This is a genomic window from Rhizobium sp. LEGMi-198b (assembly GCF_054114205.1).
The window spans coordinates 114,809-170,976 of record NZ_JBSYVH010000004.1; the positions used below are offsets into that span (position 1 = coordinate 114,809).

Here is a 56,168-nt window from a genome sequence, read left to right on the forward strand (position 1 = left end):
GTCTCACCCTGGAAAAGAGCCGCAACCCGGCGCCCTTTCCCATAACCCTGGAGTGGAATGCCCATGACCGCCAGTTTGCCCCTGTCCTCGACACTCAGCGCCCTGCCTTTCCCGGCGAATACGCAGCGCATTCTGGCGCTGACCTTTCCGCATCTGCCGACCGACCGGATCGCCCGCAAGCGATGGGGTCTGTCCTGGCGTTCGACCGGTCGGCTTGAGGCGCCACCACTCGCCTGTGCCGGCAAGCTGAACAATGCCATGCGGCTCACCGCGCTCAATGAAAGGGCCGAGACGATCGGCCTCAAGCTTGCACAGGGCGTCGCCGAGGCGAAGGCGATCTGTCCCGCCCTTGACGTCGTCGAAGAGAATCCGTCCGCGGACCGCAAATTGCTGGAGGCGATCGCCGATTGGTGCGATCGCTATACGCCGCTGGTGGCGATCGACGGCAAGGACGGGCTTTTCCTCGATATTACCGGCTGTGCCCATCTCTTCGGCGGCGAAGAAGCGCTGCTCGAGGATATTCTGATCCGGATTTCCCGGCTTGGTCTCGATGTCCGTGGCGCCATCTCCTCTGCGCCGGGTCTGTCCTGGGCGGTGGCCCGCTTCGACGAGAGCCGTGTCGTTCCTCCGGAAGCCATGGAAGAGGCGCTGGCGCCACTGCCGGTCGCCTCGCTCAGGCTTGGCGAGGAAACAGTCGCCGCATTGCAGAAGCTGGGGTTGAAGCAGGTGGGCGACCTCCTGGCTGCGCCGCGGGCGCCGCTGACCCGGCGTTTCGGCGCGCAACTCCTGTTGCGGCTCGATCAGGCCGTCGGCCTGAACGAGGAGCCGATCTCGCCGCGCCGGCCGGTCGCGCAGTTATCAGCCGAGCGGCGGCTTGCCGAACCGGTACAGGCGGAGGCCGATATCCTGCAGCTTGCCCAACAGCTTGCCGAAACCCTGAAACCGGGGCTGGAGGCCCGCGGTGTCGGCGGCCGTTCGTTCGAGCTTTTACTGTTCCGGGTCGACGGCATGGTGTTCCGCATCGCCGCCGGGGCGTCGCAACCGCTGCGGGAGCCGAGCCGGATCGCCAACCTGTTCACGGAGCGCTTCACTGCCATTCATGACGATCTCGATGTGGGATATGGCTTCGAAATCGTCCGCCTCAATGTCCTGGAACATGCGTCTTTCGACGCGGCGCAAGACGATTTCATCGAAGAGGGCCGGCAGGATGGCTCGCTCGCCGCCTTCGCCGACCGGGTCGCGGCACGGCTGGGGCCGGACTGCCTGCAGGGCTTCGAGCTGCAGGAAAGCCATATTCCCGAACGGGCCGTTCGATCGATACCTGCCGTAGAAATCCTTGCGGCCCACAGACGGACAGGAAGCGAGCATGCCGGTCATGGCTTCTTCCGCGGGGAACGCCCGCTCCGGCTATTTCGCATGCCCGAGCCGATCGAAACCTTTGCCACCGAAGTGCCTGACGGTCCGCCCCGGCAATTCCGTTGGCGGCGGATCACGCATAAAGTCCTGCGGGCCGAAGGACCGGAGCGGCTTGCGGCGGAGTGGTGGGTCGACGAGGAGGAAACCCCGGCCCGCGATTATTTCCGCATCGAGGATGAGGCCGGTCATCGTTTCTGGCTGTTTCGCAAGGGTCTCTATGGTCAGGGTGCAACAAGGCCGAGCTGGTACATGCATGGAATCTTCCCATGAGTGCCCCTGCCCCAACTCTCGAAACCGTGCCCTTTTTCGAGATCGGGGCACGATCGAATTTCTCCTTTCTCGAAGGAGCTTCGCATCCGGAAGAAATGGTTCTGGCCGCAAAGATCGCCGGCCTCAGCGGCCTCGGCATCGCTGACCGGAACAGCGTCGCCGGCGTGGTCAGGGCGCATGTCATCGCCAAGCAGCATCGCTATCGCTTCCAGCCCGGCGCCCGCCTGATCTTTTCGGACGAGACGCCCGACATCCTCGCCTTCCCGCAGAATCGCAAGGGTTGGGCGCATCTCTGTCGGCTGTTGAGCGCCGGCAATCTCAGGGCCGAGAAAGGGGAATGCGAGCTTCACGAGGCCGACCTCTTGGAATGGGGCGACGAGATGATGCTGGCGCTCGTGCCGGATGCTGCGAGCGTGGAGACGCAGGAGGGACAGGCGAAACTGGAAGGGTGCCTGGCGCGGCTGTGGATGCGCTTCGGCAGGAAGCTCCATATGGCGCTGTCGCCCGCCTATGACGGGCGCGATCACCTGTTCTTCGCGACACTCTCCATCCTCGCGCTCAGAAACGGGGTGCGCTTGATCGCCACCAATCAGCCGCTTTATCACGCGAGCGAGCGCAAACCGCTTGCCGATATCGTCGTTTCGATCCGTGAGCATGTGTCGATCGCCGAGGCCGGCTTCAGGCTCGCGGCCAATGCCGAACGCTGTTTGAAGGGCGGGGCGGAAATGGCACGGCTTTTTAAAAACTACCCGAAAGCCATCGCCAATACGCAAAAGTTTTTTAGCCGGCTGTCTTTCTCGCTGGATGAGCTGAAGCACAATTATCCCGACGAAAGTGTTCCGGGCGAGACTGTCTCGGAAACGCTGGAGCGACTGACGCGGGCGGGCGCCAAATGGCGCTATCCTAATGGTATTCCACCCAAGGTCGCCAAGCAGATCGACTACGAGCTCGATCTGATCAAGCAGAGGCAGTACGAGCCCTATTTCCTGACGGTGCATCGCATCATGGAACATGCTCGCAGCGAAAATATCCTGTGCCAGGGCCGCGGCTCCGCTGCCAATTCCACGGTCTGCTATTGCCTTCGAATTACCGAGGTCAATCCGGAGATCACGACGCTTTTGTTCGAGCGCTTCATTTCGACGGAACGGGAAGAGCCGCCGGATATCGATGTCGATTTCGAGCACGAGAAGCGCGAAGACGTTATTCAGTATATCTACAAACATTACAAAAAGGAGCATGCCGGGCTGACGGCGGCAGTCACCAGCTATCGGGCGCGCTCGGCTGGCCGCGAGGTGGCGAAGGCCTTCGGCCTGTCGGAGGATGTGCAATCGGCTCTGGCGAGCGGTGTCTGGGGCTGGTCGACAGAAGAATTATCCGAACGCGAGGCAAGGATTGCCGGCCTCGACCTCAGGGATCGGACGACGCAGCGCGTTCTGTCCTATGCTTCGACGCTGATGGGATTTCCCCGGCATCTGACCCAACATGTCGGCGGCTTCGTCATCACCAGGGATCGGTTGGACGAAGTCGTGCCGATCATGCATACGGCGATGGACGACCGCTACATGATCGAGTGGAACAAGGACGACCTCGATTCGCTCGATATTCTCAAGATCGACGTCCTGGCGCTGGGGATGTTGACCTGCCTTGCCAAGGCCTTCGATCTGCTGCTCCTCCACTATGATGTGAAGAAGACGCTCGCCGATCTTGGCAATGCCAATCATCCGGATGGCGAGCCGGTCTATGACATGATCTGCCGCGCCGATACGATCGGCGTCTTCCAGATTGAGAGCCGGGCGCAAATGAGCATGCTGCCAAGGCTGAGGCCTCGTAGATTCTACGATCTCGTCATTGAAGTGGCGATCGTCCGGCCTGGACCGATCCAGGGCAACATGGTGCATCCCTATCTCAAGCGGCGGGAGGCAGATCGGGCAGGAAAGGAACTCGACTACCCGAGCCCGGAGCTGAAGGAGGTTCTGAAGCGAACGCTGGGAGTCCCCCTCTTTCAGGAACAGGCAATGCAAATCGCCATTACGGCAGCGGGGTTTACACCTGCGGAGGCTGACAAGTTGCGCCGGGCGATGGCGACCTTCAAACGAACGGGGACCATCCACACTTTCGAGAAGAAGATGATCGAAGGCATGGCTGAAAGGGGGTACGAGCGGGAATTCGCCAAAAACTGTTTCGAGCAGATCAAGGGCTTCGGCGAATATGGCTTTCCCGAAAGCCACGCGGCTTCCTTCGCCCTCCTCGTCTACGCCTCCTCCTGGCTTAAGGCCTATTATCCCGATGTCTTTTGTGCGGCGATCCTGAATGCCCAGCCCATGGGTTTCTATGCGCCGGCGCAGCTCGTGCGCGATGCGCGTGAGCATGGCGTCGAGATGCGGCCGGTGGATGTCAATCATTCCAGTTGGGATTGCCTGCTGGAGAGGGCGCGCTTCGATCAGGACGCCGTCGAGCCGCGTCATGCGTCGATGCGCGCACTGATCAAGACGCAATGCGCCGTCCGCCTCGGTTTCCGGCAGGTCAAGGGCCTGTCGGATAAGGAGATGGAACAGCTCGTCGAGCGTCGTGGCGCTGGTTACAGTTCCGTGCGCGATCTCTGGCTGCGCTCCGGTCTTGCCAAAGCGCAGATCGAACGCCTCGCGGATGCGGATGCCTTCCGCTCCATCGGTTTGAGCCGTCGCGAGGCGCTTTGGGCCGTGCGGGCGCTCGATGTCGGCAGCGCTGCGGAAAAGCTACCTCTCTTCGATCTTGCCGACCGCACCGACCTGCAAATCGAGCCGGTGGTGTCCCTGCCGGAAATGCTGCCTGGCGAGCAGGTGATCGAGGATTATCGCTATCTTTCGCTGTCGCTGAAGGCGCATCCGGTGTCTTTCCTGCGGGCGGATTTCGCCCAACTGGGCATCGTGCAGAACAGGGATTTGCCCAATGTTCCTAATGGCAGGATGGTGACGATTGCCGGGTTGGTGCTGGTGCGACAGCGGCCGGGCTCGGCGAAGGGCGTGATCTTCATGACGCTGGAGGACGAAACCGGCGTTTCCAATGCGATCGTCTGGCCGAAGATGTTCGAGAAATACCGCGCCATCGTCATGGGCGCCCGGCTGGTCAAGGTCCGCGGCCGTCTGCAGAGCGAAAGCGGCGTCATCCATGTGGTGGTCGACTATATCGAGGATATGACTCCGGCGCTCGGGATCCTGCAACGCGAGGCCAGACGGTTCGGCATCAACGATCGGGCGGATGAGGCCCTGCGTCCGACCATGGACCTCCGGCAAAAGAAGCGGCTTGCCGAAACGAGCCGCTCGGTGGGAGAGGCTGCCGAGATAGCGGCAGATGGCCGCAGCAATGCGGCCGAGACGGCAAGCGTCATGCCGCGAGGCCGTAACTTCCATTGATGCGCAGGACATTGTGCTTCACGCCGAAGTGACCCTGTCCGGCTCGCCCGATGAAAAATGAATCGAATTTTTCTTGACAAAGATCGTCTTCTTTCGCAGATAACAAGACAGCAGATGTCATGTTTGACGGGCTGAGCGAAGAATGCTGGTTTGCAGTTGTAATTACATCACCGACAAGGAAATCCGGGAGGTCATCATCGAGCTCCTCGATCAGGATTGTTGGCAGCTCATCGTCCCCGCCAAGGTCTATCACGCCATGTCGAAGCGCGGCCGTTGCTGCGGCTGCTTCCCGAATGTCGTCGACATCATTATACAGACGACCGAGGACTATCATGCCCGCCGCCACTCGACGGAGGCGGAAATATTTGATTTCATGTCCCGCTTGAAAAAGTTCCATGAAGAAAACAGGAGAGCGGACATTGAAAGGCGACAAAAAAGTCATCGAGCGGCTTAACGAGGCCCTATTTCTCGAACTCGGTGCAGTCAATCAATATTGGGTTCATTACCGGCTTCTGGAAGATTGGGGCTATACCAAGCTTGCCAAGAAGGAGCGTGCGGAATCCATCGAAGAGATGCACCACGCCGATCGTCTCGTTGCTCGCATCATCTTCCTCGAAGGGCATCCGAACCTGCAGACGCTGGCGCCACTGCGCATCGGCCAGAATGTCAAGGAAGTGCTGGAGGCCGATCTCGCCGGCGAATATGACGCCCGCACCGCCTACAAGAAGTCGCGCGATATCTGTCACGACGCCGGTGACTATGTCTCGATGAAGCTGTTCGAAGAGCTGCTGGCGGATGAGGAAGGTCATATCGACTTCCTCGAAACCCAGATCGACCTGCTCGAAAAGATCGGCGAAGCCAAATACGGCCAGCTTAACGCCGATTCCGCTGATTCTGCTGAATAGTTAGTATCGATTTCCCGGCCGCCCTTTCAGGCGGCCGGAATGCGCTCAGTCTTCCGCCTTCAACCCAGCCAAATTCTGGAATTCGGCGACGACCTGCTCGTAGACGGACCGTTTGAAGGCGACGATCAGACTGGGCAGCTCCGCCATCGGCTTCCAATCCCAGGCCTCGAATTCCGGTTCATGGCCGCCCGGCGGCGGATTGATGGCGATTTCGCTTTCGTCGCCGTCGAAGCGGAAGGCGAACCAGCGCTGGGTCTGGCCGCGGAATTTTCCCTTGAGGCCGATGCCGATCAATTGCGGCGGCAGATCGTAGTTGATCCAGTCCTTCGCTTCGGCGAGCAGCGTCACAGTCTTCATGCCGGTCTCTTCGTAGAGCTCGCGATAGGCCGCTTCCAGCGGGTCCTCGCCTTCGTCGATGCCGCCCTGCGGCATCTGCCAGAGATGCGGCGAGCCGTCATATTCGGAATTGCCGTCCGGAATGCGCTTGCCGGCCCAGACCAGCCCTTCGCGATTGAGCACCATGATGCCGACGCAGGGGCGATAAGGCAGGTCTTCAGCTCTGATGGGGACGTGGCTCTTGCTCATGGTAATCCTCTAAGCCTTCAGGGATGTTTGGGGTCGTCGGCAAGCGCCGAGACGGCGACGATCTCGATGCCGCGCATGGCGGCCTCCTCGCTCCATTTGCTGATGGCGTCGACGCTCTCGTCGAAAGCGGACGCAACGCCGATAGCCGAGCCATTACGGCGGGCGATGCGCTCCAGCTCGTCGAGCTTCTTCAGGATGGCATCCTGCTTCAATTCTCCGTCGAGCTGCACATCCGCAAATGCATGCGGCACCTCAAGCGCCTTGGCAACCGTACCGGATTTGGACTGTGCCGAGGAGCCGTCGTCGAGGAACAACAGACCGCGCTTGCCGATATCACGCATGACCGGTTCCATGGCATCGGCATTCGACAGGAATCGTCCGCCGAGATAGTTCATCACGCCGGTATAGTTGGTGATTTCGGCCAAAGCCTTGTGCAGGTCTTCGATGTTCTTGGCCGCGGGCTGCGAGGTCAAAAGCGTATCGGGTCCGGGATTGTTGCCTGGGTAATCGAATGGCTCGAAAGGCACCTGGATCAGGATTTCATGGCCGCCACGCCGCGCCTCCTGCATCCAGCGCTGCAGGCTGTTGCCGCTGGCGGCAAAGGCGAGCGTGATCTCCTCGGGTAGCTTCTCGATGGCGCGCTGCGTACCAGTCTGGCTGAGGCCGAGGCCGCTGACGACGATGGCGACGCGCGTGCCGCGGGCGCCGGACCAGGGCCGCGCATATTGGTCCATCGGTCTCAATCCGCTCGGCGCGATAATCGGCAGCTTGCCGAAAGGCGAATCCTCCAGCAGGCTGTCGTTCGGCGTTGCCGCCATGCGTGGATCCTGCCCGACCTGATTGGCATTGATCAGCACCGGGCCGTCGCCGTCGCGCGTGTTCGGGCTAAACATGGTCACGACCGAACCGTCGCTGGTGACGATGCGGTGCGTATCGGCGCCGGATTGCGGATCGACCTGCTTCAAGCCTGTCGTTTGATCGGCCGTGGCCGGCTTGCCACTGGCCTGTGGCGATGGCGACGCCTTTTCGGCGGTCTCGACCGGGGGAGTCTTCTGCAAATGGTCACGCAGCAGTGCCGAATAGAGGGAAAAACTGGCGATCGCGATCAGACAGAAGCCGGCAAGAATGCGCCCGAAGGGCGGACGCCGCCGCTTGCGGCCAGAGCCGCGGTTCTGGCCCAGCGGTGCATGCAAATCCGTTCCCAAAGTCCGTATCCACCCCAAAATGGGAAAATGTCCGCCCCCGTGCATTCCAGTTTCATGCAGCCATCAAAGCAGGGAGACGCTGCAGATTCAAAACACCCAAGCAGATCCAAATGGATTTCGAATAAGACATGCTTATTCAAATAGTTAGAGCGAGATGAGATCAATCACCTCGCTCTGGATATGAAAGCGCCGGGTCTGTTTCCAGCCCGGCGCTGTTTCCTTATTTGGAGGAAACCGCCTTTTCCGGGTTCGGCGGGAAGGACGGGTCGGTCTTTGCGCCGCGCAACAGGTCAAGCGCGTAGTTGAGCTGAACGTCGTCCTTCGGATCCGGCGGCACGTAGGCGGCCGAGCCGGAGCCCTGGTCGGTTTCGCTCTGGCCCTTGATGTGGCCCGGCAGGCTGGATTCGCCTTCCGTCACCAGCTTGCCCTTCAGATCGTCCGGCAGCGGCTCGTCGACCTTGACGTCGGGCGTAATACCGGTGCCCTGGATCGAACGGCCCGACGGCGTGTAATAAAGCGCCGTCGTCAGACGCAGCGCGCCGTTGCCATCGCCAAGCGGGATGATCGTCTGCACGGAGCCCTTGCCGAAGGACTGGGTGCCGAGGACGGTGGCGCGGCGTAGATCCTGCAGAGCGCCGGCAACGATTTCCGATGCCGAAGCAGAACCGCCATTGATGAGCACGATGATCGGCTTGCCGTCGGTCAGGTCGCCCGGGCCCGCGTTGAAGCGGCGGGTTTCGTCCGGATTGCGGCCGCGGGTCGAGACGACTTCGCCACGCTCCAGCACATCGTCGGCAACGTTGATCGCCTGGTCGAGCAGACCGCCCGGATTGAGGCGCAGGTCGAGGACATAGCCCTTCAGCTTGTCGGCCGGGATATCCTTCTTGATCTTGGCGATCGCGGCTTCCAGGTCCGGCGTGGTCTTTTCGGTGAAGGAGATGATGCGGAGATAACCGACATCGCCGCCTTCTTCGCGCGACTTGACGGCGGCAACGGCGATCACGTCACGGATGATGGTGAGTTCGATCGGCTTGTCGGCGCCCTTGCGCATCAGCGTCAGCTTGATCGGCGTCTTGACGGCGCCGCGCATCTTCTCAACAGCGTCTTCCAGCTTGAGGCCGCGGACCGACTGGCCGTCGATGGCGGTGATATAGTCGCCGGCGAGAACACCGGCCTTGGCGGCGGGCGTGTCGTCGATCGGGGTGATGACCTTGACGAGGTCATTGTCCATGGTCACTTCGATGCCGAGACCGCCGAATTCACCCTTGGTCTGGGTGCGCATGTCGTCGGCGTCCTTGGCATTCATGTAGCTCGAATGCGGGTCCAGCGAGGACAGCATGCCGTTGATGGCGGCTTCGATCAGCTTGTCTTCCTGGGGCGGCGTTACGTATTGCGCGCGCACACGTTCAAAGACATCGCCGAAAATCGACAATTCCTTGTACGTGGAAGCGCCCGCGGCTTCCGCCGGCGCTACCGCCGTGTAGATGACGCTCATCGCGGTCGCACCCATCAATGCGCCAACGAGAACAAGAGAAGCCCTACGTATCATTGCGTGCCTTTCCAGTGTCTTTGGAGGTCCACCAAGGCCGAGAATCGACCGGCTTCCCATCTTTTCGAAATTCAATGTAAAGCGTTGGTCGATCCGTTTCCAGCGCCAATGCAGTCGCGCTCGCGACTCTTTTTTGGCCCATTACAGCGAGCGGCTCGCCAGCGAAGACAAATTTGCCGAGACGCGTCTTGATCGCGTCCATTCCCGACAGCACCATATGATAACCGTCGCCGGTATCCAGAATAACCATCTGGCCATAGCTGCGAAATGCGCCGGCGTAAACGACAGTCCCATCGGCAGGAGCGGTGACGAGCGCGTCGGCGCCGGTTGCGACGGTCAGGCCCATCGCGGTATGTCCCGTACCGTCATCGTCGCCGAACTGGCGGAGAATATCACCCGCCACAGGCAGCTCCAATTTCCGTTTAAGGTCGGAAAACGGATATGCGGGCGCAATGCGGTTTTTATCGGGCACGCCGCTTTCGGCCAGTGCCCTCGCCTGTTCGCGCTGCTGATCGGTCATCTGCTCCCGGCGGGCCTCTTCCGCCCGGGCCGCGGCGGCGGCATCGCGCACCGAGCCGATCTGGCTTTCCAGCGATGCGACGAGGCCCTCGAGACTGGTCGCCTGACCCGCCAATTCCTCGGAACGCTTGCGTTCGGCGTCCAGTTCGGCGGCATTCTCATGGCTGTGCTTGTCGTTTTCGGCGACCAGCATGTCCATGCGTCGTTCCTCCTCCAGACTGTTGGTCATGGTGGCGGTGAGATCGGCCTTTTCTGCCGCGGTGGCGGCATGCAGTTTGGTGAGATCGGTAAGGTCGGCGATGAGCTTGTCCGTCTCCTTGCGCATGCCGGGAACGACGGCGCCGAGCAGGATGGCGCTGCGCACGGAAGCCAGCGCATCGTCGGGCGTTACCAGCAGCGCCGGCGGCGGGTTGCGGCCCATGCGTTCCAGCGCGCCCAGAACTTCGGCCAACAGCGCACGTCGCTCATGCAATGATTTGCGGATCTTGTCTTCCTTGACTGCGAGATCGGTCAGCTTCCTTTCGCTCTGCTCTATCTTGCGGTCCATATCCCTTCGGCGGGCCGCGCTGTCGATCAGCGCCTGGCGCAGGCTGGCCGTGCTCTTGTCGAGCGAGGCGATGCTGTCTTCCAGGGCTTTCGTCTTGTCGGAGGAAAGGCTGATCGTCTTTGACAATTCCTCCAGCTCGGCGCGGGTTTGATCGCGCTTCTTGGCAAGATCGGCGGCAGGGTCCGGCGCCTGCGTCGAGGATGCGGTCGAGGTGACGCCGGGCTGGTCGTCCTTGGTTTGCGTGGGGGTCTGCGCGGGCGAGGCGCCGTCATCTTCCTGCGCCAGGGCCATATCCCGGAACTGAAACGGGCTTTCCACATAGACACCGACGCCAAGACACACCGCCAGTGAGGGCAGCAGCAAGCGGGAAAGCGTGGGTGGGGTTTTTCTCATCCAGTCGTTTGGGCTCGGCCCCTTCAGATCGCGCGAAATTAAACCGGTTTGCCGCGATTATCCAGGAAGCATCATCAATTTTGCGGCGGGAATCAAAACACGCCTGTGTGAGCGTTCCGTTAACGCAAAATAGCCGAAAGCCAAACTGTTTTCGAGCAATTCGATCCGGGGCAGCGGAATCTCAAACCCGATGGTAGGGGTGACCGGAGAGGATCGTGACGGCGCGGTAGAGCTGTTCGGCGATGAGAATGCGCACAAGCTGATGCGGCCAGGTCATCTTGCCCAGGCAGATGGTTGCGTCGGCTCTCTCGTAAAGGGAGGGGTCGAGACCGTCGGCGCCGCCGATGGCGATCGTGAGATCGCGCTTGCCCTGGTCGCGGAACGTGCCAAGCAAAGCGGCGAAGGCTTCGCTGTCCAGCGCCTTGCCGCGCTCGTCGAGCAGAATAAGAACGCCGCCGTCCGGATGCGCTTTCTGCAACAGGACCGCTTCTTCACGCTTGCGCGTCTCGCCGTTGGATGCGCGGCTTTCGGCGACTTCCGTCATGCGCGCCAATTCGAGGCCGATTGCTGGACCAGCCTTGGCGAAACGGTCGAGATAACGGGCCGCAAGATCCTTTTCAGGGCCGGTTTTCAACCGTCCCACGGCAAAAAGGCCTATCCGCATTCCCGCTCCCAAGCATATCCGCCATCATGGCGGCACAAAACATAGACCGTTGCCGGACAATCATGTCCGGCTATTCAAACCTACTAACCGGGACCGGGAATAATGCCCGGAATAGGTCAGTGCAGCGTGCCCTCGTCGAGATCGGGCGCGGCCCACATCTTTTCGATGTTATAGAACTCGCGAATCTCGGGGCGGAACACGTGAATGATGATGTCACCCGTGTCGATCAGCACCCAGTCGCCGCCTTCCAGGCCTTCGACGCGGGCATTGCCCAGGCCTTCTTCCTTGAGGTCGGTGATCAGATGGTCGGCGATCGCCAGGACATGCCGGTTCGAGCGTCCGGAGACGACGACCATGTAGTCTCCAAGCGCGGACTTGCCAGCAATGTTGATGGTGACGATATTTTCGGCCTTGGAGTCCTCGAGGCTTACGAGGACGGCTTGCAGGGCGCGGGCAGCGGCATCGACGCCACGTTCCGGGCTCTTCGGGACAACGACAGGCGTTCTTCCCTTGGCGTGTACTGTTGTCAGTGCTCTTCCTTCCTTGAGTAACAGAACAGGCACATGATCTGAGTCGATCACACCTTAAAGATAGGCACCAAAGCATTAAGGTTTCAAGACGCTGGTTGTCATCTATTGGACGTAAAGACAAGCTTTTGTGGTATTTCCCGCCTCTTTCGCACCATATGTGGGCAATTCGGCCGGGGTAACGCAAGGTGAGGTGAGCCCCGTCCTCCGATCTCGGCCGCCCGCTTCCCATGTACAGGCGCGCGAAGGACGCGTATACACAAGATCAGATCGAAACGCTCCGACGCCATGACCAAAGCTCCACAACAATCCCTGAAACCCATTCTCCGCATCAGTTTTTCGGGGCAGGGCCGGCTTGGGCGCGGAAAGATGGAACTCCTTGAACATATTCGCGAAACCGGTTCGATCTCGGCCGCCGGTCGGGCCATGGACATGTCCTATCGCCGTGCCTGGCTGCTGATCAGCGAATTGAACCATATGTTCCAGGAGCCGGCCGTCGAATCCCAACGCGGCGGCCCGAACGGCGGCGGCGCGGCATTGACGCCCTTCGGCGAGGAATTGCTGCGGCGGTTCCGCGGCATGGAGAGTTCGGTGCGGGCCGCCATTGCCGGTGATCTCGAATGGCTGGAGGCCAATCGCAACCCTGACGACGCCGTCCCAGAGCCGCAGGTGGAGTCCTGATCGCCCTTAGGATTCGAGCGCCACGGTCTTGATGACCGCGTGGATGGGCAGTCCGATGCGCAGACCCAGCCGTTCGGAGGAAAACTGCGTGATGCGGGCAAGGACCGTGTCGCCACCGCAATCCACTTTCACTTCCACGGTGCCATCGGCCGCCGTGCCGAGGGCAAGCACCCGCCCTTCAAGGATATTGAGGGCGCTGAGACCTTCGGGCCGCGCCGTTGCCAGCATGACGTCGCGGGCTGGGATGTGAACGCGGACGGTCTTGCCAATTCCAGCCGCCTCCCCGGGTACGAAGAGCTTTGCAGCTTTCAGCGCCACGATGGTCAGGCGGTGCTCGCGGTCGATATGCTCCACACGGCCCTCGAGCAGAACGCCGGCTTCGCGGCGGTCGATCGCCTGCGGGCCGGAAAGCTGGCTAAAGATTTCGACTGCCGGTCCCGTTGCCTCCACCTTGCCGTCGCGTAGGACGACGACGCGGTTGGCTAGTCGAGCCACCTCGGCGATCGAGTGGCTGACATAGATGATGGGCACTTTCGTCTCGTCGCGGAGCCGTTCGAGATAAGGCAGGATCTCGGCTTTGCGGGCCTCGTCGAGTGCGGCCAGCGGTTCGTCCATCAAGAGCAGCCGCGGTGACGACAGCAGGGCGCGGCCGATGGCGACGCGTTGTTTCTCGCCGCCGGAGAGTTTGGCCGGTCGTCGATCGAGAAGGGCTGCGATGCCGAGGAGATCAACGACGCCATCGAAGCTTTCGCTATGGCCGCTTTTCGGCGCGAACCAGCGGCCGTAATTCAGGTTCTGCTGCACGGAGAGATGCGGAAACAGCCGCGCCTCCTGGAAGACGTAGCCGAAACGGCGGCGGTGGCGCGGAACGAAGACTTGGGCGTCGGTGTCTGCGAGCACCGTGCCATCGAGGTCGACGCGGCCATGATCGGGTTGGATCAGGCCGGCGATGATGCGGATGATCGAGGTCTTGCCCGAGCCGGAGCGGCCGAACAGGGCCGTGACGCCGCCGTCGGAGGTGAAGGCGGCTTCAAGCGAGAATGCGCCCAATCGATGGCGGATATCGACGGTCAGCGTCATTCCCAATCCACCCTCTTGCCGGCGAGATAGGCGAGGAATTCAGAGGCGAGCAGTGCCACCATGGAAATGATAATCGCGACGATCGTCAACCGCAGCGCGCCGGCATCACCACCTGGCACCTGCGTAAAGGTGTAGATCGCCGACGACAACGTCTGCGTTTCGCCGGGAATGTTGGAGACGAAGGTGATGGTGGCGCCGAACTCGCCCATGGCCTTGGCGAAGGAAAGGATCATGCCGGCGATGATGCCGGGCAGGATCAGCGGCAAGGTCACCGTGAGGAATATCCAGAGCGGGCTGGCGCCAAGCGTTCCGGCGGCCTCTTCCAATTTGCGATCGACCGCTTCGATCGACAGGCGGATGCTTCTGACCATCAGCGGAAAGCCCATCACGCCGCAGGCAAGCGCCGCACCGGTCCAGCGGAAGGAGAAGACGATACCGAGATATTGATCGAGCAAAGCGCCGATGGGGCCTTTGCGGCCGAAGAGGATGAGGAGGATGAAGCCGGTAACGACGGGCGGCAGGATCAGCGGCAGGTGGATGATGCCGTTGAGGATCGATTTGCCCCAGAATTTACCACGCGCCAACAACATCGCGGCGGCAATGCCGAAGGGCAGGCTCACCAGCATGGCGACGGTCGAGACGCGCAGGCTCAGCTCGATCGCCGTCCATTCGTCGCTGCTCAAACCCAATGCGTCCAAGTTCGGCCTCGCAAAGACATGTCAGGCCCGCCATCAGCCGGCGAGCCTGTAAAGACGAGCTTTTTTGCCTACGGTCGAGCGATGACGCTCACTTCTTGAGAACCGTGAAGCCTTCGTGCTCGAAGAACGGAACAGCCTTAGCCGATTTCAGATAATCGACATAGGCCTGTGTATCAGGGTTGGTGCTGCTGGCCGTGATCGCGATCGGATAGATGATCGGCGGATGGCTGTCTTCCGGAAAGGTGCCGACCACGGCAACGCCCGGATCGGCGGAAACGTCGGTCTTGTAGACGATGCCATAGGGCGCTTCGCCGCGTGAAACGAGCGCAAGCGCGGCGCGCACGCTTTCAGCGCCGGCGACCTTCTTCTCGACGGAAGACCAGATGCCGAGCTTTTCCAGCGCTGCTTTGCCGTATTTGCCCGCTGGCACCGATTCCGGCTGGCCGATCGCTAGGCGTCCGTCGCCGAGAAGGCCGGCAAGGTCCATGCCCTGCTTGACGTCGACGGATTTGGCCTTGTCCTTGGCGGAGACGAGAACGATCTGATTGCCCAGCAGGTTGACGCGGCTGTCGTCCTTGATCAACTTTTTCTTGGCGGCATAGTCCATCCAGTCGGTATCGGCGGAAATGAAGACATCGGCCGGCGCCCCGTTTTCGAGCTGCTTGGCCAGCGGTCCGCTTGCCGCATAGGAGACGGTGACTTGCTTGCCGGTTTCCTTGGTAAAGGCAGCGTCGATATTATCCAGGGCGTTTTTCATGCTGGCGGCGGCAAAGACGGTGATCTTGTCGGCGGCGAATGCCGGCGTCGGAATGACCGACACGCCGAGCCAGGCGGCGGAAAGGGCGGCGGTTGCAAGCTTGATCCATTGGCGGCGGCGCGTGGCCATTCTATTTCTCCTGGAAGATATCGACATATCTGGACAGATATAACGGCCGACGATGCTTGGCTAGGGGATATGTTCCAGAAAATATAGCGTTACGGCGGAGCGTTACTCTACGAATTTTATAGGGATTTGCCCCCGGGGCGCATACAAGAACGCCCTGCCATTGCATAAATGCATGGCTGAATACGCCCAAAAGGATGGCGAACGCTCACGGGATGAGACGTAACGTTACGAATCGTGCGATTTTAGGGAGATTTTGGAGAAGGTCGCGCCGGAAGCCGCGACGCAATTAGCTCAGATCATGTAAAAGAAGCGTTTTTTGGGCAGATTGTTTTCGGAGCCACGATGAAAATGCATTGCTGCATTGCGCTATCAGCGTTTTATCATTTGGTCAAATCTGCTAAAACATAATCATCGAAACGGCGATCTCCTCCTCCCAAAGCCTTTCGATATCGATCAGCAACACTCCTCCTCCCAGTTGCTGATCAGGTTTGAAAGCCCGACGGATCTCCTCCCCCGTCGGGCTTTTTCATTTTGGAGGTTTTCCTGAAAATCAGACTCGTTATCGCGCCGAGGCCGTCATTGTGCTGCGCGCAAGGCGGTTGAGCTCAATGTCGAGCGCCGACCGTGAATGAAGGTCCAGGCCGGAGCCGGTTTTTTCCACAATACCCGTGCGTCATCCTCGTCGACGCGCGCATAGTGAAACGTCTTGGCCATCTTCGCGGAGAGGTAGGATAGGGTCGATCCCGGCCGGTCGATGACGGCGATCGGAAAGGTGCGGGCTATCTCCTGCCATTTCTGCCAGCGGTGAAACGTGTTGAGGCTATCCGCACCCATGACCCAGATGAAATGAACATGGGTATTGCGCGCCTTGACGTAGGCGAGCGTATTGGCCGTGTAGCTCATGCCGAGCGTCTGCTCGAAAGCCGTCACCTTGACGCGCGGGTCATGCGTGACCGCCTCGCTGAGCGCGATGCGCTCGGCAAGCGGCGCCAGATGATTGCGGTTCTTCAGCGGATTGCCCGGCGTCACCATCCACCAGAGTTGGTCGAGGCCAAGCCGCCGGATGGCGATTTCAGCCACCAGCGCATGGCCCTGATGCGGCGGATTGAAGGAACCGCCGAAAAGACCGACTACCATGCCGCGTTCGGCATGCGGCATGCGCAGATAGCGGTAATCGATCTCTTCTTTCAGCACGTCAGGGCCGTATCTGTCCGGTGCCGCGCACACGATATTTGAAAGAGGTAAGCTGCTCGACGCCAACGGGCCCACGCGCATGCATCTTGCCCGTGGCGATGCCGATCTCCGCGCCCATGCCGAACTCGCCGCCATCGGCAAATTGCGTCGAAGCATTGTGCAGCAGGATCGCCGAATCGATTTCGGTGAAGAAGCGCTCGACCACGGCGGGATCCTCGGCGATGACGGCTTCGGTATGGTTGGACGAATATTTGCCGATATGGCCAATCGCGCCGGAAATACCGTCGACAATGGCGACGGAAATAATGGCGGCCAGATATTCGGTCGACCAATCCTCTTCCGTCGCGGCTTTCAATCCCGGCACAAGCTTGAGCACCTCGGCAGAACCGCGGATTTCGCAGCCTGCCGCGGCAAGCCCGTCGAGCAGCGGCTTCAGATGGGTGGACGCCACCTTCGAATCGACCAGCAGCGTTTCAGCCGCGCCGCAGATGCCCGTGCGGCGCATCTTGGCGTTGACGACGATGGATTTCGCCATCTCCAGATCGGCCGAGGCATCGATATAGATGTGGCAGAGGCCTTCGAGATGGGCGAAGACCGGCACGCGCGCTTCGGTCTGCACCCGGGCGACGAGGCTCTTGCCGCCGCGCGGCACGATGACGTCGATATTGCCTTCGAGGCCACGCAACATGGCGCCGACGGCGGCACGGTCGCTCACGGGCACGAGCTGAATGGCGTGCTCGGGCAGGCCGGCTGCCTTCAGCCCCTCGACCAGGCATTCATTGATCGCCTGAGAGGACCGGCGCGAATCGCTGCCGCAGCGCAAGATTACGGCATTGCCGGCCTTCAGGCACAGCGCGCCGGCATCGGCGGTGACGTTCGGCCGGCTTTCGAAGATGACGCCGATGACGCCGAGCGGCGTGCGCACGCGTTCGATCTTCAGCCCGTTCGGACGATCCCAGGCGGCAATGACTTCGCCTACCGGATCGGCCAAGGCGGCGATGGCGCGAATGCCTTCGGCCATCTCGGCGACGCGCTTGTCGTTCAGCGTCAGGCGATCGACGAAGGAGGCCAGCATATCCGTGCCTTCGACGTCTTTCAGGTCCTTGGCGTTCTCGGCAAGGATATGATCCTTGCGGGCAAGAATGGCATCGGCCATGGCGCTCAATGCCTTGTTCTTGCTCTCGGTCGAAGCGAATGCCAGAGGTCGCGACGCAGCCCGGGCCTTGCGGCCGATATCGTTCATCAGCGCATCGATGTCGGGGCTTTGTGCGACAGTATCAAGCATGAGCTTCATCCTTCTTCAATTTCTCGGCCTTCGTCTTGACGGACGCGGTCATGACGAGGTCGTCACGATGCACCATGGCGGCGCGGCCGGGATAGCCGAGGATCGCCTCGATCTCCGCCGACTTGCGGCCGGTGATCTGGCGGGCTTCCTCGGCATCGTAACCGACAAGGCCACGGGCGATTTCCCGGCCCGAGGGGCCGATAACGGCCACGGTGTCGCCGCGGCCGAAATTACCGACAATGCTGCGCACGCCGGCAGGCAGAAGGCTCTTGCCGGCGCCGAGCGCGGTGACGGCGCCCTCGTCGACATGCAGCTCACCGGCGGGCTGCAATTGCCCGGCAATCCAGGTCTTGCGGGCGGTGACGGGCGTGCCCGAAGGCGCGAACCAGGAGGAGCGCGCACCGTTTTCGATGGCGTTCAGCGGCCGGTCGGTCTTGCCCGAGGCGATGATCATGGCGCAGCCGGCGCCCGTGGCGATTTTGCCGGCATCGATCTTGGTGCGCATGCCGCCGCGCGACAGTTCGGAGGCCGCGCCGCCGGCCATGGCTTCGATTTCCGGCGTGATCTCGGCGATCGTTTCCAGGAATTTCGCTTGCGGATCGAGATGCGGTGGGGCGGTGTAGAGCCCATCGATGTCAGACAGCAGGATCAGCAGGTCGGCGCCGGTCATGGTGGCGACGCGGGCGGCCAGCCGGTCATTGTCGCCATAGCGGATTTCGCTGGTGGCGACCGTGTCGTTTTCGTTGATGATCGGTACGGCGCCGATCTTCAGGAGCTGATTGATGGTGGCGCGGGCGTTGAGATAGCGGCGGCGCTCTTCGGTATCGCCGAGTGTCAGCAGGATCTGGCCGGCGACGATATCGTCATGCGACAGGCTTTCTGACCAGGCGCGCGCCAGCGAAATCTGGCCGACGGCCGCGGCCGCCTGGCTTTCCTCCAGCTTCAATGCACCGGAGGGCAGGTCGAGCACCGAACGGCCGAGCGCGATAGCGCCGGAGGAGACGACGAGGACATCGGCCCCCTTGGCCTTCAGCCCGGCAATATCGGCGCACATGCCGTCAAGCCAGGTTTTCTTCAGGCCGGCCTTGCGATCGACCAGAAGGGCGGAGCCGATCTTGATGACGATGCGGCGGTAGCGGTCGAGCGGCTTGCGGGCAGTCATCCCTGCTGCTCCTCGTCGTCGTCGCTTTCCTTATCGACAACGGCCATGTCACGATGGCGCAGTTTCGGCGCTTTCGCCGGCTTCTCTTCCTGGGTGCCAGCGTTCGCCTCGACAATCACGTCGCGCAAAGCGCGCAACACCTCGGTCATGCCGCTGCCGGTGATGGCGGAAATGCGGAACGGCGTCTTGCCGCAGGCTCGCGCCAGTTCCCGCGTCTTTTTCTTCAACGTCTCCTCGTCCAGCACGTCGATTTGCGACAGTGCGACGATCTCCGGCTTGTCGGTGATATCGTTGCCATAGGCTTCGAGCTCGTGCTTCACCGTCTTGTAGGCCTTGCCAACCTTTTCTTCCTGGGCGGAGACCAGATGCAGCAGCACGCGGGTGCGCTCGACATGGCCGAGGAAACGGTCACCGATGCCCACACCTTCATGCGCGCCCTCGATCAGGCCGGGAATGTCGGCCAGAATGAATTCCTGGCTATCGATGGTGGCGACGCCGAGATTGGGGTGCAGCGTCGTGAATGGATAGTTGGCGATCTTCGGCCGGGCGCGGCTGACGGCGGCAAGGAAGGTCGACTTGCCCGCATTTGGCAGGCCGACGAGGCCGGCATCGGCGATCAGCTTCAGCCGCAGCCAGATGGTCTTTTCTTCACCGGGCAGGCCGGGATTGGCCCAATCGGGCGCCTGATTGACCGAGGATTTGAAATAGGCGTTGCCGAAGCCGCCATTGCCGCCGGCGGCGAGACGAAAGCGCTGGCCCTCCTGTGTCAGGTCGCAGATCAGGGTTTCCTCGTCTTCTTCGAAAATCTGCGTGCCGACCGGGACCTTCAGCGTCACGTCGTCGCCCTTGGCGCCGGCGCGGTTCTTGCCCATGCCATGCATGCCGATCTTCGCCTTGAAATGCTGCTGATAGCGGAAATCGATCAGCGTATTCAGCCCGTTGACGGCCTCGACCCAGACATCGCCGCCGCGGCCGCCATCGCCACCGTCCGGACCGCCGAACTCGATGAATTTCTCACGCCGGAAGGACACGCTGCCCGCGCCGCCATCACCAGACCGAATATAGACCTTTGCTTCGTCGAGAAATTTCATTTTACTTCCGTCACTCGGTATTGGCGCATAACCCCTTACAACGAATGGAGTCAGGAAAGCCTATGCGCTCTTTTCAATTGTTACCGCGTCCTCTGCATGTCCGCCAGGACAGGCGGCGCGGTCATTTGCCCGTTATGTCGCCTTCGATATAGGCGCTTCAGCCGGAGGTCAAAGATTATCGTGAAGTTGGCAAGCTATAACATCCAGTGCGGCTTCGGCCTCGATGAAAGATATGATCTTGAACGCATCGTCGCAAACCTTGCGGGCGCCGATATCATCGCTTTGCAGGAAGTAACCCGCGGCTTCGTCCGCAACGGCCGTACCGATATGGTCGCCGCGATCGAAGTGTTGCTGCCGGACTATTACTCCATCTATGGAACGGGGCTGGATCTGCTGCCGCCGGGAGCGGGTCCACGCGATCTGCGCTTCCAGTTCGGCAATATGGTGCTGTCGCGCTGGCCGATCCTTGCGACGCGGACGCTGCTTCTGCCGCGCAGCCGCATGCTTTCCAAACTCAATCTGCAGCGCGTCGCCGTCGAAGCGGTGATCGATGCGCCGGGCGGCGCGGTCCGGGTCTATTCCGTGCATCTCGACCACGTCTCTCCGGATGAGCGCATTCGCCAGATCCACTATCTCAAGGATCGTGCGATCAATTTTGTGCGTGATGGCGGTTCGCTGACGGGCGCCGTGGAGATCGACTTCGATGATCCGCCGCTGCCGGAGGATTTTATCCTGATGGGCGATTTCAACATGGTGCCGGAATCGCCGGAATATTGCGCGCTTGCCGGCCTGAAAGACGCCTTCTACGGGCGCATGCCGCGTTTCGATGTGCCGACCGACACGCTCGACGCTGTCGGCGCGCTGAAGCCCGAAGCCTATAGCTGGATGGATCCGAAGGATCGTAACAAGCGCATGCATCTCGACTACTGCTTCATCAGTTGCGGGTTGAGTGACCGTCTGCGCTCGGCCCATGTGGATATCGATGCGGAAGGTTCCGATCATTTTCCGGTCTGGGTCGAAATCGACGGATAGGGCGCCATCGCCGGTGGAGCCGGCGATGGCTGGTTTTTAAAGCGCATTGCAATCTTTCAGATTCGCTCCTTGCGCTTTAGATCTTTGATTTTGCGGATGTCATTATCGCAAAACCGCTGCGCACTTTTGCGCGGCATGCTTGGCCTCACGCCGCCTGCGAGAGCCGCAGCGCGCCCGGCTTCAGCACGGTTTCGATATGCGGAACCATGGTGTTGCGGGCGAAGCTGTAGACCTCGGCGCAGCCGATGATGTCGAAGCCGAGCTTCTGCTGCAGCTTCAACGACGCCGGATTGTCGGCGAAGACGCCGGAGAAAACGGCGACTTCGGGCATGCGGCGGGCGAAGCGCTCGAGGACGGCCGGGACAGCCTCGCTCATGATGCCGCGCCGCCAGTAGTAGCGGTTCAGCCAGTACCCGAGATGCCAGCGGCCATGCCGGAGGTCGATGCCGACGCAGCCGATATGGACGTCGTCCCCCTCGGTGACAGCCAGCATCCAGTCGCTATCGAGGCCGGCGGTGCGCGGGACAAGCCAGTCCAGCGCATCCTGTCGGTCGTATGGCACCGGCACGCGGGCGAGCATGCGAGTGACGGCGAAATCCGACAGGGACTCCGTTATTGCGTCGGCATCGCCGAGCCGGTGCGGGCGCAGCGTCAGCCGCTCCGTCCGGATAACCGGCGTCGGACCGGGCGTCAGGCTCCTGACGTCCCGGCGGGGCAGGATAGCGGCGTTCATCGCATGCCTCCCCAGCTTCTGAGTGACATCCAGGTCTTGCGGTCGAGCCGGTACCATTCGACCGATACCGTGCTGCCGAGCGCCAGCGATGCGGCAAGGCCGGATCCCTGGAACTGGAAGCCGCACTTCTGCACCACCCGCCTGGAGGCGACGTTCATCACCCGGCAACGGGCGTCGATCTGGGCGACATTTTCGCGCGTGCGGAAGACCATGTCGATCAGGGCATGGGCGGCTTCCGTCGTGTAGCCCTGGTTCCAATAGGGCTCGCCCAGCCAATAACCGATCTCAACAGTGCGCGGATCGGCCGTGGGTTCGACCCCGCAGCAACCGAGAAAGGCGCCGTTGTCGGCTTTGGTAATCGCATAGACGCACTTGCCAATCTCGCCAAGCTTCGTGCGTCGCACGAAATCGGCGGCATCATTGGTCGTATACGGGTGCGGCATACGCGATACCATTGTGGCGACGTTGGCGTTGTTGGCGAGATGGGCAAGGGCGTCGATGTCTTCTTCGTGGGGCGCGCGCAGAACGAGCCTTTCCGACAATAAGACAGGGCAATCGGTCCTTAACCGCTCCGGCCTCAGCCGTTCTTCGGGAGACCTCGATTGGCCTTCCCTTAACAATTCGCCTTGCATGGTTCAGTCCTCCTTGGTTGAGGGTAAAGAAAAAGGGGAGATGGCGCCCCATCTCCCCTTTTTTCTTGACTGAACCTGATGCTTCAGCCGGGTCGATGAGACGCCGGCTGTTTTAGAGCGCTACCGGCTTATTCCGCTGCTTCCGCTTTCGGCATTACAGAGACGTATACGCGGCCATTGGCCTTCGTACGGTAGTCCACGTTGCCCGCCGTAAGCGCAAAAATCGTGTGATCCTTGCCGAGGCCGACATTGGCGCCCGGATGCCACTGCGTACCGCGCTGACGCACGATAATGTTGCCTGCGAGGACGGCTTCGCCGCCGAACTTCTTCACGCCAAGGCGCTTGGATTCGGAATCGCGACCGTTGCGCGAGGAACCGCCAGCTTTTTTGTGTGCCATTGGAGTTCTCCTTTAAACCTTAATCCCGTTACTTACTTGGCAGCCACGATGTCCGTGATGCGGACGACCGTGTGATGCTGGCGATGGCCGCGCGAACGCTTCGAGTTCTGACGACGGCGCTTCTTGAAGGCGATGACCTTCTTGCCGCGGTTGTGCTCGACCACTTCGGCCTTGACGGAAGCGCCCTTGACGAAGGGAGCACCAATCGCAGCGTCGGCGCCTTCGCCGATAACGAGGACTTCGGTGAATTCTACGGTGTCGCCGGCGGTGACTTCAAGCTTCTCGATGGTCAGCACGTCGTTTGCTGCCACACGGTACTGCTTACCGCCGGTCTTGATGACTGCGAACATTTTTTATCCTTTCATGTTCGTTCCGGCTCTCTCGCCCGAAAGGACAAGCGGCCGTCTTTTTATCAGTCTAAGTTTAGCAGGGATTCCAAAGGCTTGCGGCCTCGAAAAAGATCTGCCGGTGAAACCTCACACAGAGCGAGGCGGCCAAGGCACGGACTTATCCACACCTATTGCGTCGCACGGGATATATAAGGGCCTGTGATCTGTCAAGGCAAAAGGATGAAAAGCTTGAATATTCACCCTTGCCATCCCATCCTTCTCTCGCTATGAGAACGCCCGCGCCGAGAAACGCGCCGACCAGCATAACCGGAGAGGTGGCAGAGTGGTCGAATGCACCGCACTCGAAATGCGGCATGCCTGCAAGGGCATCGTGGGTTCAAATCCCACCCTCTCCGCCATTGTCTTGTGCAGAATGCTGATTTTCCGGTTTCCCAAGCTGGAAGCCTTCCGCCAAAAGCCGAGCCCAGCCCGCCGATTGAATACGCCCAGCCTACCGAAAATGTAAAAGAAACATCGTTGGCCCGACCAAAGTCATGGCGAAGATGAATAGTGATATGCCGAGCTTCAGTATCTTCATGCGGCGTGTTTTCACGCCATCCCAGTCGTAGTCCATGGCTATATCCCCCTTCCTTATTTGCACCGAGTTCGACGGCGCATTAGGAGTATCTTGTATGAGGGATGTGCGAGGCTTGCCGCGCTGCTGGGGAGTCTTTCTTCGACCGCCAGAGCGGCGTGCGTTCATTTGAACGCACGAAGGTCGCTCCGGTCTTTTGAATGGGTGTACTTTTCGCTTTCGGTCGATTTCGCCTGAAAGCGGGATGCTCTACGTGCGATGGAAGACTTCGTCCGTTAGCAGCAAAAGGAAATTCTCGTCGTCCAGTTTGTTGGCGATCTGGCCGTCTTCCGTCATGTAATCGAAAACGGGGCCTCCCGGTCGGTCCGAGAAGGCGAATTTGGGCCATTTCAATTGTTCGATAATGACGATGCGGCGTCCGGCGTCATTTTCGCATGCTATTCTTTTGGTCTCCTCGAAGTAGGTCATGGCGACACCTCAGTAGTAGTTCCAAACTGAAGCTTAGGTCGCGCTAACAGCGAGTCAACCTTAACATCGTGGCTAACGCGTAAGTATTATCGCGCCCCGCGCCCTTCATTCGATCTATCGCCTTGGGCGGCATCACGAAAATCGCCGTTCGATGAACTCTCCAGTGCGCGGTCTCATCCGTTTTAGCTACTTTAAGAGTGCTAAATTGACCAACAACAACTTAAGGTTTATTGTTGTCTCTCTAACATAATGGAGAGGGGCATGAGAACGTTCGTGTGTTTTCTCGTCGTATTTTGGGGTGCTACGGCCGCAGGCGCAGCGCAAAACATTATACGTGTGTCGTCGATAATACCCGCAGCCGAGATCGCAGAAAGTGCCTTGTTGCTGCCGGGCCGCACGGACACGACCGGTTGCGTCTATACTAAAAAATACGGTCCTGACGGGGTTCGACTATGCTGCCGGCGGGCTGCCGGCTTACCGTCGAGCGAATCTGCGCCGGCAAAAGCGCGGGTGGTCGTTCACCCGTAGCCTTGCTCGCATTGCCCGGATTTCGAAAACCGGGTGCATTTGCTGTTTGAATGAGGAGGCCGGGGCGACGACGGCGGCCTCTCAACGTGTATGCCTGTGTAGAGCCGATGCGCTAGCGGACGGCCGGACCCTACTCCTGTGAATCATCAGACTCTTCGGGCTTGGGCTTGGCGCCGAAGAGGCTCTTCAAGGCATTGGTCTTCACTTTCGATGCCTTGCTGACTTTCAGGGCGCGCGTGGCCGCCTTGGCTTGTTCCAGCATCATCTCGATCTGGATCTGCTGGATTTCGGTCAGCCGCTCCCATTGGCGATTGAGCAGATGGTCGACTTTTTCGTGCAGGTGGCGGATTTCCAGTTCGGCTTTCAGGTTGACCTTATAGTCGTTGAGGGCACGCAACCGGTCCTTTGCTTCCTGCCGGCGCTGGCTCATCATGATGATCGGCGCCTGCAGGGCGGCGATGGTCGAAAGGATCAGGTTCAGCAGGATGAAGGGATAGGCGTCGAAGGCTTTGCTTTCGCCCATGGCGAGGTTGATGCCCATCCACACCGTCAGGAACAAGCAGAACGAGATGATGAAGGTCCAACTGCCGCCGAAGGCCGCGACCATATCGGCCATGCGGTCGCCGATGGAGCGATGATCCTCGTAATCCTCTTCGATGTTTTCGGCCAGCGTGTCGTGCGTCTTCAGGCTTTCGACGACTTCGTCTTCCAGGTTCGAAAGCTCGCCGCGCTCGTCCGTCAGCAGTTCGGCGATATATTGGGCGCGATAGTCGTCCATCGCCTTGCGGCTGATATAGTCGTCGGAGCGGATGCCCGGATGTTTCTGGCGCACGAATTCCGCAAGCGATGGGCGCAGGTCATCGAAATGGACCGCATCCTTCTTCTTGAGGGTTGCGCCGGTAATGGCGTCGACGAGCTTGACCGACTTGGCCTTCGCCTGCGCGAGGCTTTTCGTATAGTCGTCCATCTCCACGGTCGCTGCTTCGCCTTCGCCCGCGTCAAAATCGACTATACCTTCCGCCGGATCTGTCTCTGTCATATCGCCCTCTTTCGCAGTTGCTGGTCGTCTAGCCGATGATCGGAACAGGATTGTGACTGTAGATTGGCGGCGCGATTGGCTTTGACAAAACTGTTCCGGTTCTGCCTCAGTCTCGGCCGGCCACTCCTTCTCTGTAAATGCTTCCTAGCGATCTTATCCTAAGCAATGGCAAATAAATTTATGCTGCAGGTGCGTTGGCGGAGCGAATGATGCTCCATTCGCCCATCGCCAGAAATATATTAGCAACATTTAACAACTGATCCGTGAGTCGTTGAAATCGCTTGTAAAATCGTAAGGCGATTGCCTCGTAAATTTTCGTCAAACAAGCAGAAATGTGCGTTTTGAGCCCCTTGACCATGGTGAGTGGGTTTCTATTTGCCGCAGTGCAGCAGGCGTCTTGCAACGCCTTACAGTGGCCAACTTCCAACGAATTTCTCAATAGGCCTCGGCCTGTTGCATGGATTTATGCGCGTGCGGAAAGGATACTTATGCACAATCCCCCGGCAGATGACTTGGAGTCCATCGCCCGGCAGGGCGGTCGTCTCAAGCGAATGGCTGTTCGCATACCCACCTATTTGACGGATGTGCGGGAAAATCCGGCTTGGTTGCCGATGTTTCTGCTGGCCAGAACGATGCCGTTTCGGCGCATGCATTGGTTCGCGACCAGGCGGCCGGTGGCGCGTCCAGGGGCCGGCACATCGATGTTCACGGGGGTCGAGTGCGATGCTGTCGTCAATGCGCTGCGAACCGACGGGCTTTTTCCCGGCCTGATACTACCCGACAATATTCATCGGGAAATTGCCGAGTTTGCCGGGAGCACCGGCTGCTTCGGCAATTTCGACAGGAAGCTGGAATTCGTGGCGCCCGAACATGCGGATGCGGAGGCGCGATTCGGGCGCTCGCTCCTCAGCGGGCATTTTTTCGAGCGTTCGCTCGATTGCGACGCGGTGCTGGCGGTTCAGCGCGATCCGCTGCTCGGGGACGTCGCCCGACACTATCTCGGCGGGCAGGCCCAGGTGATAACCACCCGCATCTGGTGGAGCTTTCCGACAAAATCGGCCTCCGAGTCCGAGTTAAGCCGTGCCTCGTTCAAATATCATTTCGACCTCGATGACTGGCGAATGCTGAAGTTCTTCTTCAATCTGGTCGATGTGGATGAAGGCACCGGCCCGCATGTCTTCGTCAAGGGCAGCCACAGACGGCGGCGGATGAAGCATCAATTGACGCTCCTCGTCGGCCATCCGGCGGAGGAGGTGCTTCGATTTTACGGAGAGGAAAGCGCCGTCACGCTGACCGGCAAGGCCGGTTTCGGCTTCGTCGAAGATCCCTTCGGTTTCCACATGGGCACCATGCCGACGCAAAAGCCGCGGCTGATGATGGAAGTCGGCTTCGGCGTTTCGAAACCGTCTCGCCGCCGATTCCATGGGGAGCCGGTCTTGCGGTAGATGATGGTCCATGGGCTCTGCCCGGACGCTGTTCATTCGGGCGGTTTTTTCAGATAGGCGCCGGTCCCTCTGCCAAGGTGCCATGGCCGTTCGGCGTCTGGATCGTTTCGCAGGTTCCGGCAGGAACCAGTTTCCAGGCATTCTGCTGGTAGTCGATTGTCGAGGTGCCGGCACAGGTGGTGCCCGCGCCGGTGGCGCAATCGTTCTGACCCTTGAGCGCAACGCCGTAGCACTTTTCCTTGGCCTTGCTGTCGGCTGCTGTAGCGGGAGCGGCGACAAGGGATGCGACCGCGGAGGCCAGCATGCCGGCAATGGCCACCGTGACGACGCTGTCTTTCATCATCCTGGCTCCCTCAAGCGTACAAAGCGTCGTTGCATTGCACTGACGTCGATAGAAACGCTCGGCGTATATTACAGCGTTAGCGGTGATTTTTGATTGCTGTCCAAATTCCTGCGAGAGCAGTCTATTACTCGATTCCTTGCATGTATACGGGAGCAGGGATGAGCTTTGGTTCTGTAAGCAGGGAAGATACCATGGCCGAGGGGGTATTATTAGACTGATCGTCAGATAGCGGCCTTTCCAAGCTGCACTCTTTCATGTCTCATAACGGTCGAATCACTGGCTGAAATCCGTTTTAGGCAAGGTTTTGCAAAAGAATGACCATTGCCGGTAACGAAATCGTGGGGTCGCGCGTAGAAGGAGATGTCGAATGAATTATTCGGCGCGCGAAGAGGAATGGGCAGTCTGGATGCGGGCAGCCATCGACGGCGATGCGCAGGCCTATCATCGCTTCCTGTCCACTGTCACTCCGCATTTGCGCGCCATGGCGCGCCGACGTTGCGATCAGTTCGGCGCGCCGGCAAGCGAGGCCGAGGACGTGGTCCAGGAAGTGCTACTGACGATCCATCTCAAACGCGGAACGTGGGACATCTCCCGTCCCATCGGGCCGTGGCTATCGACCATCGTGCGCAACAAGCTGATCGACAGCTTGAGGCGGCGCGGGCGGCATATGAGTGTGCCGATCGATGATGTCATCGATATTTTGGAGGCGGAAGAGCAGACGGATGCCTTGGACCGGCTCGATGTCGATCATATGTTGGAGCAACTGAAGGATCCGCAGCGAACCATCGTACGCTCGATTTCCGTCGAGGGAACAAGCGTGCGCGAGACGGCCGATCGGCTGAAGATGACGGAGGGTGCGGTGCGCGTCGCCCTGCATCGCGCATTGAAGGCGCTTGCCGCCTTATATCGGAGCGAGACCAGTGAAAACCGATGACCTCATCAATCTTCTGGCGCAGGATGCGCCGGTCCGCGCGCGGATCGGGCAGGCGCTGACGCTGGCGGTCGTCGGTGGCATCCTCATCAGCGGCGCGATCTTTTTCGCTGCGATCGGGTTTCGTCCCGATATCGGCAATGCCATGGAAACGATCCGCTTCCTGTTCAAATTCGTCGTCACCATTGCGCTGGCCGTCACCGCCGGTGCCGTCGTCTTCCGCATCGGCCGGCCCGGCGTATCGTTGCGCCCCTGGGGCTGGATGCTTTTTGTCGCCCCGCTATTGTTGGCTGCTGCCGCGCTGGCCGAAATGATGGTCATGCCGGCCGATAGCTGGGGCGCGCGGATGATCGGGCACAATGCCCGCTTTTGCCTGACCTTCATTCCGCTACTGTCGATCGGCCCGCTTGCCTGCTTCCTTTTCGCACTGCGCCAAGGCGCGCCGGAAAAGCCGGGTCTCGCCGGCGCGGTCGCCGGGCTCGCAGCAAGCGGCATCGCCGCCACCTTCTATGCTTCCAATTGCACGGACGACAGCCCGCTCTTTGTTTTGCTCTGGTATCCGATCGCCGTTGCTGCGGTGACGGCGGTTGGATATTTCGCTGGCAAGCGCATGCTGCGCTGGTGATGTAGCTGCTGTTGTCGGTGGCCAGCCGCTGTTTAGATAATGGCTGGAAACGCCGCTATTCAGGGACTATCTTGTCTCTTGCCCAAAAAATCGCATTCGCTGGCGTTAAAGTGTTTGCATCCGCGGCGAATTCCATTATAGAGGCGCTGCTTTCCCCGCGGGGGCGTCCATCGTCCGGCGGCTGTTGGGAAATAGTTCAATGGTAGAACAGCGGACTCTGACTCCGTTAATCTTGGTTCGAATCCAGGTTTCCCAGCCAATCACTTTCACTAATAAAATCAGTCGCTTAGGTATCTGAAGGTCTAGCGATTTTTGATTTCATATTGTGTTGCGCGCTGTTTCCTTTGATTTTCAGGCCTTTCCCAGAGATCACGGCAAATCCATGCAACATGGAGCGAGACACAGCGCTCGTGAATTTGGAGGCATCCCCGACATATTTTATAAAGCCCTGGCGCAAGCGCTCACGCCATGGCCGTCGACATTCTCGCCGATTTTGATACGCCTCGTCCAAGTCAGTACTAAGAAGATAACCTCGCAACAAAATGTGTTGGAGGGTCGTTTTTGTTAATAGTCCGGACTCAATCGAAATGATAATGTCAAGCCTATGAACGAAGAACTAACAAAGAACATCATCGCTGCATTCACCGAAGAACAGGTGGAACGGCTGACCGGTGTCAGTGTGCGTCAGTTGCGCAACTGGGACCGGACGGGCTTCTTTGTACCCAGTTTGGCATATGAGGATCGGAGCCAACCACTAAGCCGGTTGTATTCATTTCGCGACCTTGTTTCGCTCAAGATTCTGAATTCACTACGCAACGAACTCAACGTCTCTCTGCAGCATCTGAGGCAAGTGAAGGATAAACTCGCACATCTCGGCGACGATATGTGGTCGAAGACAATCCTTTTCGTGCTGAACAAGCGTGTTGCATTCGAAAACCCAGAGACGAGAGCTAAGGAAGAAATCGTATCCGGCCAGGGAATTCTTCAAATTCCGCTGGAGGTCGTGACAGGCGACATGCGGAGAGCCGTAGATGCAATGCGGAAAAGAGATGAGGCTTTGATTGGGCAGATTGAGCGCAAAAAAGGGGTTGCAAATAGCAAACCCGTTATAGCCGGAACGAGAATACCTGTTAGCTCAGTCAAGGCTTTTGCGGATGAGGGATACACAGTTGAACAAATTAGAGCTGAATATCCCACACTAACTGAGGCGGACGTCATCGCTGCCATCAATCATAAAAATGCTGCGTGAAACCTGGCGCTCCATCCATGAAGTTTCTCTTAGATGCGGGCGTCCCGGTTTCGGTTGGCAAAGCGCTTCAGTCCGGCACTCACGAGGTAATTTATTATCACGAAGTCTTGCCCGACAAAGCCACTGATCTGCTGGTATGTGAAACCGCGATGCAAAATGATGCGATATTGGTCGCTATTGATCTTGATATGAGGCGCATCGCAAATCGCTACGGAAACAATCCTCGTTTTGCAAAGCTCAATCTATTGCATTTGGGATGCAATGAAGTGATGGCGGCCAAGCGATTGGAGCAGGCTTTATCGCTCATCCAGACCGAATGGGAGTTTAAGCTCCTTAAACCATCCCGTAGACTTTGGTTTGAAATTACTGGTCAGTATTTTAAGACCTTCAGGTAATTAGATTGTCTGCCGTGCTGACAATTTGTGCCAGCTTAGCCGCTTACGGCCTGTCACTCGGATTCTACCTTACGAAGCTCCGCCTGCTCTCCCATGCTCACGTCCGGTAGCCGCCGCGAACGGGATGACGCCAATCGATATCATTTCTTGATCGGCGGATTCTCGGTGTATTGCTCCCGAGTGCACATCTTTTCCCGAGCGAAATCGCAACAGGCTGGGACAATCTGTGAGCGAATTCGCAGTGACAGCTTTCCAAAACGTTTGTGGACGTTGTACAAGTCGGGCATTCATCGACAGTATTTCCTGGCATTATAGGTCTGGCGACCGCGATGCATATTAGAAGTTGTATTTAAAGTTTAGATGAGACTAAAAGCGAAATGACGATACTGGTTTCTGGTGGCGCCGGGTTCATCGGCGGGAATTTCGTTCTCGATTGGCTCGATCAGTTCGATGAAACGGTGATCAATCTCGACAAGCTGACCTATGCCGGCAATTTGGGCACGCTCAAAGAATTGAGCGGCGACGATCGCCATGTGTTCGTTCACGGCGATATTGGTGACCGCGATTTGGTCGGTGACCTCCTCGCCACCCATAGGCCGCGCGCCGTCATCAACTTTGCCGCCGAAAGCCATGTCGACCGCTCCATTCATGGACCTGGCGAGTTCATCCAGACGAATGTCGTCGGCACATTCAATCTGCTCGAAGCGGTCCGCGGCTATTGGGACGGCTTGCCGGGCGAAAAGAAGCAGGCGTTTCGCTTCCTTCATGTCTCGACCGACGAGGTCTATGGCACGCTTTCAAAGGACGATGCGCCGTTCAACGAGCTCAATCGATACGAACCGAACAGCCCCTATTCCGCGAGTAAGGCGGCGTCCGACCATCTGGTGCGGGCCTGGCATCATACTTATGGCCTGCCGGTATTGACGACGAATTGCAGCAATAATTACGGCCCCTATCATTTTCCTGAGAAGCTGATCCCCCTGGTGATCTTGAATGCCTTGGCGGGCAAGAGCCTTCCGATCTATGGCGATGGCCAGCAGATTCGCGATTGGCTCTATGTCAGGGATCACTGCAGCGCTATTCGCCGGGTGCTTCAATACGGCAAGGTCGGGGAGACCTATAATGTCGGCGGCTGGAACGAGAAGCCCAATCTCGACGTCGTGCATACGATCTGCAGCATTCTCGACGAGTTGCGGCCCAAGTCTGGCGGCGGTCGTTACAAGGACCAGATTGCCTTCGTGAAGGACAGGCCCGGTCACGATCGCCGCTATGCGATCGATGCCCGCAAGCTCGAACGCGAATTGGGCTGGAAGCCCGAAGAGACCTTCGAGACCGGCATTCGCAAGACGATCGAATGGTATCTCGCTAATCAGGATTGGGTGGGGAACGTCACCAGCGGCGCTTACCGCGAATGGGTCGGCAAGCAGTATGAGGTTCAGGCGTGAGCGCGCTTCTGATCACCGGCGCCAATGGTCAGGTCGGCTTCGAATTGCAGCGTTCTCTGGCGTCGTTGGGCCAAATAATTGCCGCGACGCGTGCCGAGATGGATTTGGCCGATGAAGCGAGCATCCTCTCCGTGCTCAAGAAATATAAGCCGGCTATCATCGTCAATCCCGCCGCCTATACGGCCGTCGATCGCGCCGAGAGCGAAAGGGAGCAGGCGATGGCGGTCAATGCCGCAGCGCCCGGCGTGCTGGCGCGCTGGGCTGCCGATAACGGCGCCTATCTCCTGCACTATTCGACGGACTACGTCTTCGACGGGATGAAAGCCGATCCCTATGCGGAGAGCGACCCGGTCAATCCGCAGTCGGTCTATGGTGAAAGCAAGTGGCTGGGCGAAGAGGCGGTGCGCTCCGCCGGCGCAAATCATGTCATCCTGCGGACAAGCTGGGTTTACGGGCATCACGGCAACAACTTCCTCAAGACCATCCTGCGGCTGGCGCAGGAGCGCAGCGCTCTGAATGTCGTTGCCGACCAAGTCGGTGCACCGACTTCGGCGACGCTGATTGCAGATGTCACGCGCCGGATCATCGAGGTCGTCAGTGGTTCGAATGCGCCTGATGTGTCAGGCACCTATCACCTGAGCGCCGGGGGCAATACGTCATGGCATGGCTATGCCACGCATATCGTCCGCGAAGCTTCGGCGAAAAACGTCAATCTTGCTCTGACGCTCGATGCTCTCAAGCCGATTTCGACCGCCGAATATCCGACGCCGGCGAAGCGGCCACAAAATTCCAGACTGGACTGCGCGAAATTGACGGATTGTTTCGACTTGCGTCTTCCAGCGTGGCAGGAAGGCGTGAATGACGTGATTGAAAGGCTTGCACGGGCCATCAATTGAAGGCGCAAATTTCCATAATTATAATTTATAATCAAATAGTTGATTAGCTGTAAGACGAATTCGATACGAGACGTTTTTCCAATGAATAAAGCACGTAAAGGCATCATACTCGCCGGCGGATCCGGGACTCGCCTGTACCCCGCCACCCTTGCCGTCAGCAAGCAGCTCCTGCCGATCTACGACAAGCCGATGATCTACTATCCGCTGACGACTTTGATGTTGGCCGGCATTCGCGAAATCCTGATCATTTCGACCCCACAGGATACGCCTCGTTTCGAACAGTTGCTGAGAGACGGAAGCCAGTGGGGCATCAAGCTCGACTATGCGGTTCAGCCGAGCCCGGATGGTCTTGCCCAGGCGTTTCTCATCGGCGCGTCGTTTCTCGATGGTGCTCCGTCCGCCCTGGTGCTGGGAGACAACATCTTCTACGGGCACGATTTCACCAAGCTTCTTCATCAAGCAAACGAGAAGCAGGGCGGCGCCACTGTTTTTGCCTACCACGTGCAGGATCCGCAGCGTTACGGCGTGGTCGAGTTCGATTCGCAGGGGCGTGCGATCAGCCTCGAAGAAAAGCCGAAAGTCCCCAAGAGCCACTATGCCGTCACCGGGCTCTATTTCTACGACGCCGATGTCGTCAATGTGGCGAAGTCCATACGTCCCTCGCCGCGCGGCGAATTGGAAATAACCGATGTCAACGCGCATTACCTCAGGGCAGGGCAGCTCGACGTCCAGACGATGGGCCGTGGCTATGCCTGGCTCGACACCGGCACGCATGAATCGATGCTGGAGGCGAGCCATTACATCGCCACCATCGAAAGCCGGCAGGGCCTGAAGGTCGCCTGCCCCGAGGAAATCGCCTATCGGAGCCGCTGGATCGACGCTTCCCAGGTCGAGGCCCTGGCCGATCCGCTGAAGAAAAATGCTTATGGGCAGTATCTTCTCGGGATGCTGCGGGAACGGGTATTTTAACAACGCGCTTGGTGATGCCGCGCGCTGCCGGCCGCGCCAATGCGGGCTGAGCGAAGCAGGAAAGACAGATGAAAGCCATCGATACCGCCATACCGGACGTCAAGATCATCGAACCCACGGTGTTTGCCGACGATCGCGGTTTTTTCTTTGAGAGCTTCAGCCAGGTTAAATTCGAAGCAGCGACCGGACTAAGCCCGACATTCGTGCAGGACAATCACAGCCGGTCCGGGAAAGGCGTCCTGCGCGGCCTGCATTATCAGTTGCCGCCACGCGCTCAGGCCAAGCTCGTCCGGGTCGTCATCGGAGAGGTGTACGATGTCGCCGTCGACATCAGACGGTCTTCCCCGACCTTCGGCCAGTGGGTCGGTGTGCTTCTGTCGGAGGAGAACAAGCGCCAGCTTTGGATTCCGGAAGGGTTTGCGCACGGGTTCCTGACCTTGAGCGACCACGTCGAATTCCTTTACAAGACCACTGATTATTATGCTCCGGAGAGCGATCGCGGCATTCGCTGGGACGATCCGGAGCTTGCGATCGATTGGAAAACCGCCATCGACGATCTGACGCTTTCCGGTAAGGATCAGCGGCAACCGCTGCTGGTGGATGCCGAAATATTCGATTGATCCCGCATTCTCCGGGCGCTTCGCGGGGCTGCCGAAGATGGCGGGTTGTGATTGATCTGACATCCGGATCTTCGAGCGATAGCGGTTATGGACCTGCGCAGCTTCTCTCGCTACAGGAGGGACATGCGCGTTCTACATTTTTTCAAAACATATTGGCCGGATACGTTCGGCGGGGTCGAGCGGACAATCCATGCGATCGTCAAGGGCGTCGTAAGACACGATATACAGTCCGATGTCCTCTCGCTCAGCAAGACGCCGGAGAAAAACACCGTCGAATTCGACGGCCATATGGCTCACAAGGCGAAGCTTGATCTTGAATTTGCCTCCACCGGCTTTTCGCGCGAGGCATTCGGGCGTTTTCGGGCGTTGAGCCGGAAGGCCGACATTGTCCACTATCATTTTCCATGGCCGATGATGGACATCGTCCATCTTGCCATCCCGCCCGGCAAGCCGACGGTCGTAACCTACCATTCCGACATCGTGAAGCAGAAGTTCCTGCTGAAACTCTATGGGCCTGTCATGCATCGCTTTCTCGCGAGCGTTGACAGTATCGTTGCGACATCCCCGAATTATCTGGCGACGAGCGAAGTCCTACAGCGCTACAAGGATAAGACCGCCGTCATCCCGCTCGGTCTGGATGAGGCGGATTATCCCAAGGCGAGTGAAGAGGATAAAGCGCGTTGGCGCACGCGGTTTCCCAAGCCGTTTTTCCTCTTCGTCGGCGTGCTACGCTACTACAAGGGCGTTCACATCCTTCTTGAGGCGGCGCGACAGACAGCCAGCGATATCGTCATCGTCGGCGAAGGTCCGATGGAGGCGTCCTTGAAGGCCTATGCGCAGCAGAACAATCTCAAAAACGTCTTCTTTTTGGGTGCGCTGCCGGATGCCGATAAGACCGCTCTTCTCGAACTATGCACCGGGGTCGCATTCCCTTCCAACCTCCGCTCGGAAGCATTCGGCCTTTCGCTCGTCGAAGCCGCGATGTTCGGCAAGCCGATGATTTCCTGTGAAATCGGCACGGGCACCAGTTTCGTCAACCAAAACGGCAAAACGGGCTATGTCGTGCGCCCCGACGATCCGCCGGCGCTTGCGGAGGCGATGAAGCGTCTTGTGAACGATGCTGAAGCGGCGGCGTCCCTGGGCGCAGGGGCTCGCCTGCGATATGAAGAATGCTTTACCGCAGAGCGGATGGGGAATGCCTATGCAGCGCTCTACAAAAGACTGCACGGTCAAACGTCTTCCGGCTCAATGGAAAGAAAGCGCTGAAGGGGCTCGGCGACCGAGGGTTGCCGCGCCGACCCGCTCATGATCAAGCGCTGACAGCCTCTGCCTGTTGTTTTTTCGCCGGTATCAGCAGGCGTCCCCCGCTCAAGCGGATGCTGCACCAACAGGCGAAGGCGGAGCTGGTCAACGCAAAGCTTTCGCCGATCGCGAGGCGGTTGTTGGAGTTGCTGAGCAGCGTCAATGAAAAGAAGAATAGGCTGACGGCATAGGCATGCCAGGCGGTGCGCGGTATGAGGCCCGCCTTACGGGCACGCCAGACATTGACGATGAGCCCAGTGAGAATGACCGTCATGACAAGGCCGCCGAACAAGCCGTGCCGCACCAGCATCTCGAGATAGCCGTTGTGCAGCAGCGTGTATTGGACGTTGGCATAGCGCGTGTGCTTCCAGCGTTCCACCCATTGGCCGCCCCAGCCGAAGATTGGCGCGGAGGAGAACAGTTCCCAGCCGTTCGACCAGAGCTGCAGCCGTGCGTCCATGGCAAAGGGCGTGGTATCGGAGGTGATCGTGCTCGACACGGCGTCACCGAGATTTTGGCTCTTGGTGATGTTGTCGATCATCTCGATGGTGGAAGACACCGTCGGGCCGGCGGTCTTTTCGATATTGTGCCGCACCGCATAGGCGCCGGCCAGCAGAAGCACCGCGGTGCAGGCGACGACGATAAGGCCGGTTTTCAAGCGTAGATAGGTCAAGGTCACCAATCCCAGCACCGGCAGTGTGGCGGCAAGCGCCAGCCAGACGCCCTTCGACTTGGCGCCGTAGATGGCGATCAGACAGAGAATGGCAATCAACGGCGAGACGATGTAGGCGAAGCGGGCGATCAAACGACTGCTGGATTTGTCCGTCAGATAATGCAGCAGCCAGAAAGCGGTGAGGATCAGGATCAGGCCGCAGGCGACCGCGCCGTGAATCTGATTGTTCATGATCAGCGGGCGCACCGTTTCGCCGGCAAAGACGTCGCGGAAGTGCTGCGTCGCGATCAACATGATCAGCACGACGGCAAAAACTGCGGCGATGATTTTTTCCAGCACCGGTTCGTAGAGCAAGAAGGCGACGCCAAGGATCGGAAAAAAGAACGGATAGGCATAGAGCCAGTCGGACGCGCCGATCGAATGCTCAGGGGTCATGAGGAAGATGGCGACAAAGCGGATGAGCACGTAGGCGCCCCAACCCATGCACAGCCAACCAAGCCAGTTGGTGCTTGGGCGCACCAGCGCCTTCCGGTAGTAGTGGAGGGCGATGAGCGCGAGGAACGGAGCGACATACCGATAGGCGGCGCTTTCGATGAATAGCGGCGAAATGATCACCAGCCACAGCAAGCTGCCCAGGATGATCAGGCGCTGCGGCAGGACGACGGGCACCAGTTCGCCGGCATTGTTTCCGGACGCGAGATCGACGGGTGGTTTATTCGTCTGCAACTGTGCCAATAGTGCGTCCGCCTTTGTTCCTATTTCAGCCAGCAGCCGGTGTCCGTTGCCAGTAAGGTCGCAAGCGGGCAGGAATACGGCATTTTGGTGACCGGCATTTTGCGTGCTCTGTTTATGATATCAAAACCTTTGATATCGCCGTCCCGTTAATGCGTCACTCCATCACTGCGCAGAACTTTCAGCACCGTCAGGACGATGATCTTCAGATCGAAAAGAAACGAGCGCCGGCGCAGATAGTCTTCGTCCAAAGCCACTTTCTGCGGGATCGGCAGTTCGTCGCGGCCGTTGACCTGCGCCCAGCCGGTTAGGCCCGGCGGTAGGGCGTCGACGCCGCGCTCGGTACGCAGCGCAATCAGGTCATGCTGGTTGAAGAGGGCCGGGCGAGGGCCGACGATGCTCATCTCGCCCTTCAGGATGCACCAGAGCTGCGGCAGTTCATCCAGGCTGGATTTGCGCAGGAAGGAACCGATCGGCGTCAGATAGGCGTTGGCGTCCTTCAGCAGATGGGTGGCAACCGCCGGGGTGTCGGTCCGCATGCTGCGAAATTTCGGCATGCGAAAAATCCTGTTTTCACGGCCGACACGGTCCGACCAGTAGAGTACGGGGCCGCGGGAGGTCAGCCGGACGGCGATGGCGACGATCAGGATCGGGATGGAAAGGACCACGGCTGCGCCGAGGGCGGCCAGGAAATCGAAAAGGCGCTTGGCAATGGTATAGGGCATCGTTTCCGTTGGTTCTGCCGGTGCTCGTGTCTCAATTGCGCCGATAAGGGCTTTCTGCGGAGTGCATCTCATATCACGGACTTGTTCACAATCGCCCTCATCACGAATTTTGCCGGGCTTGTTCCCTGCAAAGGGAATGTGCAAAGCATGGCGGGAGTGAAAACCGGGCAGAACGAGGGGTAGCAGAGGCATGATCCTGGTGACGGGCGCGACGGGTTTTGTCGGGCAGGCGCTTTGCGCCGAGCTTTCGCGGCGACAGATGGCCTATCGACCGGTCAGCCGTACCCCGAGGCCGGGATTTCTGGCGCTGGGAACGATCGATGGCGGGACGGATTGGACCAATGCGCTCGTCGACGTCGAAACGGTCGTGCATCTGGCGGCGCGGGTCCATGTCATGAACGACACCGCGGCCGACCCGCTTGCGGCCTTTCGCGCTGTCAATGTCGACGCCACGGTCAACTTGGCGCGGCAGGCGGCGCAGGCCGGCGTAAAGCGCTTCATCTTCTTGAGTTCGATCAAGGTCAATGGTGAGGCGACCGCGCCCGGCAAGCCGTTTACCGCGTCCGATACGCCGCATCCGGAAGACCCCTACGGGCAGTCGAAGCGGGAGGCGGAGGAGGCGCTCCTTGCTATCGGCAAGGAGACGAACATGGATGTCGTCATCATCCGCCCGCCACTCGTCTATGGCCCTGGGGTGAAGGCGAATTTCGCGAGCTTGATGAAATGGGCTAAGCGGCCGTTGCCTTGGCCTTTCGGCCTGGTCGCAAACCGGAGATCCCTAGTGTTCGTCGGCAATCTCGTCGATTTCATCCTGCTTTGCATCAGCCATGCCGATGTGGGAAATCGAGTGTTCCTGATTAGCGATGGCGCGGATCTTTCCATCGGCGAGCTGATAGGCAAACTCTCCTCGGCAATGGGGCGCAGAGCTTTCCTGCTGCCCGTACCGCCGCGCCTGTTGGAAGGGCTTGCGGCGCTGCTCGGGCGCCGTGCGGCGGCGCAACGCCTTCTCGGTTCGTTGCAGGTCGATATCGGTGAAACGATCGCAATTACCGGATGGTCGCCGCCCTATTCGGTCGATGACGGCCTGCGGCAGACAGTCGCCGCAGCCGAGAGGGATCACTGACTGTCGTTCACAGGCTCCAGACGGCGTGGCCGTTGAGTAGAGGGTTGTTCTGCTCAAGGGCAGCCTTCACGTCGACGACCACGCCGTTCTCGCCCAACAGATTCAGGATCTGCGCCGCACCGTCGCTCAGGTAGGATTTGTGCGGCACGGCAAGCACGAGGGCGTCGAGCTTGCCGAAATCATCGAGCGCCGCCAGCCGCACACCATATTCCTCTTCCGCCTCGTGATGGCTGGCCATGGGGTCGTGCACCAGCGGCTCAAGGCCGAATTGGTGTAGTTCGCGGATGATGTCGGGCACGCGGCTGTTGCGCAGATCAGGCACGTTTTCCTTGAAGGTCAGCCCGAAGATGCCGATCCGGGCACCATTGATCGGCTTTTGCGCCGCTACCAGCATCTTGATGAGTTTCTGGGCGATGAAGGCGCCCATGCCGTCATTGATACGGCGGCCGGAGAGGATGACTTCAGGATGATAGCCGAGTTCCTCGGCCTTGGCGGTGAGGTAATAGGGATCGACACCGATGCAGTGGCCGCCGACCAGGCCGGGCGTGAAGGGCAGGAAATTCCATTTGGTCCTGGCCGCCTTCAGCACGTCGGCGGTGCGGATATCCATCTTCTCGAAGATGATCGACAGCTCGTTCATCAAGGCGATGTTGAGGTCGCGCTGGGTGTTTTCGATCACCTTGGCGGCCTCCGCCACCTTGATGCTAGGCGCGCGGTGAATGCCGGCCTCGACCACGGCGCCATAGACGGCGGCGATCCTTTCCAGCGTTTCCTCATTGTCGCCGGCGACCACCTTCACGATGCGTTCGAACGTGTGCTCCTTGTCGCCGGGGTTGATCCGCTCCGGTGAATAGCCGACGTGAAAATCCTCGCCCTGGCGCAGGCCCGAGACCTCGGCAAGCACGGGGCCGCAGACCTCTTCCGTCACGCCGGGATAGACCGTCGATTCATAGACGACGATGCCGCCCTTCTTCAAAGCCAGGCCGACGGTACGCGAGGCGGCAATCATCGGCCGCAGATCCGGCTGCCGATTGCGGTCGATCGGCGTCGGAACGGCGACGATGAAGATGTCACGGTCCTGCAGGTCATGAATGTCGCTGCTGATGCGGAGGCCACTTTCCTTCAGGCGGGCCGGCGACACCTCGCGCGTGTCGTCTTCCCCGGCTTTCAGGGCGGCGATGCGGGATGGCTTGATATCGAAGCCGACCACATCGGAAAATTTTCCGGCGAGCGCGATCGCAACAGGCAATCCGACGTAACCCAGGCCAATGACGGCAATTTTTTCGCTCAACACAATCCACCTCGAACAATCGACCTGAATTAGCCCAAACCCAAGCGGCGTGTCAGCGCAAATCTTTGTTAGGAGACGTCAATTCAGGCGCAAGTCAGATCAATGTGACGATCGGGCGGAAGCTTTGCAAGAGAGGCATCGGCGGGGCGCCGTTGCAAGCCGCCTGTCTTCTTAAGGCAGCCGAATAAAAAGGAAACCTCACGTGTTTGCTGCTTGTTCCTCCCAAGGAGATCGTAAATTATGAGTAATTTCAATATGGCTGCCGCGGATGGGCGGGCAGCCCGCTACGACCATGTCACCATCACGTTCCACTGGCTGACGGCTCTTCTGGTGCTGACCATGTTCACATTGGCCGAGGCGCGAAGCTTCGTTGCCCGTGGGACGCCGCTTCGCGGGGATCTGATCTTCGTGCATATCTCGCTCGGCATTCTGCTTGCGGCCGTCCTCATCCTGCGCATCGTCTGGCGCATCGCGACCCACCGGCGCACGGCGCCGGCGGTCTCCGGGCTTCAGCATGCGGTAGCGACGCTTGCCCACCTTGCGCTCTATGCACTGATGATTTCGCAGGTGTCCTATGGCTTCCTGATGATCTGGGCCTCGGGCAACGAACCGAGCTTCTTCGGCCTGTTCTCGGTGCCGCCCTTGATCGTCCTCGATCAGCCGACACGGCATGTGATGGGTGAACTGCATGACTACACCGCCTGGGCAATCATCGCCGTTGTGGGAATTCACGCCGCCGCCGCCCTTGGGCACCATTACGTGCTTCGGGATCGCGTGCTTGTCCGGATGATCCCCGTGCGCAAATAAGCGCCGGCGGTTCATTCTCAAATCGCCGCGGCGGGCCAAAAGGTCGCGGCGCTCCCTATCGAAACCCTTCGCAGCGTACCTATTTTAGTATTCAGAGACATATTTCTCGGAATGCGTGGTTCGCAATGCGTAACACATATCTTGCCCATTTATACGCCAGGCGCTCGGAGCTGGAGTCCAAGCTCGAGCTGCATATAGCACGCTATTGTTTCGGCGAGGGAGAGGTTGATGACGGCACCGAGGCGGAGCTCCGGCAACGCATCACGGAAATCTCCGACGAAATCGCCGATCTTGAGGCTGAACGTGGCGTATAGTCCTTTGGCTCGCGGACGCAGCCGCTACTTTGTTGTGTCTGGCTGTTCGGTGTCGCAAAGGATGGAAGGTAATCCTGCACGGGGCTAAGTTGCCAATCCGCAAAGGGTGGATTGGCAAGAAGAGCCGTTGAATCCGTGGATATGGGCGCGACGCAGGCCGAAAATGGCTGACCGACTGCGCAAGCGCCGGCCTTGACTAAGTCGTCGGCGGAAACCTTATCGGTCAGTAGGCCGATTTTCATTGCTTCATCCGGCGTAATGAGCCGTATCGAACTTGGCGCGGCACTCATCGCCATATCGAGGATCGACCGATCGACGCCCATTTCCTTGAAATAGGCGAGAATCTTCGATCGCAGCGATTTCGACAGCTTCGTGCTATCGTACAGTCCGACAAATTTGCGACTGACCTCCTGGCGACTGATGATGTGCTTCTTGCCGTTAACGACCTGATATTTCTCCCGATAGATTATCCGCTCCTGATCAAAGGTTGTCCTGACCTGATGGACACCCACGATGCTGAAGGGACTGGTGACGCGTCTAACCCCGGCTGCCAGTACGAAAGGGCAGGCCGAAAGACATTCGGCGCCGGCGGAATAAACCACGCCCTTCGCGCCGGCCCGCCAGCCATCGCCACAGAGCGGCTGGCCGCTTGGACAGGACTGGAGCCTCGTGCCGCCCACAGCGACGGACAGGCCGCGCTTCCGGATGATCTCACCCATTTCCATCGCAGCCGCTACATTTCCGCCGGGCGAATTGACGATTATGGGCAGTTTCCGGTCACCGATGCTAGTGAGGAGCTTGCGCAGATCGCCAGGAGATCTCGCATCGATCATGCCTTCCGCCGCGATCCAGTCCACGCAGCCCTCGGGCCGACAGTTGCCGGAGCTGGGATCGGCATGAACGAGCATGAATTGCATGGGTGCGCCGGGCACCTGGGCCGCAGCAACAGTCGCCAGCCCCAAGAGTGCCGATCCCGCTATGGCTCCAAGCCGACAAGCGTTAGCGGCGCCACGTACAAGATGCCATAAAACTGCAAAAATCATGAACCGATGCCCCACCCTCTGAACCGAAAGCTAGCAAAGCACAACCCAATCAGGCAAGGGTATACAACCGCGGTCTGCAACATGTTACGGGCCTGCCAATTGGCAAGAAATACGGTGCTTTGATCGGCAGACGCGCAAACGTCTCGACATCGGCGGCTATATGGCGCGATAAGGTCGGAGCCGATCGAAATGAGCGAGGAGCCGATGAAGCCGAGCCTGCCGACCCTTCTCAGCATCAACGGCGGCTATGTCGACACTGCCGGATTCCTTGCCCTGCACGGTCTGTTCACCGCACATGTCACCGGCAATTTCGTTACCTTCGGCGCTTCCATGGTACTGGGAACTTCGGGTGCGATTGCCAAGCTGCTGGCGCTGCCGGTCTTCTGCATCGTCGTCATTCTCGCCCATCTGTTGGGCGGTGATCTATCGCGGCGCAAATTGCCGGTGTTGCGGATAATCCTGACGTTGAAATTCCTGCTGCTCGTGCTTGCGGCCATCTTTGCCATCAGCTTCGGCCCCTTCGCCAGCGGCGATGGGTGGCAGGCGATCCTCACCGGAATGACGCTAGTTTCAGCCATGGCTATCCAGAATGCCTTGCACCGCATTCATCTTGCCTCCGCGCCGCCGACGACTTTGATGACGGGCACGACGACGCAGATCATGATCGATATCGCCGATCTTCTGCTAGGAACCGCCCCAGAGGCGAAAGCCACCATCAAGGCAAGACTCGGCCGAATGGGTGCTGCGGTCGGCGGTTTTGCCTGCGGCTGCGCCGCGGCGGCCCTGCTTTTCATGTTCGCCGGCGTGGAATGCTTCCTCGTGCCGCCGGTTATGGCGCTGGTCGGAATCCTATTTCATGCAAGCAAGCCGCAGGCAAAGCCGGCATAGGCCATTCTGATGCTCTTCGTTAGAGCTGGCAGAGCTCCCGTCTTTTTCTGGTCTTGCAACTGATCTACAGGTCTCTAACTCTACGCGGGGATTCGAGCACGACGCTGCGTGCTTGAGCAGTCAGTCTTTGAGAAGGGATGGTCATGGCAGGAGAAACGGTTCTGGTGGTCGGGGGAGCCGGCTATATCGGCTCGCATACGTGTCTGGATCTGGCGAATAAGGGGTTTCAGCCCGTCGTCTACGACAATTTTTCCAACGGTCATCGCGAATTCGTCAAATGGGGTCCGGCGGAAGAGGGCGATATCCGGGACCGGGCGCGGCTCGATGAAGTTCTGGCGAAATACAAGCCGGCCGCCATCCTGCATTTCGCGGCGCTGATCGAGGTCGGCGAGTCGGTCAAGGATCCTGTCTCGTTCTATGAGAACAATGTCATTGGCACGCTGACGCTGCTGTCGGCGGCGCAGGCGGCCGGCATCGGGGCTTTCGTATTTTCATCCACCTGCGCGACCTATGGCCTGCCGCAGAGCGTCCCGCTGGATGAGAGCCACCGGCAGGTGCCGATCAATCCCTATGGCCGTACCAAATATATCGTCGAGCAGGCGCTTGCCGATTATGACCAATACAAGGGTCTGCGCTCCGTGGTGCTGCGCTATTTCAATGCGGCCGGCGCCGATTTCGAAGGGCGCATCGGCGAGTGGCATACGCCGGAGACCCATGCCATCCCGTTGGCGATCGATGCGGCGCTTGGGCGCCGTCAGGGCTTCAAGGTGTTCGGCAGCGACTATGATACGCGCGACGGCACCTGCGTGCGCGACTATATCCACGTCCTCGACCTGGCGGATGCGCATGTCCGGGCGGTGGAATATCTGCTGCGGGGCGGCGAATCGGTCGCGCTCAATCTCGGCACGGGTACGGGCACGACGGTCAAGGAATTGCTGTCGACGATCGAGACGGTGTCGAACCGGCCTTTCCCCGTCGAATATGTCGGCCGCCGCGAAGGCGATTCGACCACGCTGGTTGCCAATAACGACAAGGCCCGCGACGTTCTCGGCTGGTCGCCGAAATATGATCTGTCGCGGATCATCGAATCCGCCTGGAATTGGCATGCCAAATCCAATCAGCATTGAGCGTCGGGCTTCGAGCAAGCGCCCGAACGTATTGCTGATTTCAGCCGATCAATGGCGAGGCGATTGTCTCTCCGCCGTCGGTCACCCCTGCGTGAAGACGCCCAATATCGATGCTCTGGCGCGCGACGGTGTGTTGTTCCGCCGGCATTTCGCCGGAGCAGCACCCTGCTCGCCGGCGCGGGCGACGCTTTATACCGGCCTTTATCAGATGAACCATCGCGTCTGCCGCAATGGTTCGCCGCTGGATGTGCGTTTCGACAACCTGGCGCTTGCCGCCCGCCGCGCCGGCTATGATCCGACCTTGTTCGGCTATACCGATACGGCGCCGGATCCGCGTGGCATGAACCCCAACGATCCGCATCTGACGACCTATGAGGGCGTACTTCCCGGTTTCAGCATGCGCCAGCTTCTGCCGGAGCATGAAAAGCAATGGCTTTCATGGCTGCGCTCGAAGGGGCATGAGGGGGCGACGAGCCGTGATATCCACATCCCCGTCGGCGCGAAGCCAGGTGAGATCTCCAATACCGCGCCGGCTTACTCCAAGGATGAGACGCAGACGGCTTTTCTCGCCGGCGAATTCATTCGCTGGCTCGGCGAACAGGACGAGCCCTGGTTCGCGCATGTCTCGTTCCTCAGGCCGCATCCGCCGTTTTCGGTGCCTGAACCCTATAACCGCATGTTTGCCGCAAGCGACGGACCGGCTTTTGCGCGCGCTGCCGACCGCAAGGCAGAGTTGGCGGCACATCCCTTTCTCGCCTTCGCCATGCCGCTGATCGGCAAGGGCGGCTTCATCCATGGCGGCGAGGGGCCTGCGAGCGACTGGACGGCTGAGGATCTCTCAGCGATCCGCGCCACCTACTACGGCATGATCGCCGAAGTGGATGCGCAGCTCGGGCGGATCTGGCAGGCGCTGAGGGATGCGGATGCCTGGGACGATACGCTGATCGTCTTCACGTCAGACCATGCAGAAATGATGGGTGATCACTGGATGCTGGGTAAGGGCGGCTTTTTCGATGGCAGCTATCATATCCCGCTGGTCATCCGCGATCCGGGGCAGCCTGGCGGTACCGGCCGGCAGGTGGAACGCTTCACCAGCGCCGCCGATATTTTCCCAACGCTTTGCGATCGCCTGGGTCTTGTGCCCGACAATCATCTCGATGGCGAAACGCTTCTGCCCTTTATCCAGGGCGCCGAGCCGGAGCGGTGGCGCGACGCGGCCTTCTGGGAGTTCGATTTCCGCGATATCGCGAACGGCGAGGCGGAACGGCATTTCGGCCTCAGGTCGAAGGCCTGCAATCTCGCCGTCATCAGGGACGAGCGTTTCAAATACGTTCACTTCGCCGGGCTGCCGCCCTTGCTGTTCGATCTGGCGAATGATCCGATGGAGCTTACCAATCTCGCTGATGACCCGGATCATGCGGCAACTCGGCTTGCCTATGCCGAAAAGCTGCTGTCGCTGAGGGCTGAGCATCTCGATCAGACACTCGCCTATACCGAACTGACGGAAAAAGGGCCGGTATCGCGCCGGCCCTAATCCAGCTTAAATAGCAGGCTATCGGGCAAACGGGCCGAGATAGGTCATCTTGCCGACCGGCAGCCCACGGCTGCGCAGAATGTCGTGCACTGTGGTGACGTGGAAGAAGAAGTTCGGCAGAGCGAAGCTTGCGAGATAATCCTCGCCGCTGAACACGATCTTATTACCGCCAGGTGCGATCGTCACTTCCCGGCTTTCGGTGCCTTGCATCGTCTCCGGTGTGATCGTCGCCAGAAAATCCTCCGTCTTCTTCAGGCGTTCGCGCAGCTCGGCAACGGTGGTTTCGTTGTCTTCGAAGCGCGGCGCGTCAATGCCTGTCAGCCGGGCGATCGCGAGTTTGGCGCTGTCGGTGGCGCGTTGAAATTGGCCGGAGAGCGGCAGCATGTCGTCAATGAGGCGTGCGCCGACAAGTTCGTTCGGATCGGTGCCGTTTTCCGCCGCATAGGCCTCGATCGCGTCGACATAGGTCGCAAGGTTTGCGAGGCCGCGTTGAAAGACGGGGACTGAGAAGCGGTACATCGAGGGCATGCTGGTTCTCCATTGTCAGTCGGTGGTTTCGGCTTGGGATCGACGGTATTTTACGTCATTCGAATGTCGATGGAATGTCCGTTCCATCAGCGTGAGCGGCCCACATGTAGGCTCGATCGCCAGCTTTTACAGCCTTTTTCGGCCAAAAATTCCCTATCGCGCGTCGATCGTCAGTTCCGTTAGCGCGACTACAAAATAGTGTTGACGTTTTTACGGAAAAATGGAATAAATATTCTGAAGATGGGATTTTACGGTTTGTTTGTTCCGTTTTTTGAGGTGCCGTTATGGGAGATGGCAGCTCGGGATTGTTGGCCCTGCGGTCGATACCGGGGGCTCCGGCGTTCAGGAGGGGTGTGGCCGGACACCGCAATTGGGAGGAAAAATCATGAGAAAACTCATTCTGGGCTCCGCGATGGCGCTTCTGCTGTCGACTGCGGCCCATGCCGAAAACATCGGCGTGTCGATGGCGTTGTTCGACGACAACTTTCTGACCGTTCTGCGCAACGGCATGCAGGACTATGCCAAGACGATGAAGGGTGTGACGCTGCAGGTCGAAGACGCCCAGAACGACGTCGCCAAGCAGCAGAGCCAGATCCAGAATTTCATCGCCAGTAAGGTCGATGCCATCATCGTAAACCCGGTCGACACGGATGCCACGGCTGCCATGTCGAAGCTCGCTGCCGATGCGAAAATTCCGCTGATCTACGTCAACCGCGAGCCGGCGAACGTTGACAGCCTGCCGGACAAGCAGGCCTTCGTCGCTTCCAACGAGCAGGAATCCGGCACGCTGGAAACCAAGGAAGTGTGCCGCTTGCTGAAGGGCAAGGGCAAGGCCGTCGTCATGATGGGCGAACTGTCGAACCAGGCAGCCCGCATGCGCACCAAGGACGTGCATGACGTTCTCGCCACCGACGAATGCAAAGGCATCCAGATCGTTCAGGAACAGACCGCCAACTGGCAGCGCACCCAGGGCGCCGACCTGATGACCAACTGGCTTTCCAGCGGTTTGGAATTCGACGCTGTCATTTCCAACAATGACGAAATGGCGATCGGTGCCATTCAGGCGCTGAAGGCTGCCGGAAAGTCGATGGATAAAGTCGTCATCGGCGGTGTCGATGCGACGCAGGATGCCTTGGCCGCCATGCAGGCCGGCGACCTCGACGTCACCGTTTTCCAGGATGCTGCCGGTCAGGGCAAGGGTGCGGTGGACGCCGCGCTGAAGCTTGCCAAGGGCGACAAGGTCGACAAGAAGGTCTATATCCCCTTCCAGCTCGTGACGCCCGCGAACGTCAAGGACTTCGTCAAGAAGAACTAAGGCGCTGTTAGCAATGGATGCGGGCGCTGGAGCCCGCATCCTCAAATTCCGACAGCTCCCGGGAGGGAAAAGATGGTTGTGAGCCCATCCACCATGGCTGCGGTGCGCGCCAGCGGCGCGGTCCCCAATGCCGCCTATCTGCTGAGTGCCGAAGGTATCCGCAAGGAATTTCCGGGCGTGCTGGCCCTCGATGATGTTTCCTTCCGTCTGAAGCGCGGCACCGTGCATGCGCTGATGGGCGAAAACGGCGCCGGCAAGTCGACGCTGATGAAAATTCTAGCCGGCATCTATATTCCGGATCAGGGCGAAGTGCGCCTGAAGGGCGTCGAGATTCGTCTGAAGTCTCCGCTGGATGCGCTGGAAAACGGCATTGCGATGATCCATCAGGAGCTCAACCTGATGCCCTTCATGACCGTTGCCGAGAATATCTGGATCCGTCGCGAGCCGAAGAACCGCTTGGGCTTCGTCGACCATGCCGAGATGAACAGGAAGACCGACGAGCTCTTTCGCCGCCTGAACATCACCATCGATCCGGAAATTCAGGTGCGCGAGCTTTCGGTCGCCAACCGCCAGATGGTCGAGATCGCCAAGGCGGTATCCTATAATTCCGACGTGCTGATCATGGACGAGCCGACGTCGGCGCTGACCGAACGTGAGGTGGCGCATCTCTTCGAGATCATCCGCGATCTGCGCGCGCAGGGCATCGGCATCGTCTACATCACCCACAAAATGAACGAGCTGTTCGAGATCGCCGATGAATTCTCGGTGTTCCGCGATGGAAAATATATCGGCACGCATACGTCCACCGACGTCACCCGCGACGACATCATCCGCATGATGGTCGGCCGCGAGATCACCCAGATGTTCCCGAAAGAAGAGGTGCCGATCGGCGACACCGTCCTTTCCGTCAAGGGGCTCACCCTGAACGGCGTGTTTTCCGATGTCTCCTTCGATGTTAAGGCCGGCGAAATCTTGGGGGTCGCGGGTCTCGTCGGCTCCGGCCGTTCGAATGTCGCCGAAGCGCTGTTCGGCGTGACGCCGGCTTCGTCCGGCACGGTCGAGCTTTTCGGCAAGAAGGTCGATATCTCCTCGCCGGCGGCGGCAATCCGGCACGGCATGGCGTTCCTGACAGAAGACCGGAAGGATACCGGCTGTCTGCTGATCCTCAGCGTGCTCGAGAACATGCAGGTCGCCGTGCTGCACGACAAGTTCGTGCGGGCCGGCTTCGTGCAGGAGGGCGCGATGGAGGCGACTTGCGAGGAGATGGCGCGCAAGCTGCGCATCAAGACGCCGAACCTTGACGAGCGCATCGAAAATCTTTCCGGCGGCAATCAGCAGAAAGCGCTGATCGGCCGTTGGCTGCTCACCAATCCGCGCATCCTGATCCTGGATGAGCCGACCCGCGGCATCGATGTCGGCGCGAAGGCGGAAATCCACCGCCTGGTCACCGAAATGGCGCGTAACGGCGTCGCTGTCATCATGATTTCGTCGGAGATGCCGGAGGTTCTCGGCATGAGCGATCGCATCATGGTGATGCATGAGGGACGGGTGACCGGTTTTCTCGATCGTGCGGAAGCAACTCAAGTGAAGGTGATGGAACTGGCCGCGCAGTGACGCCGCCAATCATCGCAAGGGAGGACTGAACCATGGTTAGCAAAGTTGCAGAGGCGACCGCACCGTCAGTGACGCGTCCCAGGCGCCGCCGCGTCCCGCCGGAACTCGGCATCTTCCTGGTGTTGATCGGCATTGCGCTCCTGTGCGAAATCCTCGGCTGGATCTTCGTCGGTCAGAGCTTTCTGCTCAATGTGCAGCGCCTGAAGATCATGATCCTGCAGGTTTCCGTGATCGGCATCATCTCGGTCGGGGTCACGCAGGTCATCATCACCGGCGGCATCGATCTTTCATCGGGCTCCGTCGTCGGGTTGACCGCCATGGTGGCGGCGAGCTTCGCACAGTCCTCGACCTGGGCGCGGGCGCTTTATCCAGCGCTGACCGATATGCCGTTTTTCGTTCCGATCGGCATCGGCCTGCTGATCGGCCTTGCCGCCGGTTACGTCAACGGCCAGCTCATCACGAAAACCAAGATTCCGCCGTTCATCGCGACGCTTGGCATGATGGTGTCGGCCCGCGGCCTGTCGAAATTGTACACGAAGGGGCAACCGGTCTCCGGCCTCACCGATCAGTTCAATTTCATCGGCACCGGCATCTGGCCCGTCGTCGTCTTCCTGCTTGTCGCGCTGATCTTCCATATCGTGCTGCGCTACACTCGCTACGGCAAGTTCACCTATGCGATCGGCGCCAATGTGCAGGCAGCACGCGTCTCCGGCATCAATGTCGAGGCACATCTGGTAAAGGTCTATGCGATTGCCGGACTTCTGGCCGGGCTTGCCGGCATCATCACCGCCGCCCGCGTCCAGACGGCGCAGGCTGGCATGGGCGTAACCTACGAGTTGGATGCGATTGCCGCTGCCGTCATCGGCGGCACCTCGCTCACGGGCGGTGTCGGACGCATCACCGGCACGATCATTGGTACGGTCATCCTCGGCGTGATGATCTCGGGCTTCACCTTCCTGAACGTCGACGCCTACTATCAGGAAATCGCCAAGGGCATCATCATCGTCGCCGCCGTCGCAATCGACGTCTACCGCCAGAAGAAGCGTGTCAAACACTGAAGCGGCCGAGGTTTCGTCTGATATCTCGAGGCGGGGGTTTTGCCCCCGCCTTTTTCGTTTGCTGCGACATTCTATGCTAATGCAGATTTTTTTCATTTAGGTATGGCGAATCCTGCCATCTTTTCTATTCTGGCCGCTTCCCGCCGCTCGTCCGAGCGCATTATCCAGGATAGACAATGCAATCCGTATTTGATGGCCATAACGACGTTCTGCTGAGACTTTGGAATCATGCCCGCGAAGGAACTGATCCGGTTGCCGAGTTCAGAGATGGAATATCGACTGGCCATATCGATGCGCCCCGCGCCAAGGCCGGTGGGCTGGGCGGCGGCCTCTGCGCCATCTATATCCCCTCCGGCAATCTCGTCTTCGCCGATCCCGATCGCAACGGCCATTATGCAACACCGCTCTCGCCGCCACTGGAGCGGGCGCCGTCGCTCGATATCGCGCTCGAAATGGCAGCGATCGCCCTCAAGCTCGATCGCGCCGGCGTCTGGAAGCTTTGCCGCTCGACCGCCGAAATCCGCGACTGCATGGAAAAGGGCATCTTCGCCGCGGTGATGCACATGGAGGGCTGCGAGGCCATCGACGCCGATCTCGTCGCGCTCGAAACCTTCTATGCGGCCGGCCTGCGCTCGCTCGGCCCCGTCTGGAGCCGCAATAACGTCTTTGCCCATGGCGTACCCTTCGCCTATCCGAGCTCGCCCGATACCGGGCCGGGCCTCACCGATGCTGGTTTTGCGCTGGTGCGCGAGTGCAATCGGCTCGGCATCGTCATCGACCTTGCCCATATCACCGAGAAAGGCTTCTGGGATGTGGCGAAGACATCGGATCAGCCGCTGGTCGCCAGCCATTCCAACGCGCATGCGCTCACCCCCGTCGCCCGCAATCTCACCGACAAGCAGCTCGACGCCATCAGGGAGAGCCGCGGCATCGTCGGTTTGAACTATGCGACGGCCATGCTGCGCGAGGACGGCCGCTCGGATGCCAACACCCGGATCGAGGTGTTGGTTCGCCATGTCGACCACCTCGTCAGCCGTGTCGGCATCGACTGCGTCGGCCTCGGATCGGACTTCGACGGAGCGACGATTCCGGAAGAAATCGGCGACGCTGCAGGCAACCAAAAGCTGATTGCTGCGCTCAGGAACGTTGGCTATGCTGAAGCCGATCTTGTGAAGCTATGCAGGGAGAACTGGCTTCGTATCCTGGCTTCTGCTTGGGGAGAGAGCAGCAAGTCGCGTGCGTGATTGATAGTAATAAAAGCTAAAATAAGGGAACGAAAACATGATGATGATCAAGATGAACCGCAACTTTCGCGCCCTTTCGGCCGGTGCGGCTCTCACGCTTTTGACGATGGCTGTGCCGAGCGCTTTCGCGATAACGCCGAAGGATACGCTGGTTGAAGGTTTCGCCTTCGACGACATTCTCAGCATGGACCCGGCCGAAGCCTACGAACTCTCCGCCGCCGAGGTTACCGGCAACAGCTACAGCCTGCTCGTTCGCCTCGATATCAACGATACCTCCAAGATCCAGGGCGATCTTGCCGAGAGCTGGTCGGTCTCCGACGATCACCTGACCTATACGTTCAAGCTGAAGCCCGGCCTCAAATTCGCATCGGGCAATCCGATCACCGCCGATGACGTCGCCTGGTCCTTCGAGCGCGTCGTCAAGCTCAACAAGAGCCCCGCTTTCATCCTCACCCAGTTCGGCCTGACCGGCGACAACGTCACGGAAAAGGCTAAGGCTACGGATCCGAGCACCTTCACCTTCACCGTCGACAAGCCCTATGCGCCGAGCTTCGTGCTGAACTGCCTGACAGCGACGGTTGCGGAAGTGGTCGACAAGAAGCTGGTTATGGAGCACGTCAAACCGGTGACGCCGTCGGCCGACAACAAATACGACAACGATTTCGGCAATGGCTGGCTGAAGACCGGCTATGCCGGCTCCGGTCCGTTCAAGCTGCGCGAATGGCGCGCCAACCAGGCCGTCGTTCTGGAGCGCAACGACAATTATTACGGTGAAAAGCCGAAGCTTGCGCGCGTCATCTACCGCTTCATGAAGGAAAGCTCGGCGCAGCGCCTGGCGCTGGAGAATGGCGACATCGACGTTGCCCGCAACCTGTCGCCGACCGACCTCGCGGCCATCGAGAAGAACGCTGAACTTACCTCCACCAATGCGCCGAAGGGCACGATCTATTACGTCAGCCTCAACCAGAAGAACCCGAACCTCGCCAAGCCGGAAGTGCAGCAGGCGTTCAAATACCTGGTGGACTATGACGCCATCAGCAAGACGCTTATCAAGGGCATAGGCGAAATCCATCAGACCTTCGAGCCGAAGGGCATGCTTGGCTCCTTGGATGAAAATCCGTTCAAGCTTGATGTTGCCAAGGCCAAGGACCTGCTTGCCAAGGCCGGCCTGCCGAACGGTTTCTCCGTGACGATGGACGTGCGCAGCATCGAGCCGGATACGGGCGTTGCCACCTCGATCCAGCAGACGCTCGGCCAGGCCGGGATCAAGGTCGAGATCATCCCCGGCGATGGCAAGCAGAAGCTGACCAAGTATCGCGCCCGTAACCACGACATCTATTTCGGCAACTGGGGCAATGACTATTGGGATCCCCATTCCAATGCCGATACGTTCACGAACAATCCCGACAACTCCGACGCCGGCACCAACAAGACGCTCGCCTGGCGCAACGACTGGACGACACCTGAACTCGACAAGGAGACAAAGGCTGCCCTGTTCGAGGTCGACGCTGCCAAGCGCGGCGCCATGTATCAGGAGATCCAGAAGAAGTATCTGGATGCCAGCCCCTTCGTCTTCCTCTTCCAGCAGACGGAAGTCGCCGGCTATCGCAAGGATGTGAAGGACTTCAAGCTCGGCCCGAGCTTCGACACCAATTTTGTCTGGCCCGTGTCGAAGTGATGGTCCGATAGGACTGGTTCTTTGAGCACTGTCGAACGGAAAATGGAGGTGCGGCCCAAAAAGGGCCGTGCCGCGCCCATTCTGATGGGCGTTCTGCGCTTCCTGGTCGTGGCGGTCACGACCTATCTCGGCCTTCTCGCCGTCACTTTCTTCATCGGGCGCGTCATCCCGATCGATCCGGCATTGGCGATTGCCGGTGACCATGCACCTACGCAGGTGCTGGAGCGCCTGCGCCGTGAAATGCATCTCGATCAGCCGCTCTATCTGCAGTTCTATTATTATCTACTGAGTGCCCTGACCGGCGATTTCGGCACATCCGTGCTGACGACCAATCCGGTGATGGACGATATCCGGCGCGTTTTTCCGGCGACGATGGAGCTTGCGACCGTTGGTACGATCATCGGCGCGATCTTCGGAATTCCCTTCGGCGTGCTTGCCGCCGTGCGCCGCAACAGCTTCATCGACCAGATCGTCCGCGTCATCGGCCTCGTCGGCTATTCGGTGCCGGTATTCTGGCTGGCCATGGTGTCGCTCGTCATCTTTTATGCCAAGCTGGGCTGGGTGGCCTATCCCGGGCGCATCGACATCGCCTTCGAATATACCTTCACGCCGATCACCGGCTTTTATCTGATCGACAGCGCCATGCAGGGGCAATGGGATGTGTTCTGGGATGCATTCCGCCACATCATTCTGCCGGCCTCGCTGCTCGGCTACTTCTCGCTTGCCTATATCAGCCGGATGACGCGCAGTTTCATGCTGAACGAACTCGGCCAGGAATATATCGTCGCGGCCCGCGCCAAGGGGCTTTCGGAAACGCGGGTGATCTGGGGACATGCGCTGCGCAGCGCCGCCGTGCCGCTGATCACGGTGATCGCGCTCTCCTATGCCGGATTGCTGGAAGGTTCGGTGCTGACGGAGATCGTGTTCTCCTGGCCGGGCATCGGTTTCTACATCACCAGCTCGCTGCAGAACGCCGATATGAACGCCGTGCTCGGCGGAACTGTCGTCGTCGGTACAGCCTTCATCGGGATTAACCTGCTCTCCGACCTGCTTTACCGCACTCTCGATCCAAGGACGCGACGCAAATGACGGCGACCGCTGAGACCACGCAACCCGGCTGGCGTGACTGGCTGCTGTCGGATCGGCCGCAGTCGCGCCGGCAAGCGAGCCTCGGACGTGCCTATGTCACATGGCGGCAATTTTCCGCCAATCGGCTGGCGGTTCTCGGATTGCTGATCATTGTCGTCCTCATTCTTGTGGCGGCATTTGCCAATGTTATCGCCCCCTATCCGCCGAGTATTGGGGATCTCACCAATGCCTATCTGAAGCCGCCCGGGACCGGCGGCTATCTTCTCGGTACCGACAATCTCGGGCGCGATATCCTGTCCCGTTTGATCTATGGGTCGCGATGGACCCTCTATATCGTTGTTCTCGTCGCGATCATTTCGGCGCCGCTCGGGCTGTTTATCGGTATGATAGCTGGCTATGCAGGTGGCTGGATCGACACCGTGCTGATGCGTATCACCGATATCTTCCTTGCCTTTCCGAAGTTGGTGCTGGCGCTCGCTTTTGCCGGCGCGCTCGGCCCCGGCATCGAGAATGCCATCATTGCGATCGCCATCACCTCCTGGCCGCCCTATGCGCGCCTGGCGCGGGCTGAGACGATGACGGTGCGGCGCTCCGATTATATCGCTGCCGTGCAACTCATGGGCGCCTCGCCGATCCGTATCGTCTTCCGCCATATCATGCCGCTCTGCATCTCCTCGGTGATCGTGCGTGTCACGCTCGATATGGCTGGTGTCATTCTGACGGCGGCGGGTCTCGGTTTCCTGGGCCTGGGCGCACAGCCCCCTCTGCCGGAATGGGGCGCGATGATTGCCACCGGGTTCAAATACTATCTCGATCAATGGTGGGTGGCGGCAATGCCGGGTATCGCCATCCTGATCGTCAGCCTGGGCTTCAACCTGCTCGGCGACGGTTTGCGGGATGCGCTCGATCCGAAGGAGAGCGGCCAATGACGGCGCTGTTGACCGTCGAGAACCTCAGGGTTCGCTATCCCACCCGCACCGGCATCATCGAAGCCGTGCGCGGCGTCTCCTTCACGCTCGGCCGCGAGCGACTCGGCATTGTCGGCGAGAGCGGTTCCGGCAAGTCGCAAACCGGCCGCGCGATCATGGGCCTCACTTCGTCGCATGGCATCGTCACGGCCGACAAGCTGAACTTCAGCGGCATCGACCTGCTGTCGGTCTCGGCCAGGGAGCGCCGGTCGCTGCGCGGCAAGCGCATTGCCATGGTGCTGCAGGACCCAAAATATTCACTCGATCCGGTGATGACCATCGGCAAGCAAATTACCGAGACGTTGCGCACGCATGAGAAGGTGAGCAGGGCGGAAGCGCGCGAGCGTGCGCTCGCCATGCTGGAAGCGGTGCAGATCCGCGATCCTAAGCGCGT

At 59.6% G+C, this 56,168-nt stretch carries 56 protein-coding genes and 2 tRNA genes (2 of these 58 running past the window's edge); 34 read left to right on the forward strand and 24 right to left on the reverse strand.

Annotated features, from left to right (window positions below; translation table 11 throughout):
* The 5 genes from ACXHXG_RS17050 to bfr form a co-directional block, all read left to right on the forward strand.
* A protein-coding gene (locus tag ACXHXG_RS17050; protein WP_457900072.1) for an ImuA family protein crosses the window boundary here: on the forward strand, positions 1–218 show its final stretch. It extends 751 nt beyond the left edge of the window; only the last 218 of its 969 coding nucleotides appear in the window; its start codon lies off the left edge, out of view; its stop codon occupies positions 216–218.
* Positions 219–258: 40 nt separating this feature from the next.
* Positions 259–1,686 (forward strand): Y-family DNA polymerase, encoded by a 1,428-nt coding sequence (locus tag ACXHXG_RS17055; RefSeq protein WP_457900281.1) that lies wholly within the window; start codon positions 259–261, stop codon positions 1,684–1,686.
* Entirely contained in the window at positions 1,683–5,078 is a 3,396-nt protein-coding gene (locus ACXHXG_RS17060) for an error-prone DNA polymerase (RefSeq protein WP_457900073.1), read from the forward strand. Before ACXHXG_RS17055 ends, ACXHXG_RS17060 begins: the two co-directional genes overlap by 4 nt.
* 142 nt (positions 5,079–5,220) lie before the next feature.
* Positions 5,221–5,532, forward strand: coding sequence for a (2Fe-2S)-binding protein (locus ACXHXG_RS17065; protein ID WP_104824890.1), 312 nt, complete (start codon positions 5,221–5,223; stop codon positions 5,530–5,532).
* Positions 5,498–5,983, forward strand: a complete 486-nt coding sequence (bfr, locus tag ACXHXG_RS17070) for a bacterioferritin (RefSeq protein ID WP_028753752.1) — start codon at positions 5,498–5,500, stop codon at positions 5,981–5,983. The genes ACXHXG_RS17065 and bfr overlap by 35 nt, the downstream gene beginning before the upstream one ends.
* A 45-nt stretch (positions 5,984–6,028) precedes the next feature.
* Here bfr and ACXHXG_RS17075 read toward each other — a convergent pair whose 3' ends face one another.
* From ACXHXG_RS17075 to rsfS, 6 genes are all read right to left on the reverse strand, one after another.
* Entirely contained in the window at positions 6,029–6,568 is a 540-nt protein-coding gene (locus ACXHXG_RS17075) for an RNA pyrophosphohydrolase (RefSeq protein ID WP_457900074.1), read from the reverse strand.
* Between the two features lie 17 nt (positions 6,569–6,585).
* On the reverse strand, positions 6,586–7,773 hold the full coding sequence (locus ACXHXG_RS17080) for a divergent polysaccharide deacetylase family protein (RefSeq protein WP_457900075.1): 1,188 nt from the start codon (positions 7,771–7,773) through the stop codon (positions 6,586–6,588).
* A gap of 220 nt (positions 7,774–7,993) precedes the next feature.
* Positions 7,994–9,322, reverse strand: a complete 1,329-nt coding sequence (locus tag ACXHXG_RS17085) for a S41 family peptidase (RefSeq protein ID WP_104824886.1) — start codon at positions 9,320–9,322, stop codon at positions 7,994–7,996.
* Positions 9,312–10,781 carry a murein hydrolase activator EnvC family protein gene (locus ACXHXG_RS17090; RefSeq protein ID WP_457900076.1) on the reverse strand — a complete coding sequence of 490 codons (1,470 nt, stop codon included), beginning with the start codon at positions 10,779–10,781 and terminating at the stop codon, positions 9,312–9,314. Before ACXHXG_RS17090 ends, ACXHXG_RS17085 begins: the two co-directional genes overlap by 11 nt.
* A 181-nt stretch (positions 10,782–10,962) precedes the next feature.
* Positions 10,963–11,445, reverse strand: coding sequence for a 23S rRNA (pseudouridine(1915)-N(3))-methyltransferase RlmH (rlmH, locus tag ACXHXG_RS17095; protein ID WP_104824884.1), 483 nt, complete (start codon positions 11,443–11,445; stop codon positions 10,963–10,965).
* 116 nt (positions 11,446–11,561) lie between these two features.
* Positions 11,562–12,008 (reverse strand): ribosome silencing factor, encoded by a 447-nt coding sequence (gene rsfS, locus ACXHXG_RS17100; RefSeq protein WP_104825279.1) that lies wholly within the window; start codon positions 12,006–12,008, stop codon positions 11,562–11,564.
* Between the two features lie 252 nt (positions 12,009–12,260).
* On the opposite strand from rsfS, the gene ACXHXG_RS17105 reads away from it, so the two are divergent.
* Positions 12,261–12,653 carry a winged helix-turn-helix domain-containing protein gene (locus ACXHXG_RS17105; protein ID WP_457900077.1) on the forward strand — a complete coding sequence of 131 codons (393 nt, stop codon included), beginning with the start codon at positions 12,261–12,263 and terminating at the stop codon, positions 12,651–12,653.
* A gap of 6 nt (positions 12,654–12,659) precedes the next feature.
* On the opposite strand, the gene modC is transcribed toward ACXHXG_RS17105, so the two are convergent.
* The 7 genes from modC to obgE all read right to left on the reverse strand — a co-directional run bounded on the left by modC (position 12,660) and on the right by obgE (position 20,049).
* Complete coding sequence (modC, locus tag ACXHXG_RS17110) at positions 12,660–13,733, reverse strand: molybdenum ABC transporter ATP-binding protein (protein ID WP_457900078.1); 1,074 nt, start codon at positions 13,731–13,733, stop codon at positions 12,660–12,662.
* Entirely contained in the window at positions 13,730–14,431 is a 702-nt protein-coding gene (gene modB, locus ACXHXG_RS17115) for a molybdate ABC transporter permease subunit (RefSeq protein ID WP_457900079.1), read from the reverse strand. The genes modC and modB overlap by 4 nt, the downstream gene beginning before the upstream one ends.
* Positions 14,432–14,519: 88 nt before the next feature.
* Complete coding sequence (gene modA, locus ACXHXG_RS17120) at positions 14,520–15,317, reverse strand: molybdate ABC transporter substrate-binding protein (protein WP_457900080.1); 798 nt, start codon at positions 15,315–15,317, stop codon at positions 14,520–14,522.
* A gap of 576 nt (positions 15,318–15,893) precedes the next feature.
* Positions 15,894–16,475: a nicotinate-nucleotide adenylyltransferase gene (locus ACXHXG_RS17125; protein WP_245464001.1), complete on the reverse strand. Its 582-nt coding sequence runs from the start codon at positions 16,473–16,475 to the stop codon at positions 15,894–15,896.
* Between the two features lie 37 nt (positions 16,476–16,512).
* A complete protein-coding gene (locus tag ACXHXG_RS17130; protein ID WP_283048157.1) occupies positions 16,513–17,796 on the reverse strand; it encodes a glutamate-5-semialdehyde dehydrogenase in 1,284 nt (427 codons plus the stop codon).
* Positions 17,789–18,958, reverse strand: coding sequence for a glutamate 5-kinase (gene proB / locus ACXHXG_RS17135; protein ID WP_283048155.1), 1,170 nt, complete (start codon positions 18,956–18,958; stop codon positions 17,789–17,791). Before proB ends, ACXHXG_RS17130 begins: the two co-directional genes overlap by 8 nt.
* The gene (gene obgE, locus ACXHXG_RS17140) at positions 18,955–20,049 is read right to left on the reverse strand and encodes a GTPase ObgE (protein ID WP_260303240.1); all 1,095 of its coding nucleotides are present in this window, start codon (positions 20,047–20,049) and stop codon (positions 18,955–18,957) included. Before obgE ends, proB begins: the two co-directional genes overlap by 4 nt.
* A 180-nt stretch (positions 20,050–20,229) precedes the next feature.
* On the opposite strand from obgE, the gene ACXHXG_RS17145 reads away from it, so the two are divergent.
* A complete protein-coding gene (locus ACXHXG_RS17145) occupies positions 20,230–21,081 on the forward strand; it encodes an endonuclease/exonuclease/phosphatase family protein (protein ID WP_457900081.1) in 852 nt (283 codons plus the stop codon).
* A gap of 145 nt (positions 21,082–21,226) precedes the next feature.
* Here the strand turns inward: ACXHXG_RS17145 and ACXHXG_RS17150 are convergent, their stop codons facing one another.
* The 4 genes from ACXHXG_RS17150 to rplU form a co-directional block, all read right to left on the reverse strand.
* Positions 21,227–21,814 (reverse strand): GNAT family N-acetyltransferase, encoded by a 588-nt coding sequence (locus ACXHXG_RS17150; protein ID WP_457900082.1) that lies wholly within the window; start codon positions 21,812–21,814, stop codon positions 21,227–21,229.
* Positions 21,811–22,446 (reverse strand): GNAT family N-acetyltransferase, encoded by a 636-nt coding sequence (locus ACXHXG_RS17155; protein WP_104824875.1) that lies wholly within the window; start codon positions 22,444–22,446, stop codon positions 21,811–21,813. The genes ACXHXG_RS17150 and ACXHXG_RS17155 overlap by 4 nt, the downstream gene beginning before the upstream one ends.
* Before the next feature lie 128 nt (positions 22,447–22,574).
* Positions 22,575–22,844: a 50S ribosomal protein L27 gene (rpmA, locus tag ACXHXG_RS17160; protein ID WP_104824874.1), complete on the reverse strand. Its 270-nt coding sequence runs from the start codon at positions 22,842–22,844 to the stop codon at positions 22,575–22,577.
* Positions 22,845–22,876: 32 nt separating this feature from the next.
* Positions 22,877–23,194 carry a 50S ribosomal protein L21 gene (gene rplU / locus ACXHXG_RS17165; protein WP_028753733.1) on the reverse strand — a complete coding sequence of 106 codons (318 nt, stop codon included), beginning with the start codon at positions 23,192–23,194 and terminating at the stop codon, positions 22,877–22,879.
* Positions 23,195–23,502: 308 nt separating this feature from the next.
* Here rplU and ACXHXG_RS17170 point away from each other — a divergent pair.
* Positions 23,503–23,592, forward strand: a tRNA-Ser gene (locus ACXHXG_RS17170).
* 425 nt (positions 23,593–24,017) lie between these two features.
* On the opposite strand, the gene ACXHXG_RS17175 is transcribed toward ACXHXG_RS17170, so the two are convergent.
* Together ACXHXG_RS17175 and ACXHXG_RS17180 are read right to left on the reverse strand one after the other, a co-directional pair.
* Positions 24,018–24,236 (reverse strand): hypothetical protein, encoded by a 219-nt coding sequence (locus ACXHXG_RS17175; protein WP_104824873.1) that lies wholly within the window; start codon positions 24,234–24,236, stop codon positions 24,018–24,020.
* 658 nt (positions 24,237–24,894) lie between these two features.
* The gene (locus ACXHXG_RS17180) at positions 24,895–25,803 is read right to left on the reverse strand and encodes a DUF1003 domain-containing protein (RefSeq protein WP_104824872.1); all 909 of its coding nucleotides are present in this window, start codon (positions 25,801–25,803) and stop codon (positions 24,895–24,897) included.
* Positions 25,804–26,291: 488 nt separating this feature from the next.
* Between ACXHXG_RS17180 and ACXHXG_RS17185 the strand changes: the two genes are divergently transcribed.
* Entirely contained in the window at positions 26,292–27,248 is a 957-nt protein-coding gene (locus ACXHXG_RS17185) for a phytanoyl-CoA dioxygenase family protein (protein WP_457900083.1), read from the forward strand.
* 49 nt (positions 27,249–27,297) lie between these two features.
* On the opposite strand, the gene ACXHXG_RS17190 is transcribed toward ACXHXG_RS17185, so the two are convergent.
* Positions 27,298–27,588, reverse strand: coding sequence for a BufA1 family periplasmic bufferin-type metallophore (locus tag ACXHXG_RS17190; RefSeq protein WP_104825277.1), 291 nt, complete (start codon positions 27,586–27,588; stop codon positions 27,298–27,300).
* 370 nt (positions 27,589–27,958) lie between these two features.
* Between ACXHXG_RS17190 and ACXHXG_RS17195 the strand changes: the two genes are divergently transcribed.
* The 10 genes from ACXHXG_RS17195 (at position 27,959) to ACXHXG_RS17240 (ending at position 35,987) form a co-directional block, all read left to right on the forward strand.
* A complete protein-coding gene (locus ACXHXG_RS17195) occupies positions 27,959–28,525 on the forward strand; it encodes a sigma-70 family RNA polymerase sigma factor (protein ID WP_104824870.1) in 567 nt (188 codons plus the stop codon).
* Positions 28,512–29,147 carry an NrsF family protein gene (locus ACXHXG_RS17200; RefSeq protein WP_457900084.1) on the forward strand — a complete coding sequence of 212 codons (636 nt, stop codon included), beginning with the start codon at positions 28,512–28,514 and terminating at the stop codon, positions 29,145–29,147. The genes ACXHXG_RS17195 and ACXHXG_RS17200 overlap by 14 nt, the downstream gene beginning before the upstream one ends.
* A gap of 185 nt (positions 29,148–29,332) precedes the next feature.
* Positions 29,333–29,406 (forward strand) — tRNA-Gln (locus ACXHXG_RS17205).
* 345 nt (positions 29,407–29,751) lie between these two features.
* Positions 29,752–30,396, forward strand: a complete 645-nt coding sequence (locus ACXHXG_RS17210) for a DUF433 domain-containing protein (protein ID WP_457900085.1) — start codon at positions 29,752–29,754, stop codon at positions 30,394–30,396.
* A gap of 17 nt (positions 30,397–30,413) precedes the next feature.
* Positions 30,414–30,791, forward strand: a complete 378-nt coding sequence (locus ACXHXG_RS17215; protein ID WP_457900086.1) for a DUF5615 family PIN-like protein — start codon at positions 30,414–30,416, stop codon at positions 30,789–30,791.
* A 377-nt stretch (positions 30,792–31,168) separates the two neighbouring features.
* Complete coding sequence (gene rfbB, locus ACXHXG_RS17220) at positions 31,169–32,236, forward strand: dTDP-glucose 4,6-dehydratase (protein WP_457900087.1); 1,068 nt, start codon at positions 31,169–31,171, stop codon at positions 32,234–32,236.
* Positions 32,233–33,132 carry a dTDP-4-dehydrorhamnose reductase gene (rfbD, locus tag ACXHXG_RS17225; protein ID WP_457900088.1) on the forward strand — a complete coding sequence of 300 codons (900 nt, stop codon included), beginning with the start codon at positions 32,233–32,235 and terminating at the stop codon, positions 33,130–33,132. The genes rfbB and rfbD overlap by 4 nt, the downstream gene beginning before the upstream one ends.
* An 81-nt stretch (positions 33,133–33,213) precedes the next feature.
* Positions 33,214–34,101 (forward strand): glucose-1-phosphate thymidylyltransferase RfbA, encoded by an 888-nt coding sequence (gene rfbA, locus ACXHXG_RS17230; RefSeq protein ID WP_457900089.1) that lies wholly within the window; start codon positions 33,214–33,216, stop codon positions 34,099–34,101.
* Positions 34,102–34,169: 68 nt separating this feature from the next.
* Entirely contained in the window at positions 34,170–34,721 is a 552-nt protein-coding gene (rfbC, locus tag ACXHXG_RS17235; protein WP_457900090.1) for a dTDP-4-dehydrorhamnose 3,5-epimerase, read from the forward strand.
* Positions 34,722–34,844: 123 nt separating this feature from the next.
* Positions 34,845–35,987, forward strand: a complete 1,143-nt coding sequence (locus ACXHXG_RS17240; RefSeq protein ID WP_457900091.1) for a glycosyltransferase family 4 protein — start codon at positions 34,845–34,847, stop codon at positions 35,985–35,987.
* Positions 35,988–36,030: 43 nt separating this feature from the next.
* Here ACXHXG_RS17240 and ACXHXG_RS17245 read toward each other — a convergent pair whose 3' ends face one another.
* The gene (locus ACXHXG_RS17245; protein WP_104824863.1) at positions 36,031–37,431 is read right to left on the reverse strand and encodes an O-antigen ligase family protein; all 1,401 of its coding nucleotides are present in this window, start codon (positions 37,429–37,431) and stop codon (positions 36,031–36,033) included.
* A 146-nt stretch (positions 37,432–37,577) separates the two neighbouring features.
* Positions 37,578–38,153, reverse strand: coding sequence for a sugar transferase (locus ACXHXG_RS17250; RefSeq protein ID WP_457900092.1), 576 nt, complete (start codon positions 38,151–38,153; stop codon positions 37,578–37,580).
* Between the two features lie 190 nt (positions 38,154–38,343).
* Here ACXHXG_RS17250 and ACXHXG_RS17255 point away from each other — a divergent pair, with 190 nt between their 5' ends.
* Positions 38,344–39,276 (forward strand): UDP-glucose 4-epimerase family protein, encoded by a 933-nt coding sequence (locus ACXHXG_RS17255; RefSeq protein WP_104824861.1) that lies wholly within the window; start codon positions 38,344–38,346, stop codon positions 39,274–39,276.
* A gap of 7 nt (positions 39,277–39,283) precedes the next feature.
* Here the strand turns inward: ACXHXG_RS17255 and ACXHXG_RS17260 are convergent, their stop codons facing one another.
* A complete protein-coding gene (locus ACXHXG_RS17260) occupies positions 39,284–40,570 on the reverse strand; it encodes a nucleotide sugar dehydrogenase (RefSeq protein WP_104824860.1) in 1,287 nt (428 codons plus the stop codon).
* Positions 40,571–40,807: 237 nt separating this feature from the next.
* On the opposite strand from ACXHXG_RS17260, the gene ACXHXG_RS17265 reads away from it, so the two are divergent.
* The 6 genes from ACXHXG_RS17265 to ACXHXG_RS17290 all read left to right on the forward strand — a co-directional run bounded on the left by ACXHXG_RS17265 (position 40,808) and on the right by ACXHXG_RS17290 (position 46,280).
* The gene (locus ACXHXG_RS17265; protein WP_457900093.1) at positions 40,808–41,374 is read left to right on the forward strand and encodes a cytochrome b; all 567 of its coding nucleotides are present in this window, start codon (positions 40,808–40,810) and stop codon (positions 41,372–41,374) included.
* Between the two features lie 125 nt (positions 41,375–41,499).
* Positions 41,500–41,688 carry a hypothetical protein gene (locus tag ACXHXG_RS17270; RefSeq protein ID WP_104824858.1) on the forward strand — a complete coding sequence of 63 codons (189 nt, stop codon included), beginning with the start codon at positions 41,500–41,502 and terminating at the stop codon, positions 41,686–41,688.
* Positions 41,689–42,188: 500 nt separating this feature from the next.
* Positions 42,189–42,716, forward strand: a complete 528-nt coding sequence (locus tag ACXHXG_RS17275; protein ID WP_158704500.1) for a hypothetical protein — start codon at positions 42,189–42,191, stop codon at positions 42,714–42,716.
* A 219-nt stretch (positions 42,717–42,935) separates the two neighbouring features.
* The gene (locus ACXHXG_RS17280) at positions 42,936–43,619 is read left to right on the forward strand and encodes a YoaK family protein (protein WP_457900282.1); all 684 of its coding nucleotides are present in this window, start codon (positions 42,936–42,938) and stop codon (positions 43,617–43,619) included.
* Between the two features lie 143 nt (positions 43,620–43,762).
* Positions 43,763–44,746 carry a UDP-glucose 4-epimerase GalE gene (gene galE, locus ACXHXG_RS17285; RefSeq protein WP_028751579.1) on the forward strand — a complete coding sequence of 328 codons (984 nt, stop codon included), beginning with the start codon at positions 43,763–43,765 and terminating at the stop codon, positions 44,744–44,746.
* On the forward strand, positions 44,724–46,280 hold the full coding sequence (locus ACXHXG_RS17290) for an alkaline phosphatase family protein (RefSeq protein WP_457900094.1): 1,557 nt from the start codon (positions 44,724–44,726) through the stop codon (positions 46,278–46,280). Before galE ends, ACXHXG_RS17290 begins: the two co-directional genes overlap by 23 nt.
* An 18-nt stretch (positions 46,281–46,298) precedes the next feature.
* Here the strand turns inward: ACXHXG_RS17290 and ACXHXG_RS17295 are convergent, their stop codons facing one another.
* On the reverse strand, positions 46,299–46,808 hold the full coding sequence (locus ACXHXG_RS17295; protein ID WP_457900095.1) for a DUF1993 domain-containing protein: 510 nt from the start codon (positions 46,806–46,808) through the stop codon (positions 46,299–46,301).
* A 385-nt stretch (positions 46,809–47,193) separates the two neighbouring features.
* Here ACXHXG_RS17295 and ACXHXG_RS17300 point away from each other — a divergent pair, with 385 nt between their 5' ends.
* The 8 genes from ACXHXG_RS17300 to ACXHXG_RS17335 form a co-directional block, all read left to right on the forward strand.
* Positions 47,194–48,123: a sugar ABC transporter substrate-binding protein gene (locus ACXHXG_RS17300; RefSeq protein WP_457900096.1), complete on the forward strand. Its 930-nt coding sequence runs from the start codon at positions 47,194–47,196 to the stop codon at positions 48,121–48,123.
* A gap of 72 nt (positions 48,124–48,195) precedes the next feature.
* Positions 48,196–49,737 (forward strand): sugar ABC transporter ATP-binding protein, encoded by a 1,542-nt coding sequence (locus ACXHXG_RS17305; RefSeq protein ID WP_457900097.1) that lies wholly within the window; start codon positions 48,196–48,198, stop codon positions 49,735–49,737.
* 32 nt (positions 49,738–49,769) lie between these two features.
* Positions 49,770–50,795, forward strand: coding sequence for an ABC transporter permease (locus ACXHXG_RS17310; RefSeq protein ID WP_104824852.1), 1,026 nt, complete (start codon positions 49,770–49,772; stop codon positions 50,793–50,795).
* Positions 50,796–50,971: 176 nt separating this feature from the next.
* Positions 50,972–52,039 carry a dipeptidase gene (locus tag ACXHXG_RS17315; RefSeq protein ID WP_457900098.1) on the forward strand — a complete coding sequence of 356 codons (1,068 nt, stop codon included), beginning with the start codon at positions 50,972–50,974 and terminating at the stop codon, positions 52,037–52,039.
* Positions 52,040–52,076: 37 nt separating this feature from the next.
* A complete protein-coding gene (locus ACXHXG_RS17320; RefSeq protein WP_457900099.1) occupies positions 52,077–53,717 on the forward strand; it encodes an ABC transporter substrate-binding protein in 1,641 nt (546 codons plus the stop codon).
* A 21-nt stretch (positions 53,718–53,738) separates the two neighbouring features.
* Complete coding sequence (locus ACXHXG_RS17325) at positions 53,739–54,806, forward strand: ABC transporter permease (protein ID WP_104824849.1); 1,068 nt, start codon at positions 53,739–53,741, stop codon at positions 54,804–54,806.
* Positions 54,803–55,735 carry an ABC transporter permease gene (locus tag ACXHXG_RS17330; RefSeq protein WP_104824848.1) on the forward strand — a complete coding sequence of 311 codons (933 nt, stop codon included), beginning with the start codon at positions 54,803–54,805 and terminating at the stop codon, positions 55,733–55,735. Before ACXHXG_RS17325 ends, ACXHXG_RS17330 begins: the two co-directional genes overlap by 4 nt.
* A protein-coding gene (locus ACXHXG_RS17335) for an ABC transporter ATP-binding protein (RefSeq protein WP_457900100.1) crosses the window boundary here: on the forward strand, positions 55,732–56,168 show its 5' portion. 397 nt of this gene lie beyond the right edge of the window; the window shows 437 of its 834 coding nt (coding positions 1–437); it begins with the start codon at positions 55,732–55,734; the stop codon falls past the right edge of the window. Before ACXHXG_RS17330 ends, ACXHXG_RS17335 begins: the two co-directional genes overlap by 4 nt.

Bases quoted from the DNA above. Each gene is read 5' to 3' on its own strand.
- rfbA (WP_457900089.1), top strand. From the start codon at position 33,214: ATGAATAAAGCACGTAAAGGCATCATACTCGCCGGCGGATCCGGGACT.
- ACXHXG_RS17150 (WP_457900082.1), bottom strand. From the start codon at position 21,814: ATGAACGCCGCTATCCTGCCCCGCCGGGACGTCAGGAGCCTGACGCCC.
- rplU (WP_028753733.1), bottom strand. From the start codon at position 23,194: ATGTTCGCAGTCATCAAGACCGGCGGTAAGCAGTACCGTGTGGCAGCA.
- ACXHXG_RS17295 (WP_457900095.1), bottom strand. From the start codon at position 46,808: ATGCCCTCGATGTACCGCTTCTCAGTCCCCGTCTTTCAACGCGGCCTC.
- ACXHXG_RS17155 (WP_104824875.1), bottom strand. From the start codon at position 22,446: ATGCAAGGCGAATTGTTAAGGGAAGGCCAATCGAGGTCTCCCGAAGAA.
- ACXHXG_RS17075 (WP_457900074.1), bottom strand. From the start codon at position 6,568: ATGAGCAAGAGCCACGTCCCCATCAGAGCTGAAGACCTGCCTTATCGC.
- ACXHXG_RS17255 (WP_104824861.1), top strand. From the start codon at position 38,344: ATGATCCTGGTGACGGGCGCGACGGGTTTTGTCGGGCAGGCGCTTTGC.
- ACXHXG_RS17330 (WP_104824848.1), top strand. From the start codon at position 54,803: ATGACGGCGACCGCTGAGACCACGCAACCCGGCTGGCGTGACTGGCTG.
- modC (WP_457900078.1), bottom strand. From the start codon at position 13,733: ATGACGCTGACCGTCGATATCCGCCATCGATTGGGCGCATTCTCGCTT.
- ACXHXG_RS17265 (WP_457900093.1), top strand. From the start codon at position 40,808: ATGAGTAATTTCAATATGGCTGCCGCGGATGGGCGGGCAGCCCGCTAC.
- ACXHXG_RS17315 (WP_457900098.1), top strand. From the start codon at position 50,972: ATGCAATCCGTATTTGATGGCCATAACGACGTTCTGCTGAGACTTTGG.
- ACXHXG_RS17180 (WP_104824872.1), bottom strand. From the start codon at position 25,803: ATGACAGAGACAGATCCGGCGGAAGGTATAGTCGATTTTGACGCGGGC.
- ACXHXG_RS17310 (WP_104824852.1), top strand. From the start codon at position 49,770: ATGGTTAGCAAAGTTGCAGAGGCGACCGCACCGTCAGTGACGCGTCCC.
- proB (WP_283048155.1), bottom strand. From the start codon at position 18,958: ATGACTGCCCGCAAGCCGCTCGACCGCTACCGCCGCATCGTCATCAAG.
- ACXHXG_RS17290 (WP_457900094.1), top strand. From the start codon at position 44,724: ATGCCAAATCCAATCAGCATTGAGCGTCGGGCTTCGAGCAAGCGCCCG.
- ACXHXG_RS17270 (WP_104824858.1), top strand. From the start codon at position 41,500: ATGCGTAACACATATCTTGCCCATTTATACGCCAGGCGCTCGGAGCTG.
- ACXHXG_RS17300 (WP_457900096.1), top strand. From the start codon at position 47,194: ATGAGAAAACTCATTCTGGGCTCCGCGATGGCGCTTCTGCTGTCGACT.
- ACXHXG_RS17305 (WP_457900097.1), top strand. From the start codon at position 48,196: ATGGTTGTGAGCCCATCCACCATGGCTGCGGTGCGCGCCAGCGGCGCG.
- modA (WP_457900080.1), bottom strand. From the start codon at position 15,317: ATGGCCACGCGCCGCCGCCAATGGATCAAGCTTGCAACCGCCGCCCTT.
- ACXHXG_RS17185 (WP_457900083.1), top strand. From the start codon at position 26,292: ATGCACAATCCCCCGGCAGATGACTTGGAGTCCATCGCCCGGCAGGGC.
- ACXHXG_RS17190 (WP_104825277.1), bottom strand. From the start codon at position 27,588: ATGAAAGACAGCGTCGTCACGGTGGCCATTGCCGGCATGCTGGCCTCC.
- ACXHXG_RS17240 (WP_457900091.1), top strand. From the start codon at position 34,845: ATGCGCGTTCTACATTTTTTCAAAACATATTGGCCGGATACGTTCGGC.
- rfbC (WP_457900090.1), top strand. From the start codon at position 34,170: ATGAAAGCCATCGATACCGCCATACCGGACGTCAAGATCATCGAACCC.
- ACXHXG_RS17130 (WP_283048157.1), bottom strand. From the start codon at position 17,796: ATGCTTGATACTGTCGCACAAAGCCCCGACATCGATGCGCTGATGAAC.
- galE (WP_028751579.1), top strand. From the start codon at position 43,763: ATGGCAGGAGAAACGGTTCTGGTGGTCGGGGGAGCCGGCTATATCGGC.
- ACXHXG_RS17175 (WP_104824873.1), bottom strand. From the start codon at position 24,236: ATGACCTACTTCGAGGAGACCAAAAGAATAGCATGCGAAAATGACGCC.
- rlmH (WP_104824884.1), bottom strand. From the start codon at position 11,445: ATGCGGATAGGCCTTTTTGCCGTGGGACGGTTGAAAACCGGCCCTGAA.
- ACXHXG_RS17250 (WP_457900092.1), bottom strand. From the start codon at position 38,153: ATGCCCTATACCATTGCCAAGCGCCTTTTCGATTTCCTGGCCGCCCTC.
- ACXHXG_RS17275 (WP_158704500.1), top strand. From the start codon at position 42,189: ATGGACACCCACGATGCTGAAGGGACTGGTGACGCGTCTAACCCCGGC.
- ACXHXG_RS17280 (WP_457900282.1), top strand. From the start codon at position 42,936: ATGAAGCCGAGCCTGCCGACCCTTCTCAGCATCAACGGCGGCTATGTC.
- ACXHXG_RS17195 (WP_104824870.1), top strand. From the start codon at position 27,959: ATGAATTATTCGGCGCGCGAAGAGGAATGGGCAGTCTGGATGCGGGCA.
- ACXHXG_RS17055 (WP_457900281.1), top strand. From the start codon at position 259: ATGCGGCTCACCGCGCTCAATGAAAGGGCCGAGACGATCGGCCTCAAG.
- ACXHXG_RS17065 (WP_104824890.1), top strand. From the start codon at position 5,221: ATGCTGGTTTGCAGTTGTAATTACATCACCGACAAGGAAATCCGGGAG.
- ACXHXG_RS17060 (WP_457900073.1), top strand. From the start codon at position 1,683: ATGAGTGCCCCTGCCCCAACTCTCGAAACCGTGCCCTTTTTCGAGATC.
- rfbB (WP_457900087.1), top strand. From the start codon at position 31,169: ATGACGATACTGGTTTCTGGTGGCGCCGGGTTCATCGGCGGGAATTTC.
- rpmA (WP_104824874.1), bottom strand. From the start codon at position 22,844: ATGGCACACAAAAAAGCTGGCGGTTCCTCGCGCAACGGTCGCGATTCC.
- obgE (WP_260303240.1), bottom strand. From the start codon at position 20,049: ATGAAATTTCTCGACGAAGCAAAGGTCTATATTCGGTCTGGTGATGGC.
- ACXHXG_RS17320 (WP_457900099.1), top strand. From the start codon at position 52,077: ATGATGATGATCAAGATGAACCGCAACTTTCGCGCCCTTTCGGCCGGT.
- ACXHXG_RS17125 (WP_245464001.1), bottom strand. From the start codon at position 16,475: ATGCCGCATGCCGAACGCGGCATGGTAGTCGGTCTTTTCGGCGGTTCC.
- ACXHXG_RS17215 (WP_457900086.1), top strand. From the start codon at position 30,414: ATGAAGTTTCTCTTAGATGCGGGCGTCCCGGTTTCGGTTGGCAAAGCG.
- ACXHXG_RS17085 (WP_104824886.1), bottom strand. From the start codon at position 9,322: ATGATACGTAGGGCTTCTCTTGTTCTCGTTGGCGCATTGATGGGTGCG.
- ACXHXG_RS17210 (WP_457900085.1), top strand. From the start codon at position 29,752: ATGAACGAAGAACTAACAAAGAACATCATCGCTGCATTCACCGAAGAA.
- ACXHXG_RS17090 (WP_457900076.1), bottom strand. From the start codon at position 10,781: ATGAGAAAAACCCCACCCACGCTTTCCCGCTTGCTGCTGCCCTCACTG.
- ACXHXG_RS17105 (WP_457900077.1), top strand. From the start codon at position 12,261: ATGACCAAAGCTCCACAACAATCCCTGAAACCCATTCTCCGCATCAGT.